Below are 57,671 nucleotides of genomic sequence, written 5' to 3' on the forward strand. Positions count from 1 at the left end.
CGTCGCGGCGGCCGAACAGCACGGGATGCGGGCCACCGTGGAGCGCGTCGAGGACCTGCTCGCGACGCCGCTGGAGAACCCCGTCATCGCCTACTGGGAGAAGCACCACTACGTCGTGGTGGAGCGGGCCGGCCGGACCCGGGTACGCGTCGTCGATCCCGCGAAAGGACGGCGCTCCCTCTCCCGCGAGGAGTTCGCCGAGCAGTACGGCGGGGTTGTGATCGATGCCCGGCCCGGAGAGGACTTCGTCCGGCGCCACACCCCGCTGCGGCGGAGAATGCTCATGCGATACCTGCGCGAGTTCATCGGCGTGGCCGGCGGGCGCCGCATCCTGCTCGGCATCCTGCTCCTGGCCGCCGCCCTGCAGGTGCTCGGGCTGTCGCTGCCGTTGGCCACCAAGGTGGTCGTCGACCATCTGGTGCCCGACGGACGCCACGACCTGCTCGGGGTGCTGGGCGCCGCGGTCCTCGGGATCACCGTCATGCAGGGAGCGCTGAGCGTCCTCCGGTCCCGGATGCTGCTCAGGCTCCGGGCGCTCGCGGACGAACAGCTGACCGGCCGGTTCGTCACCCACCTGTTACGCCTGCCGCTCGGCTTCTTCCTTCAGCGAAGCCGGGGAGACCTGTTGATGCGGCTCAGCAGCGTGTCGACGGGCCGGGAGGCGGTCACCCAGCACGCGCTGACGATGTGCCTGGACGGGCTGCTGCTCATCGTGTACGTCACGACCCTCACCTTTATCAGCCCCTGGTACGTATTGATCGTCGGCACGCTCGCGGCCCTGCAGATCTGCCTGATGCTCAGCTCTTACAACCGGGTGAGCGTCCTCACGCAGCGGGAGCTGACCGCCCGCGCCGAGGAGCAGGGCTACCTGATCGAGGCGCTCCAGGCGATGCTTCCGGTCAAAGCCAACGGGGTGGAGACGCAGGCGCGGCGGCGCTGGCACGAGCTGTTCGGCGCCTACCAGGTGGCCATGCTGCGCCGAGGCCGGGCCACCTCCTGGTTCGAGGGCGGCCAGACGGCGCTGTCCATGCTCGCTCCCCTCTCCCTGCTGTGGTGCGGTGTGTGGCTGGTGCTGAGCGGTCAGATGTCCCTGGGCTCCATGCTCGCCGCCAACACGCTGGCCATGTCGGTGCTCTCGCCGTTGATGGCGTTCGTGGGCGTCATCCAGCTTCTCTCCATGCTTCGCGGCCAGATCGAGCGCATCTACGACGTGTTCGACTCGGCGCCCGAGGCCAGCGGTGACCAGTTGCTCCCCGGCGGCAGGCCGGTCTCCGTACAGGCGCGCGACGTCACCTTCCGGTACGCGCCGGAGTCGCCGCCCGTGGTCAGGAGCGTGTCGTTCACCGTGCCCGCCGGGGCCAAGCTCGGCGTCGTCGGGCGTACCGGTTCAGGGAAGAGCACGCTGGCCCTGCTGGTACTCGGCCTGCTGCGGGCCGAGGCGGGCACGATCCGCCACGACGGCATCGCCGTCGACGACCTCGACGTCGGCGAGCTGCGCCGTGGATGCGGCGCGGTGCTTCAGGAGCTGTCCCTGTTCAACGGCACGATCCGCGACAACATCACGCTCGGCAGCCCGGATGCCACGGACGCCGACGTCGCCGACGCCGCCACCATGGCGGGACTGCACGAGGACGTCCTGCGCCTGCCCATGGGGTATCGGACCACCGTCGGCGAAGGCGGGGCATCGCTGTCGGCGGGGCAGCGCCAGCGCGTGGCGCTCGCCCGTGCGCTGGTCCACAGGCCCAGGCTGCTCATCCTCGACGAGGCGACGAGCCACCTCGACCCCGAGACCGAACGGCGCGTCGACGCGGCGCTGTCGGCGCTGCGGGTGACCAGGATCGTCATCTCGCATCGGCTCAGCGCCATCCGGAACGCCGACGAGATCGTGGTCATGCGGGAAGGCCGGGTGGCCGAGCGCGGGAAACACGAGGAACTGGTGAACAGGCCCGGCGTCTACCACGAGCTTTTCGCCGATGTGACCACCTTCGAGAACGCCGGAGTCGCGCACCCGGCTCTCCCCTAGCTGCGCGGCGCCCGTCGCGCGACATGAAAGCACCACCCACCGTAGAAAGGAACCCTCCATGTCGATGGAAGAAGCCCGAGACCTGGTCCGGTCCTGGAAGGACCCCGACTTCCGCGAGGACGGCGTGGAACACCCTTCCGGCGACATCAGCTTCACGCTGATGGGCGCGGAAGGCGCCGACAGCACCCCGGTGTGCACGGTGACCATCGCCACCGGATTGGCGAGCTGCTGGCCGTGGTGTGCCGAAACGGCCGGCATCTGCACGGTCGCGGGATGCAAGCCCAACCTTCCGCCCATCTGGGCCTGATCCGTCGTCCCCGGCAGGCGCCGTACCGAACTTGCCTGACGGGTCACGCCTCGTCCGACCGCATCACGCCGACCCGCGCGTGACACCTGGTCAGGCCCGGGAGCCCGACGAGAAGGTAGTGATCAGGTAGAACGTGTGGGTGGCGGCCGGGCCGCCACCCACACCACCGGGCGCGAACGGTGGAGGACCCGCATCGAGCCGGCGAACGCGAACCCCGCATGGAGGCGTCGAGGGTTCTGCCGTCGTCGTAGGCTTTGGCGGCAATCTCCACTTCTCGCTTTCAGGGGCGCCGATGAGCGTGAGCGCGCAATCCCATCAAACATGGCGTGAGGTGCGCCGCCACCTCAACGGGCATCGTCATGGGCTCGCACGGGCCGCGGACCGGCTCTACCCATCCACCACGAGCCGATGCAGCGGCTGGCACGGCGGTCCTCGAACTCGTCTGGAAGCACCGCCAAACCCTCACCCTCACGCTCTGACCAGGGCATATGCAAACCAGTCCTGATCCGCTACCGCATAGGCCAGGCTGTCTCACCATGGTCCTTGACGCATGGAACTCTCTTCGCGGGAACCGGAACAGCCACGGAGGGAGGTACGACAATGCGTACGGCGGACAATCGCGCGGCAGGGAACACGAGTGTTCTCGCAAGGCTTCCCCGCCCTCCCGGCTCCGGGCACTCGTAACACAATATTGTGGATGTGGCGTGACCGGCGAGGGAAGCATAAATCCCTCCCCCTCAGCACTGTGTCCGACCGTGTAACCACCCCCGCGCGGGGATGGTCCCACCACGAGCCTGGGCACCACCACGGTGGTCCGGTGCTCCCCGCGCCCGCGGGGAGCACCGGGTAATCGCGCCGTCCCCTGCCCGCCCGAGCCGGTCAGGATCCTCCGCGCGCACCTCACCGCGTTCCCGCCCGCCAGGGACGGCCGGCTGTTCATCGGGATCAACGGCGGGGATCTGCCCACCATCACCTACCGGCGAGCGTGGGACAGGGCTCGCGTCACAACGCTGACCGAGACCGAGTACGCCTCGCCGCTCGGCAAGCGCATCTACGACCTCCGGCACGCCTGTCTGTCCACGTGGCTCAATGCCGGGGTGCCCGTGACTCAGGTCGCCCACTGGGCCGGACACAGCGTGGACGTACTGCTGAAGATCTACGCCAAGTGCATCGTGGGCCAGGACGAAGCAGCCAAGCGCCGCATCTCCGACGCCCTGGAAGGCCGATGATCTCTCGCAAACTTCGGCACGTATTCAGCACGATCAACCGCCAGGCACCGGTGACAGCCGTTGACAGCCGGACGAGACGAAAGCGCCCCCGGCTGCGAACACGCAGGTCAAGGACGCTTTCCAGTGCGGTCACGGAGGGTAGGGCGGGCGGGACTCGAACCCGCGACCCAGGGATTATGAGTCCCCTGCTCTAACCAGCTGAGCTACCGCCCCTCACACAATCCGTACTGCCGCATTCAACCAAACGCGCGACCCCTACGCACATTCGCCGGGCACTACGGGGTCAAGATGTGACCTTTGGCCGCGGAACCGGTGTTCGGAGGACTCGCTAACCTACCGAGGGGACACTGTTGAGGAGTGTTGGATCATGCGCGTTGTTGAAGCTTTCCGTGAGTCGTACGGTGCGGAGCCGCTGGGAGTGTGGCACGCCCCGGGGCGGGTCAACCTGATCGGCGAGCACACCGACTACAACGACGGGTTCGTGCTGCCGTTCGCGGTGCCGTGGGGGGTCACCGCGGCGATCGCGCCGCGCGAGGACGACGTCATCCGGCTGCGGTCGCTCCAGGCAGGAAGCCCTCTGACCATCGAGACGCTCGACCGGGCCGAGGGCTGGGCGCGTTATGTCGTCGGCGTGTTCTGGGTGCTTCGCGAGGCCGGTCATCCGGTCAGGGGCGCGGATCTCGTGATCGACGGGGACGTGCCTCAGGGGGCGGGCCTGTCGTCGAGCGCGGCGCTGGAGGTGGTCGTCGGGACCGCGCTCAACGAGCTCCACGACCTGGGCCTCAGCAAGATGGAGATCGCTCTCGCGGCGCAGAAGGCCGAGAACGACTTCGTGGGGGTGCCGTGCGGGATCATGGACCAGGCCGCGTCCGCGCTCGGTGAGCAGGGGAAGGCCCTGTTCATGGACTGCCGGAGCCTCGGCACCAGGAACGTCCCGTTCGACCTGGCGCAGCACGGCCTCCAGCTGCTGATCATCAATACCGGGGTGCACCACGACCTCGCCGACGGGCAGTACGCCCGCCGCCGTCAGGACTGCGAGAACGCCGCCAAGCACCTGGGGGTCGACGCGCTGCGCGACGTCACCGACCTGACGGGCGCCCTCGCGAAGCTGAGCGGCGACGAACGCAAGCGCACCCAGCACGTGGTGACGGAGAACCACCGGGTCGAGGCGCTGATCGGGATGCTGCGGGCGGGGGCGGTACGGGAGATCGGTGGGCTGCTGAACGCCTCCCACCTGTCGCTGCGCGACCAGTACGAGGTGTCCTGCGCCGAGCTGGACGTGGCCGTGGAGTCGGCGCTCCGGGGCCGGGCCCGGGGGGCGCGGATGACCGGCGGAGGGTTCGGCGGGTCGGCCATCGCGCTGGTCGACGACGACCGGGTGGAGGCCGTACGGGAGTCGGTGACCCGGGCCTACGCCGAGCGCGGCTGGGCAGCGCCGGAGATCTACCCCGCGACCCCCGCGGCGGGAGCGCGGCGCCTGGTCTGACCCGGCCCCGGCCCGTCGCGGCGGCCCCGCCGGCGACCTCCCGCCTCGGGATCATGTTCCCTGCCCGGCGTCCGCCACCTCCGTCAGGGCCCGGCGAACGCCGGCCAGGGCGTCGAGGCGATCACCTCACGGGTGTGACCCACGCTTCCGGTGGACGCCGGTTCGGGCATCACGGGTACGGTCGCCCTCCCGTCAGCGCTCGACCGGCGCCAACGTGGGCACCGCACCGAGCAATTCCCGGGTGTAGTCGTGCCGGGGGATGAAGAACACCTCGTCCACGTGTCCCTCCTCCACGACCCGTCCCCGGCGCATGACCAGGACCTGGTCGCTGATGTGGTGCACCACTCCCAGGTCGTGGGAGATGAAGATCAGCGCGGTGCCGTCGGCCGACTGGATCTCCGCGAGCAGGTCGAGCACCTGGGCCTGGACCGACACGTCCAGCGCGGAGACCGGTTCGTCGCAGACGAGCACGTCGGGCCGGGGGGCGAGGGCCCTGGCGATGGCCACCCTCTGGCGCTGGCCGCCGGAGAGACCCCGGGGGTGCCGGTCGGCGAGGTCGGGCGCGAGTCCCACCCGGCCCAGCAGCTCGATCACCCGGGCCTTCCTGTCCGAGGAGGAGCCTTCGAGGGGTTCGGCGATCAGGCGGCCGACGGTGTAGCGGGGGTCGAAGGAGCCGAGCGGGTTCTGGGAGATGATCTGGATGCCGGAGCGGCGGGAGCGGCGTCCGCGCTCGGGGATGCCCGACCAGGGGGCGCCGTTCAGCCGCACCTCGCCGGAGAGGGGCGCGAGCAGGCCCAGCACGAGCCGGGCGACGGTCGTCTTGCCCGAACCCGACTCTCCCACGATGCCCACGGTCTCGCCCCGGTGGACCTCGAAGGAGACGTCGTCCACCACCCGGCGGGAGCCGTACGCCGCGGACAGGTGAGAGACCTCCACGACCGGCGAGCCGTCGTCGACCCGCCGCTCGGGCAGCGGGGCGCGCAGCGACACGCCTCCGGCGATCGCGGACAGGCGGGTGCCGCGCGAGGCGGCCGAGGGGACGGCGGCCAGCAACAGCCTGGTGTAGTCGTGCGCGGGCTCGGACAGCACCCGGGCGGGCGGCCCCTCCTCGACGATCACACCGTCCTTCATGACCAGCACGCGGTCGGCGATGGAGGAGACCACGGCCAGGTCGTGGCTGATCAGGAGCAGGGCGGTGCCCTCCGCTCTGCGGGCGGCGAGCAGGCGCAGGATCTGGGCCTGCACGGTGACGTCGAGCGCGGTCGTCGGCTCGTCGGCGATGATCAGCGGGGGGTCGGCGGCGATGGCCGAGGCGATCAGGGCGCGCTGGCGCAGCCCTCCGGAGAGCTGGTGGGCGTACTGCCGGGCGCGCGCCTCCGGCTCCGGCACGCCGACCGCGTCGAGCAGCTCGATCACCCTCGCCCTGCGTTCGGCGCGGGGCACGACGTCATGGGTGGCGAGCACCTCGGCGATCTCGTCGCCGATCGTGCGGAGCGGGTCGAGCGACAGGAGCGCGTCCTGCAGCACCAGCCCCGCGAACCGGCCGCGCAACCGCCGCCAGTCCCGCCGCCCGAACCGGAGCGCGTCCTGTCCCCTCACCGCGAATCCGCTCGCGGTCACCGTCCCGCCGGGACCGGTCAGCCCCACCAGGGTCCTGGCCGTGACACTCTTGCCCGAACCGGACTCCCCGACGATCGCCACGCACTCGCCCGGCGCGATCGACAGGCTCACCCCCCGCACGGCCTCCACGCCGGCCTTGGGGAAGGTGATCCGCAGATCCTCGACCTCGACCAGGCTCATGGGTTTCTCCCTTCGAAACGGCGTTGCAGCCGACGCCCGGCCAGCGTCAGGCTGATGACGGTCAGCGTGACGGCGAGGCCGGGAAAGAGGGCCGTCCACGGGGCGACGCGCAGATAGTCGCGGGCCTCGGACAGCATCGAGCCCCATTCGGGGCTGGGCGGCTGCGGGCCCATGCCGAGGAAGCTGAGCCCCGAGGTGGCGATGACGGCGGTGCCCATGCCGATCGTGGCGAGCACCGGCAGCGGACCCAGCACGTTGGGCAGGACGTGCCGCAGGACCAGCACCGGCCGGGACAGTCCGAAGGTGACCGCCTGCTCGACGTAGCCGGACCTGCGGACCACGAACGTCTGTGCCCTGACCACGCGGGCGTAGTTCGGGATCTGAGCCACGCCGATCGCGAGGATGACGTTGCCGGTGCCGGGACCGGTGATCGCGATGACCATGAGGGCGAGCAGCAGTTCGGGGAAGGTGGCCAGGACGTCGAACAACCGGCTGAGCAGTTCGTCGAGGTATCGGGGGAACAGTCCGGCCAGGATGCCCAGGAGCGTGCCGGCGCCGGTGGCGAGCAGGATCGCCGCCGCGCCGATGCTCAGCGAGTGCCCCGCGCCGTGGACGACGCGGGCCAGCACGTCCCGGCCGAGATGGTCGGTGCCGAACCAGTGCCCGGCGCCCGGCCCCGCGAGCGCGTGCAGCGGATCGGCGGCCAGCGGATCCACCCCGGTCAGCAGGCCCGGGGCCAGGGCGGCGACCGCGGCGACGGCCAGGAACAGCAGCGGGAGGATCAGCCCGGGAGCCGCGCCGTGGCCGCGCGTGGCCGGGGTGGGAGCGGCGGAGACGATCCGCGGCGTCTCGGTGACCGTCGTCATCGGCTTCTCCTCAGGCGGCTTCTCCTCGGGCGGGTTCTCCACGACCTGGACATCCTGGGACGGGGTGTCATCGGCTTCTCCTCAGGCGGGGGTCGATCGCGAGGTAGGCGAGGTCGACGATCGTGCTGACCGTCACGTAGGCGAGCGCGGACAGCAGCACGACCGCCATCACCACGGGCATGTCCTTTCCCGTCACCGCGGAGACGGTGACCTGGCCGAGTCCCGGACGGCCGAAGACGGCCTCGATGATGATCGCGCCGCCGAGCAGGACGCCGGTGAACCAGCCGACGAGGGTGACGGCGGGGAGCAGCGCGTGCCGCAGGGCGTGCCGGACGACGAGCCGCCACTCGGTGATGCCCCGCGAGCGCGCGGTCACCGCGAACGGCTCCTCCAGCGCGCGTTCCAGGCCCTCGCGCAGCACCTGGCCGAGCACCCCGGAGATCTGCAGTCCCAGCGCGACGGCGGGCAGTACGAGCGAGACGAGGCCGCGGTCCCCGGAGACCGGGAACCAGCCCAGGGTGAAGGAGAACACGGCGAGCAGCAGGATCCCGATCAGGAACGGCGGCACCGAGACCACCACCAGCTCGGACAGGCCGACCAGGTCACCGAACCGGGACCTGCGCCCGGCGGTGGCGAGCGCGAGCACCAGGGCGAGCGCCACCCCGAAGGCCGCGGCGGCGAGCGCCAGCGAGACGGTCGGCCAGATCTGCGAGGACAGGACGTCGCCGACGCCGCGCTGCAGGAGGTAGGAGTGGCCGAGGTCGCCCCGGAGCAGCCGGGCCAGATAGTCGCCGTACTGCTCAAGGGCCGAACGGTCCAGCCCCCACTCGGCGATGATCTGCGCTCGCCGTTCAGGGGTGTCGAGGCCGTCGCCGATCAGCACGTCCACGGTGTCGCCCGGGGCGAACAGCAGGGCGACGTAGGCCGCCGTGGCGGCGGCCCAGAGCACGGCGAGGCCGGACCCGAGCCGCCGGACCACGGGGCCGAGCCACCCGGCGGCGGCCAGCCCCCGCCGCCGGGTGAGCAGGAGAGTGCTCACGTCCCGATCCGGACGTCGTAAGCACTGTTGGGGGTGCCGGAGACGGGCTCGAAGGTGACCCCGGTGACGCCCGCGCCGTGGGCGATCTGGTCGGCGGGCACGTAGAGCGGGAGCAGCAGGACCTCGTCGGCGACGGCGATCTTCTGCACCTTGGCGTAGAGCTCCTTGCGCTCGGCCGGGTCGGAGGTGGCCGACGCCTCGGCGAGCAGCCTGTCCAGCTCGGCGCTCTCGACGTGGGTGCGGTTGATCGCGGCGCCCTTCGGCAGGATCAGGTTGAGCGCCGCCCCGGCGTCGGTGTCGCCGCGCGAGTTCTCGAAGATCTCGTACTGGTCTTCCCTGTAGGCCTTCTGCGCGGTGCCGTCGTCGACGAGCTTGACCTGGAAGTCGATGCCCGCGCTCTGTTTCACCGCCGCCTGGATCGCCTGGGCGAGGACGTCGCGGCGGTCCCTGACGTACGGGGCCGAGGACACCGACCGTACGCTCAGCCGTTTGCCGTCCTTGACCCGGAAGCCCTCGCCGTCGCGCTGGTTCCAGCCCGCCTCGTCGAGCAGCCTGTTGGCCCGCGCGGGGTCGTCGCCGAAGGTGTTCTCCAGTGAGGCGTCGTAGAACGCCGGGCTGCCCTGGCCGACGATGCTCCAGGCCCGCTTGGCGGTGCCCTGGTAGACCGCGTTGAGCACGGCGTCCACGTCGACGGCGTCCCGGAAAGCCTCGCGCACCCGCTTGTCGTCGAAGGGCGCGTGCGAGAGGTTGAAGTAGTAGGAGAACGCGCTTCCCGAGTTGAGGCTGGTCTCCAGTCGCAGCCCCGGGTCGCTCTTGATGAGGCCGACCTCGGTGGCGGGCACGCCCTCGATGACCTGGACCTGTCCCGAGGTCAGCGCGCCGACCCGGACCGCCGCCTCGGGCAGGAAGCGGTAGGTCAGCTCGGCCAGGTAGGCCGGCCCCTGGTGCCCCGCGCTCGGGGGCGCCCAGTCGTAGTCCGGGTTGCGCCTGTAGTGGACCTCCTGACCCGGCGTGAAGCGGTCGAGGATGAACGGCCCGGTGCCGACCACATCGGTCCCGCCGGCCTTGAGGTCCTTGGCGTTCTTCAGCGACCTGGGCGAGACCTGACCGGCCGGCGGTGAGGCCAGGAAGTCCAGGAAGATCCCGTCGGGGGTCTTCAGCGTGACCTTCAGGGTGTACGGGCCGGTCACCTCGGCCGAGCCGAAGTCGCGGAGCTGGATCGCCTTGACCGCGGGGTTGTAGCCCTCCGAGACGAGCTGGTCGAGGTTGGCCTTCACCGCCGCGGCGTCGAACCTCTCCCCGTCGTGGAAGGTCACGTCCTCGCGGAGCCGGAAGGTGTAGGTCAGGCCGTCCTCGGAGACCTCCCAGGACGTGGCCAGCCACGGCAGGAACTCGCCGTTCCTCCCCCGGGCGATCAGGTTGTCGAACTGGTTGTGCACCAGCAGCCGGGCCTTGTTCTGGCCCCACTGGTGCGGGTTGAAGGTGATCGGCTGCGTCTCCACGGCCCACACCAGCGACCCGCCGCCTCCCTCGCCGGCGGTCGCCGCCGGGGCCTCGGTCCCGCACGCCGCCAGCGTCAGCACCCCGGCCAGCGCCAGGGCGCCCCATCGCGATCTCACGAACATCTCCTCATCCGACGACTCCTTCGGTCCGGTCGATCCGGACGGCGACGGCTCATGCGACGTGACTGACCTGGGTGGCGACGGTCTCGGACAGCACGATCCGGGCGAGCGCGTCGGCGTGCCGGAACAGCGGGGCGTTGAATCCGGGCCGGGCGAACCCGGCGGTGGCCCGGCCGCCGACAACCCAGGGTCCGAAGGCGAACCTGCGGGGGTGCGGGACGTCGGAGCGATCCAGCAGGCGCCGGTCGGCGGGCCGTACCTTCAGCAGCCCGGCGGACTCGTCGACCTCGCCCCGGTCGCGGAGCGCGGTGATCAGCGGGTCGACGGCCCGGCTCACGCTGGGCGCGGGCAGCCGGGCCTCGATCAGGGTCGTGGCCTCCACGCCGCCGGGCACGCTGGGACTCTGCGCCCGCCATCGCCCGTCGCGGTGCCCCACCTGGAGATCGGCGCCGAGGAAGGTGACCACGCCGGCCCTCGCGAGGGCGCGCAGTTCCTCCAGCCGGGGACCGGGCGGGCCGCTGGCGATGTAGCTGAAGAAGCCGTGGAACCCGGGGTCGGAGACGCCCAGTTCGGCGAGGACGCCGTAGACGGAGAGCAGCCCGAGGATCATGGCGTGGTCGGCGCTGTGCGCGGGGTCGGACCGCCGGTCGAGGTCCGCCGTCAGGTAGCCGTGCATCCACTTCTGCAACCCCGCCGAGTCACCGAACCGGATCTTCTCCAGCGGCCGGTCCAGCCGGTCGAAGTCCAGCCGGTCCAGATGGCGGGGCACGGCCCGGCGGATCAGCCTCCGCATCGCGAGGCTGCCCCACTCCTCGGCGGCGAACGCCTCCTGGAACTCCTCCCAGCCCATCCGGGACCGCTGCGGGTGCGCGGTGATCAGCTCGTGGTAGTAGGCGAAGGCCAGCTCCTTGCGGACCAGCGGCCACACGTCCCGGCGGAAGTTCCACGGCCCCTCGCCCAGCGCCTTCGCGGTGAGGAAGCGCGGCACCGGCGGGCGGGCGCCGCGGACCGGGTATCCGGTCTTGGAGTGGTACGGCACGCCGCGACGCGATCCCACGTGGAGCAGCGGCTCCCGCCCGCTGGGCAGGTAGACGAGCTCCTCGTCGTATTCACGGACGAACCGGCCGCCCCTGCCCGAGGTGAGCAGCACCATCAGGTCGACGAAGGCCAGCCCCATGCCGCGCACGATCACCGGTTCTCCCGCGGGGATCCCGTCCAGATCGAGGTCGGCCGCGTAGCCGGTGGGAAGGTAGCGCAGCCCACCGCCCACACCGCCCGCGGCGAGGGCGGCCAGCGACCGCTCCTCCCCGGTCGGGGTCACATCGCCGTGCCCCTGGGCCAGGATCACGGCGTCCACCTCGATCGTCCGGCCGTTCTCCAGCGTCACCGCCTGGCCGCCGGGGACGTCGGCCAGATCGAGCGCGCGGGTCGCGTGCGTGTGGACGCGGACGCCGCGCGGAGCCGTCCTCACCGCGTGCTGGAAGACATGGGACAGGTAGGCGTTCTGGACCGGGCGGGGAGCGAACAGCCCCGGGTCGCGGCCGAGCCAGTCGGCGAGGGAGGGGCCGGGGCGGATCGGGCCCTCGCACTGGACCGACTCGTCGGTGAACAGCGTCACGTCGGCGGCGACGGAGTTCATCCAGAGCAGTCCGGGCTGCCTCTCACGCCAGATCCGGCCGCCGCCCGGCGGGTAGGGGTCGATCACGTGGATGTCCAGGGACGGCCAGCTCAGCAGTTCGGGCGCGTTGGCGCAGATCCGCTCCACCAGGCAGGTGCCGGTCGGCCCCGCGCCGACGACGGCGACCGCGCTCACGAGGTCCCCTCCCTCGACGGAGCGAGGACCGCGAAGGCCCCGCGCCCGTTCATACGGCGGCTCCGTGATGGGACCGGTCCCGGTCGGCGTGGAACGGCTGGACCGGGATCCGCCAGGGGCCGGTCTCCCCCGCCGGGGAGGAGATCACGTTCTCCCGGAAGGCGGGGGGCCGACAGAGATTCCCGGCGTGGGCCCGCGGGGGCGTCCCGATCCGTCCCCGGAAGGGGTGGCGGGGACCGGGGCGGTCACCCCGCCGGTGGCGGCCGTAGGTGCCGAGGTCGACGGGGCCGGCGTGGTCGAGCGTGGTCTCGGACATGTGGCGCTCCCAGGCATGTCTCGGCAACCCCGTTGAGGGGTTCGCGCTTGCGGCACGCCCACCGTGCCGCCAGGTCTCTCCCCGGAGGCACCCCGCCGCGATGCGAGGGTTGCCGGTCAGCCGGCCGGGGCTTGCACTGACGCTCTTAACCTAGTTAGAAGGTAGGAAATACATAGATCTCTGTCAAGGTTTACAGTCGGGGGATGTCACCAGAGATCGTGAACGTGGTCTATCGCAAGTACGACGGGTCACTGCACTGGCACCACCCCAGCCTGCTCCTCGGCGAGGACGAGCACGGCGTGTGGATCGGATGCGAGGTGGGCTCCAGCGCCCGCAAGGGCAACGGGCCGCCGGTCCCCTGGCGCTACGCGTGCGTGATGCTCTTCCCCCGGGACGACTGGTGGACGGCCTCCTTCAACGCCTCCCCGCACAAGGTCGAGATCTACTGCGACATCTCAACGGTGCCCCGGTGGAGCGACGGCGAGGTGACCATGGTCGACCTGGACCTCGACGTGATCCGCATGCGCGACGGCAGGATCATCCTGGACGACGAGGACGAGTTCGAGGAGCACCAGGTCCGCTACGCCTATCCCCCCGACGTCATCGAGAACGCCCGCGCCTCCGCGGCCCGGCTGATGAAGGCGGTCGGCACCCGCGCCGCCCCCTTCGGGGCCGCTCCCCACTGGCTCTCCCAGATGACCTGAGCCGACCCGCCGCCTGCGGCCCGGCCACCCGGCGCCACCCGCCGACCGCGGCCCGCCCCGTCGCCCCACGCTCCCGCGGCGCTCACGGCCGATCGCCGCGATGCCCCTCACCTTCGCCGCGTCCACCGTGCTCACTGTGTCCACCGCGGACCCGGCCGGCTCGCCGCCGCGCGAACCGGCCGGGCGGTCTACAACGGTTCACCGCGGTCTACAGCGGCGGGAAGCCGGGGGCGCGGCGCTCCAGGAAGCTGGCGACGCCCTCGGTGAAGTCGGGCCGGGAGAAGGCCTCCAGCATCTGACGCGACGCCGCGGACTCCGACGACTCCAGGCTCTGACTCCAGTCGCCCCAGATCTGGCGTTTGATCACGGCCATCGACGCCGGCGAGCTGTAGGCGGCCAGCTCGCGAGCGTAGGCCACGGTCTCCTCCAGCAGGCTCTCGCGAGGCAGCGACCGGTTGACCAGACCCAGCTCGTAGGCCTCGGCCCCGGAGAAGGTGCGGCCCGACAGCAGCAGATCCATGGCCTTGGCATGGCCGATGAGCCTGGGCAGGATCCACGAGATCCCGTACTCGGCGATCAGGCCGCGCCGGGCGAAGGCGGTGGTCCACTTCGCCTCGTCGGCGGTGAAGATCAGGTCGCACACCAGGGCGTGGAGCATGCCGAGCCCGGCGCAGGCGCCGTTGACCGCGGCGATGATCGGCTTGCGAATCGTGGTCGGGAAGGTGTTGGGGCGCTTGTCCGGCTCGCCGTCGTAGGAGCCGTCCTGGAGGGCGCTGAGCGTCCGGAAGTCCGCCCCGGCGCAGAAGCCCTTCCCCGCTCCGGTGACGACGATCACCCGGACCTCGGGGTTCAGCTCCGCCTCGGCCAGCCGGTCGAAGTAACGCCGCCCCAGCTCGTCGGTCCAGGCGTTGAGCCGGTCCGGCCGGTTGAACGTCAGCGTCAGCACGCCCCGATCGATCGACGACAGCACCAGGTCGACCATCCCGCCTCCCTCCCTACAGGCCCCTTTCCCCGGGGACCCGCCGCACGAGAACTCCCCACGCGAGAGCCACAGAATATAGTTCTATACCTTTTCCCCCTCCGGCGACAGCGTGCGCGAGCGGGCCGGGTTCCCCGGTCCGGACAGCCGGGCCGGCCGGGCTTTCGTCCCGCGGTGCGGGCGGCCACGCGGCCGCCCGCACCTCTCAGACCGGTCCCGCGCCGTCGCCGTACGGCCTCACGTGCCCTGCCGTACGGCGACGGCGACCCCGGATGCGCCCCACTTCGAGGTGGGCCGTCACAGGCGTGACGTCACGGCGTCCCTCCCGGCTCACCCCCCGTCGCGCTCCAGTGACCGAGTCCTCGCTCCAGGGAGTCGGGGTGGTGGACGAAGCTCGGCGACAACTCCCTGTTCTCGTAGTAGCGGTGGAAGACCGGTGTGGTCGAGGCCGACATCGGCGGGACGATCCAGGTCCAGTCGGCCGGGCAGACCCGCCCCGCCTTCTCCTCGCGCTCCAGGTGGGTCAGGAAGTGCCTGGCCTCGGTGTGGTGGTCGGTCATGGTCACCCCGGCCCGCTCGAAGGAGTGCAGGACCGCCAGGTTCAGCTCCACCAGGGCGTAGTCGCGCCAGAGCGAGCGGTCGCTGTCGATGTCCAGGCCCAGCCTCCGGGCGATCAGGGGCATCAGGTCGTAGCGGTCGGTGTCGGCCAGGTTCCGGGCGCCGATCTCGGTGCCCATGTACCAGCCGTTGAACGGCGCCGCCCGGTAGCAGATCCCGCCGATCTCCAGGCACATGTTCGATATGGCCGGTACGGCGTGCCAGCGCAGCCCCAGTTGCTCGAACCAGGGGTGGGAGGGGTGCGACAGCGGGACCTCCAGCACGGCGTCCCCGGGAACCGTGGAGAGCAACGGGGGGCCGTCCCCCGTCGAGATCGCCAGGGGAAGCACGTCGAAGGGGCTGCCGGGACCGCCCGGCCAGCCGAGCTTGCCCAGCATCGTGGTGAAGTCGACGTAGCGGGGATCGCCGACGATCGAGCCGTCGTCCATCGCGTATCCGGCGTACCGGATCAGCTGCTCGTTCCAGATCCTCGGTCCCGGAACCCCGGGACGGTCCTGGGCGAACACCGTGATCGTCGGCCGGATCCTGCGGACGGGCGCCGCCTCCCGCAGATGGTTCACACATTCGACGGCGACGCCCTCGGGCGTGTTCACATGCCGCCGGTCGCGCACGCGCAGCGAGCGCCAGTACAACCGCCCGATGCATTTGCCGCTGTTGCGCCAGGCCACCTTGGCTCCGAAGGCCAGCTCGCCGGGTGTGTGCGTATAGGTTCCCGTCTTTGCGATCTCGGCCCGCACCTCCTGCAGGCGGGGCTTCACCGGCCCCGCCGCGGGGTTCTCCGCGTGGAACAACCTCAGGTACTCCTCGGCCTCCGCCTCGTCCACGCGCGGTGGCGCGTATCTCCGCTCAGGGACGCCGTGAACCGGCTCCGGCGTACGACGCCGAGACCTCCGCCAGGTCAGCACTGAAAACCACCCATATGTGGCTCACGGGCACGACGACCGTTCCGGGCGGCGAGGTGCCCTAAACGCAGTGGCCCTTACCCCACTGCGATCGTTGTGTTCCGCGGCCTCCGCATCTCGCGGCACTCTGCGTAAACAGGGTGACACGGTACGGCGTCTCTCATTTTCTGCGAATCACAGTGATTTGTCCGCAGAACTGACACCTGAAACGCCAAAGGCCCCGGGAGCTGCGCTCCCGGGGCCTTTCAGATGGCTCCCGCGATAGGACTCGAACCTATAACCTGCCGGTTAACAGCCGGCTGCTCTGCCGATTGAGCTACACGGGATTGCTCTTTGCGCTGGTCGGCCCGGGTTTTTTCCCCGTTCCTTGCTGCGCAGGAATAGATTAGCGCACTCCGCCCGTGTGTGTCGCATCGATACTCCGGGGTAGGTCGGAGACAACCGGCGAGCTGTGTGCGCTCAGCGGACAGGGTCCGGCCGAGCCGGCTGTGGAGGTGGAGATGCGTTATCGATTGATGTTCGGAGTGGGTCTCGCGGTGGGCTACGTCCTGGGTAGCCGCGCCGGACGGGAGCGTTACGAGCAACTCAAGCGGATGGCCCACCGGCTGTCCGACAATCCCAGCGTGCAGGAGGCCGCCGGCCTGGTGGGCGCCAAGGTCTCCAAGGCCACCGGCGTGGCGAAGGACAAGATGAGCGACGTGGCCAGACACCGCCTGCCGTTCATGCGCGACGGCGCCAACGGCTGGAAGGCCGATAAACACGACGACACGGGCACCGGCTGGCCTCAGGAACAGACGAACACCGGCGCCCCCTACTGAGCGCCCGAGCAGACCTCCGGAAGGCCCCCGCGGGGGCCTTCCGCGTGTCCGCGGGCCCGCCGGCCCGGTCACGGCCGCGCGGGCTCTCGAACTCTTCTCAGACGCCGAAGCTTCGGCGTGTCTCCTCCAGCGCCTGCTCGGCGAGGGCCCGCAGGCCGGGGTCGGCGGGATCCAGCCCGGGATCGAACACGAACTCCCAGACGAGCTGGTCGTCGTCGGCCTTCCTGGCCACCAGCAGCACTCCCCCGCGCGCGTCCAGCGGGGCGTACTGGTTGACCACGATCGAGGCCGTCACCCGCTCCCGCACGGCCTCGGGAATCCTGCCCGGCTCGGGGAGCATCGCCCGGTGCGACTGCCCGTTCGTGGTGACGACCGTCAGCCCCTCCTCGTCCCACGTGGCCCGACCCACCTCGAACCACGGCAGCCGGGCGCCGCCCATATAGAGCGCCCTGTCCGTGGCGATCACGTAGCCGTCCGGGCCCGCGGCGTAGGTGAGTGCCCGGTCGGGCGGCACGAGCGCCGCGCGGACCTCGGTCGGCATGCGGTTGAAGAGCTTCATGTCTCAACGGTATCCGCGAGCAGGTCGAGGGTGAGCGCGGCCGACCAGGAGAAGTCCCGGCTGCCCCTGCCGCTGCCGTCGAAGGGGTCGAAGCACTCGCGGAAGCCCGCCTGCCGTACCAGCCGCAGGGTGCCCGCGCCGAGCACCCGCGCCAGCCCCGTCTGGTCGTGCACGATCGCCGCCCGCCGCAGCAGCCAGTTGGTGTTCATCCAGGACGGCCCCCGCCAGTAACGGGATCGGTCGAACTGGGGGGCGCGGATCTCACAGCTCGGCACCGGGTAACCGACCGCGCCCATGAAGCGGGGCGACTCCAGCAGCCTCACCAGGTCCGCCACCCGCTCGGCGGGCAGCCCCGGATCGAGCATCGGCCCGAAGCAGCCGACCGTGCAGACGGGGCTGAGCCGCCCGCTGCGCAGGTCTCGGGTGTGAAAGACGCCGTCGGCCCAGAGGCGCTCCAGCAGCGCCCCACGGATCCGCTCGACCGCCTCCCGGTACGGTCGTGGATCGGCGCCCGCCAGCGGGGCCAGCTCGGCGAGCGCCTGGCAGGAGGCGAGCCAGATCCCGTTGAACATCGGGTCCTCGACCGCGAACGGGTGGTCCTGGCGCAGGTAGGTCGCGTCGTAGCCGGAGTCGCGGTAGCGCAGGGCCAGCGAGACGTAGCGGTCGTGGTGGCTGTCGGACTGGCGTTCGGGGAGTTCCTCACGCCGGTAGGCGTAGCGGACCTCGGGCAGGGCCTCCAGCGGGGCGTCCCATACGGGGCTGTCGTCCATCCCGGACTCCCACGGGTGCACGATCGCCGCCAGCCCTCCCCCTCCGAGGTCCCTGGCCGTGGCGAGGTAGTCGTGCTGGGCCGCCAGCATCGGGTAGAGCCGCCGGACGAGGGCGGCGGCCATCTCGCGGTCCGTCGTGTGCCGCCACATCCACCACAGGGCGAGGCCCTGCAGCGGCGGCTGGGTCAGCCCCGAGGTGAGCACCTCGTTGGGGGAGGCGGGGTGGTCCTGGGAGCGCCAGACGGACGGGCCGGGGAAGTAGACCTCCGTGGCGGCGGGGTGGAAGACGATGTGCGGCACCATCCCGGTGCGCCACTGTCCCGCCAGGAGGCTGAGCAGCTCGGTTCCCGCCCTGCGGGTGTCCCAGCGGGCCAGGCCGATCGCGACGAAGGTGGAGTCCCAGTTCCACTGATGGGGGTAGAGCCCGGGCGCGGGCACCGTGGCAGCCCCCGTCCAGTTCGCGTCGAGCACGGACCATGCCTCGCGCCCGAGCGCGGCGTCGTCTACCGCCGCCCGTGCCTCCATTTGTTCAGTCTGCGCTTCTATCGACCGGGATAACAGGGGTTGGTCCTCCGAGTGGCCCGGAGGGCGGCGTGGGCGTGGCCGCCGCCGTACCCACGTCCGGGCCCGGGACACCGCACCCACGTCCGGGCTCAGGACGCCGGGCCGGCGTCCCGGGCGTGCCGTCACGCCAGCAGTGCCGCTCCCCAGAACGATCCCGGGCTGACCCCGCCGGGACAGGCGAAGACACCCGATCCGACGTGCTGGATGTACTCGTTGAGCGTGTCCTTGGCCGCCAGGGCCCGCTGGATCGGGATGAAGCCCTTCTCCAGGTCACGCTGGTACGCGAGGAAGAACAGGCCCGCGTCCAGCCGTCCCAGGCCGTCGCTGCCGTCGGTGAAGGAGTATCCGCGGCGCAGGATCGTCGCCCCGCCCAGGGAGTCCGGGTGGGCCAGCCGTACGTGGGAGTCGATCGGGAGCTTGTCCAGGGCCACGGGATCGTGCTCGCGGGTGCCTCCGTAGGGGGCGCCCTCGCGCTTGGTGCGGCCGAAGATGTCCTCCTGTTCCTTCAGCGAGGTGCGGTCCCAGGTCTCGATGTGCATCCGGATCCGCCGGGCGACCAGGTAGGAGCCGCCGCGCATCCATTCGGGGCCCTCGTCCCCGACCCAGACGTGGGTGTCCAGTTTCTGCTCGTCGGTCGCCGCGATGTTGTTGGTGCCGTCCTTGAATCCCATGAGGTTGCGCGGGGTCTGCGCGTTGGGCGTGGTCGACGACGTCTTGCCGAAGCCGAGCTGGGACCACCGGATCGACGCCGCGCCGAAGCCCATGCGCACCATGTTCCGGATGGCGTGCACCGCGACCTGGGGGTCGTCCGCGCACGCCTGCACGCAGACGTCCCCACCGCTGCGGGCCGGGTCGAGCTTGTCCGCGGGAAAGTGCGGCAGTTCCTTGAGCCCCTCCGGCTTGGGCAGCTTCAGCTTGTCGAAGAACGAGGGGCCGAAGCCGACCGTCAGCGTGAGCCGCGAGGCGGGCAGCCCGATGGCCTCCCCCGTGTCGTCCGGCGGGGCCAGCTCCGCCCCGGTCGCCCCGCCGCCGACCTCTTTCGCCTCGGTCATCTGGACGGCCGCCGCCGTCCAGGCCTTCAACATCGCCACCACGTCCTCGCGGGAGTCGGTGCTCAGGTCGAAGGAGGCGAAGTGGAGCCGGTCCTGGACGGGGGTGGCGATCCCGGCCTGGTGGGAGCCGTGGAAGGCGATCGACTGGTCGGAGCCGGCGGCCAGGACCGATCTCGGCGCCTGCTCCGTCTGCCGCAGCAGGCCGGCTCCCGCCGCCACGACGGCTCCGCCGCCAACGGCGAGGCCCGCTCCGGTCAGGAGCCTGCGTCGGCTGAGCTCGGTCATCTCTCCCCCTCCGGGAAATGGATCAGTCTGCTGGAACCGCGACGGGACCGGAAATCGGCTCGGCGAGGGCGTCGACGACGCCTGCGAGTTTCTTGGACCGGTCTTCGGGCGGATTGATGTAGGAGACGGGAACCCCGCAGGCGGCGGCAGGACGGAAGACCGCGGGCATGGAGGCTCCTGCATAGTCAGTTAGGCGTCCCTAACTTAGCTTTCCCTAAGTTATAAGGCCAACAGACTCACCTTCGGGACGGTGTGATAGGCACCACTCTCATCACCCGGCCCCCGGCCCCCGGCCCTCCCGGATCCGGCCTCCTGACCTCCCCGCCTCCCGGCGCCCCGGCGCCCTCGGACGGGCCCGCGTGGAGCGGCGAAGGCCCCCGGTACAGGCCCCGGCGGAACGGCGAAGGCCCCCGGATCATGGATCCCCGGGGGCCTTCGCCATAAGGACTCTCGATTTTCCGTCGAGACGACGGACGCTCAGTCGAGGTAGTCGCGGAGCATCTGAGCTCTGGTCGGGTGGCGGAGTTTGGCCAGTGTCTTGGACTCGATCTGCCGGATCCGCTCCCTGGTCACGCCGAACTCGCGGCCGACCTCCTCCAACGTCCTCGGGTGGCCGTCGGCGAGGCCGAAGCGCAACTGGATGATGCGCTGTTCGCGCTCGGACAGCGTCGCGAGGATGTCGTCGAGCTGGTCCTGCAGCATGATGAAGGCCGCCGCCTCCATCGGCACGACCGCGTCCGCGTCTTCGATGAAGTCACCGAGGTCGGAGTCTTCCTCCCCGATCGGCGACTGCAGCGAGACCGGCTCCTGGGCGATGCGCTGGATCTCGATCACCCGATCGATCGGGAGATCCATCTCCAGTGCGATCTCCTCGGGCGCGGGCTCGCGACCGAGATCCTGATGGAGCTGACGCTGAACCCGGACCAGCTTGTTGATCGTTTCGACCATATGCACCGGAATGCGAATGGTGCGCGCCTGATCGGCGATGGCCCTGGTGATCGCCTGACGAATCCACCATGTGGCATATGTGGAGAACTTGTAACCCTTGGTGTAGTCGAATTTCTCGACCGCGCGGATGAGCCCCAGGTTGCCCTCCTGGATGAGATCCAGGAACAGCATCCCGCGTCCCACATATCTTTTGGCGATTGACACGACAAGCCGAAGATTGGCCTCAATCAGCCTCTGCTTGGCGCGCGTTCCCTGCCAGACGAGCTCTTTGAACTCCGGGAAGACCAGCCGCGACACGACGCTGGTCAGCTTGTCCTCCGCGAACAGCCCGGCTTCGATCGACTTGGCGAGCTCCACCTCCTCCTCGGCCGTGAGCAGGGGCACACGACCGATCTCCCGCAGGTAGATGCGGACCAGGTCGCTCGTCGGCGCCCGTTTCCCGACATCTTCCTCATCGGACCGGGTGGGCTCCTCGTCGCCCTGGGGCTCGAGGACCTCCACTCCGTGCTCGGCGAGCATCCGGACGACGCGTTCAAGCGCGTCGGACGGCAGCTCGGACTTGTCGAGAGCGGCGGCCACGTCATCAACCGTGACGCTTCCGCGCTCTCTTCCTTTCGTGACGAGGTCGGCCACCTGGTCTACCGATGGCGGCCCACTTGGCAGCACCGATGCACCCACGGGAGACAGTCTGCTGTATTAGTCCCCCTAAATGGCAGACCTATTTTTGTCACCGAAGGTAAGGCCGCGATCATTATCGGATCGAGACCTTATTAGGGTTTGGTCGAATCGACCTGCGGACATTAAAGCTAATTACGACATCAGCTTGTGGCGATGCGTTCCTTCAGTAACCGTCGCTGCTGCTCCAGCGCGACCAGTTCGCCGAACAGCCGGTTGTACTCCTGCTGTTCCTCGACCGGGTTGGTCCGCTGCATCCGTGACTTCAGCTGCTCGACCGCCCGCGCCACCGAGATGAGCTCCAGGGCCGCCAGCATGGCCGAGGCGTAGCGCTCCTCGTTCGCCAGGTCCGCCTGGAGCTCCTCCACCGCGAAGCGGGTGACCACCCCGCGCAGGACGTCGTCGGCCCCCGCGAGCAACCGGTCCACCCACTCGCGCCCGCCCTGCCCGGCCACCGCCATACCGCCAACGTCCACGATCAGCTTGTACAGCGCCGCGTGTTCGGCGAGCGTGAACGCCTCCGCGCCGAGCGCCTCGAAGCGGGGACCGAGCAGCGCCGGACGCTGCACGGCCAGTCTCAGCATCTCGGCCTCGGTCCGCACGGCGGGATCGGTGAGGTCGGCGACCTTCCGCGGCGCGGGGCGGCGCTGTGCCTGCGGCTGGGCGACGGCGGAGATCTCGGCGATGCGATCCATGACGAACCGCTCGTTGTTGAAGCCCAGCCAGCGGTCGAGGTCGACCCCGTACAGCTGGCGGAGGGACCTGTCCTTGATCCCTGCCACGATCGGAGCGGCGGCGTCCAGCGCGGACAGCCGGCCCTCGTTGGTGCTCACGTCGTAGCGGGAGATCACGTTGCGGATCGCGAACGCGAACAGCGGCTCCCTGCTGGCGATCAGATCGCGCACGGCCGCCTCGCCGTGCCTGATGCGCAGATCGCACGGGTCGAGCCCGTCCGGTTGCACGGCCACGAAGGTCTGGGTGACGAACTTCTGCTCGTCGGCGAAGGCCCGCAGCGCCGCCTTCTGCCCCGCCGCGTCACCGTCGAAGGTGAAGACCACCTCGCCGTGCGAGCCCGACTGGTCCAGCAGCAGCCGCCGGAGCACCTTGATGTGCTCCTCGCCGAACGCGGTGCCGCAGGTGGCCACCGCCGTCGGCACGCCCGACAGGTGGCAGGCCATCACGTCGGTGTAGCCCTCGACGATCACGGCCTGGGAGCGCTTGGAGATCTCCCGCTTGGACAGGTCGATGCCGTAGAGGACCTCGCTCTTCTTGTAGAGCGGGCTTTCCGGGGTGTTCAGGTATTTGGGGCCGTCCTCGGCGTCGTTCAGCTTCCGCGCGCCGAACCCGATCACGTCACCGGTGATGTCGCGGATCGGCCAGACCAGCCGTCCCCGGAATCGGTCGATCGGGCCGCGCCGGCCCTCCTTGGCGAGCCCGCCCTTGATCAGCTCGGCCGAGGTGAAGCCCCTGCCCATCAGGTGCCGCGAGAGCGCCTCCCACTCGGCGGGCGCGTAGCCCACCCCGAAGTGCTCGGCGTCGACCCGCTCGAACCCGCGCTCCGACAGGAACCTGCGCCCGATGGCGGCGTCGGGGGCCGCCAGCTTCGAGACGTAGAACTCCGCCGCCGCCTTGTGGGCCTCGATCAGGCGGCTGCGCTCGCCCTGCTCCCGCCCGGGGACGTAACCGCCCTGCTCGTAGCGGAGCTGGATGCCCGCCCGGTTGGCCAGTTGCTCCACGGCCTCACCGAACGACAGGTGGTCCAGGCGCCTGACGAAGGTGATGACGTCGCCACCCTCGGCGCACCCGAAGCAGTACCAGTAACCCCGGGTGGGGGTGACGTTGAACGATGGGCTCTTCTCCTCATGGAAGGGGCACAGCCCCTTCAGGTTTCCTCCGCCCGCGTTACGGAGCTGGATGTGCTCACCCACGATGTCCGCGATCGGCGAGCGCTCCCGCACGAGCGCGATGTCCTCGTCACTGATCCGGCCTGCCACGCCGCGAGTCTAGTCCGGCGCCCCGACAGCTCGAAGCTCACGGCGGGCGCGGAGCGGGACGCGAACGTGGATCAGAAGGACATTCGAGAGGACGACTTTCCCGAAGCGGTCATAAGCGATCAGGAGGTCGGTTACAAAGGTAAAGGTGAATTCTCGATAATGTTACGCAGGTGGAGATCATGCGATCGGGGCACATAGCGCGATTGACCGTCGTGACCGGCGCGGTCCTCGTAACGGGGGCCTGCGCGTCACCAGGTGGAGTACCCGGCATCAGTACGCTGCCTCCGGTCCCCATGTCGGCGGAGGAGGCCATCCCGACGCCGACGGACCTGGTCACCGCGACGATTCCGGCGGCGACACCGACGGCGACGCCCGTTCCTCAGACGGCGGTGGACCGGCCCAAGGCCGACCCCCCGGTACGGGTGCCGCCTCCGAAGCTTTCCCAGTACACCTACGCCTTCCCGGTGAAGGGCTGCAAGGTGACCTACGAGAGCAGGTTGCTGGTCCTGCCCAAGACCACGATCTGGGCGGGCAAGGGATGTTCCTTCGTCTCCCCGGTGAGCGGCGTGGTCTACGAGACCAACGCCCAGAACCGGTGGACGCCCTCCACCGACCGCGGGCCGGATCGTGAGGGCCGGTTCGTCACGGTCGTCGGAGACGACGGCGTGCGCTACCTGGGCGGCCACCTGGACTCGATCACTCCGGGGATCAAGCCCGGCGTCCGGGTCGGCGCGGGTCAGGTCCTCGGGCAGGTCGGCAACTCCGGCAACGCCCGTTCCACCGCCAGCAACCTCTACTTCGCGATCTCCTGGAAGGCCGATTCCTCACTCTGGTGGGTACGGCGCGGCATGGTCGAGCCGTGGGACTACCTGGACGCCTGGCTGAAGGGCAACCCCACGCTGTCCCCCAGGGGCGAGATGCAGGCCGTGATGAACCGGACGGGAGCCGCGCCCAGGTGCGTGACCCTGTGCGCGTCCAAGCCCGTGCCCACCCGCAAGCCGACGAAGAGGCCGCCGAAGCCTGTGCCGCAGATCACCCTGGACCCCATCGGGCCGCCGCCCTGACCGTCTGGGAGCCGAAGGGGGCGTGCGGGGCCTCTCAGCGTCCTGAGAGGTCCCGGTGCCAGGTGACCGCCGAGGTGTCGGTGAGCGAGGCGATCTGGTCGATGACCACGCGGAGCCGTCCGGCGTCCGTGGTGGCCTTGGTGAAGAAGGGACGGAGCGCCGGCTCCAGGGTGCCCGGCGCGCCCAGCATGATCAGGTGGCCCAGGTCGCGGATGAGCTCGCGCTGCCTGGCCCGGTTGGCGTTGTGCGCGTCCCTGGTTATCACGTAGTGGACGGTGAGTCCCTTCAGCACCGCGCACTCCAGCCGGGTGGTCCTCGGCACGATCAGGTCGGCGCTGTGGCGGCCCACGGTGGGGCCGTACACCTCCTGGGTGGCGACCTGCGCGGACCTGCAGAGGTGGCCGATGAGCGCGCTGGTGAGGCCCTTGATCGCGGCGAGGTCCGCGAGGGAGGCGTCGAAGTGGCGGGGCCAGAGCGGCTGGGCGACCAGACGGCCGAAGATCTCCTCCAGCTCGCCCGGATCGGCGTCGGGGGCGTACCAGGCCCGGGTGGTCGCGCAGACCTCGCGGCGCTCGGCCGGGTCGCGCAGCATCTCCAGCACGACGTCCCCGGAGTGGAGCGCGTCCTCAAGGTCGTGCACCGAGTAGGCGACGTCGTCGGCCCAGTCCATGATCTGGGCCTCGAAGCTGACCCGCCCGGGGGGCGCGCCCTCCCTGATCCAGTCGAAGACCGCCATGTCGTCGTCGTAGACGCAGTATTTGGCGCTCGTCTCGCGGGTCCACGGATATTTGATCGCGGCGTCCAGCGAGGCCCGGGTGAGGTTGAGGCCGGCGCTGCGGCCGTCCTCGGTGACGACCTTGGCCTCCAGCCGGGTCAGCAGGCGCAGGCTCTGCGCGTTGCCCTCGAACCCGCCGCATCCGGCGGCGAGGTCGTTGAGCGCGGTCTCCCCGTTGTGACCGAACGGCGGGTGCCCGAGATCGTGGGCCAGGCAGGCGGTCTCCACCAGGTCGGGGTCCAGGCCGAGCGTCTCGCCCATCTCCCGGCCGATCTGCGCGCACTCCAGGGAGTGGGTCAGGCGGGTGCGCGGCATGTGCTGCCCGCTGCCGAGGGTCTCCCCCGGACCGACCACCTGGGTCTTGGCCGCGAGCCTGCGCAGTCCCGCGCTGTGCAGCACCCGCGCCCGATCTCGCTCGAACGGGCGTCTCTCAGGGTTGCCGGGCGGTTCCGGCACCCACCGGGCTTGGTCGTGTTCGTCGTAACCATGCATAAGTGCTGTGATTTTATCCGGGAAAGGGTCAGTCCACGCCGAACGGCGAGAAAACACCTGGTGACCAGGCGCGCCTCCACCTGGGATGAGACCGTCGCGACACCGCGAACCCACGGGATCGCGACGGTCCGCCGCTAGCGGGTGTCCGCGCCGGTACGGATCAGGGCCGCGCGCCCCGCCTCCAGCCGGGCGACCGGGATGCGGAACGGCGAGCAGGACACGTAGTCGAGGCCGGCCTGGTGACAGAAGTGGATCGAGTCGGGGTCGCCGCCGTGCTCGCCGCAGATGCCGAGCTTGAGGTCGGGACGGGTCTTGCGGCCCTCCTCCACGGCGAGCAGGACGAGCCTGCCGACGCCGTCGCGGTCCAGGGTCTCGAACGGGGAGACCCCGAAGACGCCCAGCTCCAGATACTTGGAGAAGAAGGCGGCCTCGACGTCGTCGCGGGAGAAGCCCCAGGTCATCTGGGTCAGGTCGTTGGTGCCGAAGGAGAAGAACTGGGCGGCCTCGGCGATCTGCCCGGCGGTCAGCGCCGCGCGCGGCACCTCGATCATCGTGCCGATCAGCGCCTCGACCCCGACCTCGGCGAGGATCTTCTGCGCCTCCTCCTTGACGTGCTCCAGCTCCTGGACCGCGCCGACGAGCGGGATCATGACCTCCGCGTGAGCGCCCGGTACGGCCTTGGCCGCCTCGGCGATCGCCCGGACCTGCATGGCGAACAGGCCGGGGATGACCAGGCCGAGCCGTACGCCGCGAAGGCCCAGCATGGGGTTCTGCTCGTGCAGTCGTTTGACCGCGGCGAGCAGCTTGCGGTCCTTCTCCTCCGCCCGGTCACCCGCGAGGGCGACCTTCACCGACAGCTCGGTGTAGTCGGGCAGGAACTCATGCAACGGCGGGTCGATCAGGCGGATCGTGACGGGCAGCCCGTCCATCTCCTGGAAGATCTCGGTGAAGTCCGCCTCCTGCAGCGGCTTCAGCGCGGCCAGCGCCCGCTCACGCTCCTCCGAGGAGGTGGCCAGGACCAGATCCTCGACCAGCCTGCGGCGGTCGCCGAGGAACATGTGCTCGGTACGGCAGAGCCCGATGCCCTGGGCCCCGAACCGGCGGGCCCGGGCGGAGTCCTCGGCGTTGTCCGCGTTCGCCCGCACCTCCAGCCGCCGGGACGCGTCGGCGTGGGACATGACGCGATGCACGGCCTGGACGAGTTCGTCCTCGTCGCCGACCTCGCCCGAGCCCTCGAAGTACTCCATGACCGGGGAGGCGACCACGGGCACCTCTCCGAGGTAGACGGCGCCGCTGGTGCCGTCGATGGAGATGACGTCTCCCTCGGAGACCACGATGCCGCCGGGCGCGGTGAACCTGCGCTCCGCGGCCGAGACCTCCAGCTCCTCGGCGCCGCACACGCAGGTCTTGCCCATGCCCCGGGCGACCACGGCCGCGTGCGAGGTCTTGCCGCCGCGGCTGGTCAGAACGCCCTGGGCGGCGATCATCCCGGCCAGGTCGTCGGGAGTGGTCTCGCGGCTGACCAGGACGACGGACTCGCCCCGGGCGGCGAGCTCGACGGCCCGCTCGGCGGAGAAGACGGCCTTGCCGACTGCCGCGCCCGGCGAGGCGTTCATCCCCTTGGTGATCACCGCGCTCTCCGCGTCCTTGGCGAACCGGGGGAACATGAGCTGGGCGAGCTGGGCGCCGGTGACCCTGCTCAGGGCCTCGTCGATGTCGATCATGCCCTGGTCCACCAGCTGCACGGCGATGCGGAACGCGGCGCCCGGGGTCCGCTTGCCCACGCGGGTCTGGAGCATCCAGAGCTTGCCGCGCTCGACGGTGAACTCGATGTCGCACAGGTCGCGGTAGTGGTTCTCCAGCTTGTCCATGATCTGCATGAGCTCGTCGTAGACGGGCTTGTCGATGCCCTCGAGGTCCTGCAGGGAGATGGTGTTGCGGATGCCCGCGACCACGTCCTCGCCCTGGGCGTTCTGCAGGTAGTCGCCGTACACGCCCTGGTGGCCGGTGCCGGGGTCCCGGGTGAAGGCCACGCCGGTTCCGGAGTCCATGCCCCAGTTGCCGAAGACCATCGAGCAGATGTTGACCGCGGTGCCCAGATCGGCCGGAATGCGCTCCTGGCGGCGGTAGACGACGGCGCGCGGGGCGTTCCAGGACTCGAAGACGGCCTTCGTCGCCATCCGCATCTGCAGGTACGGGTCGGCGGGGAAATTCTCGCCGGTCTGGTCGGCGACGATGCCCTTGTAGGTCGTCACCAGGCGCTGGAAGTCGGCCGCGTCCAGCTCCAGGTCGTCGCGCCCGCCCTTGAGCTCTTCAAGGGCCGCGTCGAACAGCTCGCCGTCGATGCCCTGGACCGTCTTGCCGAACATCTGGATGAGACGCCGGTAGGAGTCCCAGGCGAAGCGCTCGTTGCCGCCCGCCTGCTTCGCCAGGCCGTGCACCGACTCGTCGTTCAGCCCGATGTTGAGAACCGTGTCCATCATGCCCGGCATCGAGAACTTGGCCCCGGAGCGCACGCTCACCAGCAACGGGTCGTCGGCCTGGCCCAGGCGACGGCCCATCCGGCTCTCCAGCGCGTCCAGGTGCTCGGCGATCTCCTCCTCCAGGCCCTCCGGAAGGGTTTCCTCCTCCAGGAACCTGCGGCACGCCTCACTGGTGATCGTGAAGCCGGGGGGCACCGGCAATCCGAGATTGGTCATCTCCGCCAGGTTGGCGCCTTTACCGCCGAGCAGATCCTTAAGATCTTTGTTGCCCTCGGTGAAGTCGTAAACATACTTGGGCACGGCCGCTCCTTCTTCGACTTCAAACGGCGTTTGGTTCCGCCTCTCTTCGGACTCTACCGACGAAGGACGCGACGAAACGTCACTAACTAGACCAAAAGGCGTTTCCCCAGCTCATACCCCATGGAGCGGTCTACTCCAATTCACATCAGAACAAAATCAATCGCCATATCACCCGCCCCGAGAATTGGTATAAACCAATTGGTGTAAACCAATCTTCTCAGCATTCAAACACGTTCACGGGAGGTTCAGGCCCTGTGGTACAGGGCCGCCGTCGACCGCGCGATCATCCCGGCCGGCGGAGATTGTCTCCGCGTACGGATCGTGTTCTCCCCGCGCGGGAGGCCGGGTCGCGGCGACGAACGCGACGAGGGCCGGGGCCGGCATGGCCCGGTATGGCCACGGCATGGCCCCGGTGAGGTGCCGACACCTGCCGGTCACGGCGGAGGCGCGGCGAGGGCGGAGGGAGCCGAGGCGGTGGGGAGGGCGCAGCGGAGCGATCCGGCCCGCGGCCGCGTGTGCGGCACACCGGCCTGCGAAGGGGACACCACAGGACACCACAGGACACCACAGGCCGGCTACGGAACGCCGCAGGGACACCGCAGGCCGACCGCGGGGCGCCGCAAAGACACCGTAGGACCACCGCAGGGCGCCGTAGGACCACCGCAGGCCGACCGCGGAACGCCGCTTCAGCGAGGTTCGGCCTCGTGAAGGAGACGGGGTGGCAGGTAGGGGGAGGTGACCTGGATGTTCCAGCCCCGGCGGCGGGCATGACAGGCCAGGGCCAGGATGTCGAGGTTGATCGCGGCGTCGGGATCGTCCGCGCGGTCGGCGACCTCGTGGTGGTCGCGGTGGGCTGTGAGGGCGTCGAGGAGGGCCAGGTTGAAGCTCTCCTCGTCGCCCTCGACCAGTTGGGAGAACAGGACGGCCGGCGGGGGGAAGAAACCCCAGGTCCTGGCCTTTTCACAGTCGAGCAGGGCCCGGTCCGTGGCGGGCTCGGGGGCGGCGCCTCGCAGGTAGTCGTGGAGGGCCTGGCGATACGAGGCGAAAGCGGAGTTGTCTTTCCCGAGGACGATGGAGCCGGCGAGGACGAGCGGGGCCAGGTCCTCACGTGCGCCGGTGATCAGGGCGAGGTTCGTGGCGGTGTGCCAGAGACCGGGCCCGGCTTCATCCCCGTGGTACGCGGGGTAGGTGAGCGCCTGGCCGTTGATCGTCACGTCGACGTCGGTGCCGGGCTCGGCGAGGGTGGTGCGGAAGAGTGCTGCACCCAACTGGGAGGCGAGGCGCAGGTTCTCCACCTGCGGGTCCGTGACATCGGCGGACAGCGAGGCACGTCTTTGGAAGAGGATCTTCTGGTAGTTCACGGCGCTCGACAGTTTCCAGGCCTTCAGCGGCTCTCCGGCCACCGGCGTGAAGGCCTCCTCGGTGTACCGCTCCACCAGGACCAGGCTCTCCGGGTTCAGGACCTGGGGATTGCCTGGCCGCTCGAACACCACGGGCCCGGTGGCCAGTGCGGCGACCGCTTCCGGACGCCTGTTGCGGCCGTACTCCTGGACCCGCGGCCCCGCGGACTCGAATCCGGTCACCAGCGCGCGCGGGAGATAGCCGGTGTCGATCGGCGGCTGCCAGCCCTCGCGGCGGTAGGCGAGAGCGGCCAGGGCGAGCGGGAGGAGGGGAAGCAGGGTGCGGGGCGTGGCACCCGGGCCGGGGAGGGCGCTGTACGGAAGCAGCAGCGTGGCCAATCCGGTGCGAAAGGCCTCCGGATCGCCCGCGGTCAGGGCACGCAGGGCGTGGAGCGCGGTGCTCCGCGGGTGGTCGAGGAGGCTTTCGCCGATCTCGTCGTCCAGGGTGCGGATCCGGGCGAGCGCGGCGTCGAGCGCGGCGAGCTTCCGCTCCCTGGACGGCGGGTGGTCCGCGTCGTCGCCCGTAACCCCATTGACGTACGCCATCAGGCCGTTGACGAGCTCGACGGCGGGACGCCCGGCCCCGCCCTCCTGGGGCGGCTTGCGGGCGAAGTGGAAGGCCTCCCCGTGCCATTCGGCCTTGCCGGACAGGACCGCCAGGCAGAAGGCGTCAAGCCACTGGTCCGCCGTGACGGACTCCCGCGTGCCCTCGGACCCGGACTCGTAGCCCACCCCGAAGTTCACGTAGTTGAGGAAGACCTGGAAGTCGTTGTGCGGGTAGTACGCGGCGTACGCCACGGCACCCGCGGCGGCCTCGGCGGCGTCCTCGAGGACCGCCTTGGCCTCGGGGGTGTCAAGGTCGGGCGTCTCGACCGAGAGCGCGCCCAGATAGTCCAGGAACTCCTTCGAGATCAGCCACCACTCCCAGGTGGTCATCGGGCCGGCCTTCGACATGGAGCGGACCTGCGAACCGATCCTGTTGGTGAAGTCCTCGCGGGCCGCCGCGACCACGGCCTCGCCCACCCGGTGCCGCTCTATCCGCACTGTTCCGCTCCCCGCATCCCCGTTTGTGACCCCAGCCTAGTGATCTCTTGATCGCGGGCTTCCCGCCGACCGATCAGGACGGGGCGGCCCGTGACCGGACGGAGCACACATACAGGTACGGCTCCCGCCTGTGTGACGGGAGCCGTACCGGAAGACCGGATCGTGAGGATCAGTCGTTGAGGTGCTGGCGGAGATAGGACTCGACCTGGTCGAGGGCCACGCGCTCCTGGGCCATCGAGTCGCGCTCGCGGATGGTCACCGCGTGGTCCTCAAGGGTGTCGAAGTCGACGGTGATGCAGAACGGCGTGCCGATCTCGTCCTGGCGGCGGTAGCGGCGGCCGATCGCGCCCGCGTCGTCGAACTCGACGTTCCACCGGCGGCGGAGCTGGGCGGCCAGGTCCTTGGCCTTGGGCGACAGGTCGGCGTTGCGCGACAGCGGGAGCACCGCGACCTTGACCGGCGCGAGACGGTGGTCGAGGCGCATGACCGTGCGCTTCTCCATGACGCCCTTGGCGTTGGGCGCCTCGTCCTCGGTGTAGGCGTCCATCATGAAGGTGAGCGTGGCGCGGTCGACACCGGCCGCGGGCTCGATCACGTAGGGGACGTAACGCTCGCCGGTGTCCTGCTCGAAGAAGCTGAGGTCGGTGCCGGAGGCCTTGCCGTGCGCGGTCAGGTCGAAGTCGGTGCGGTTGGCGACGCCCTCAAGCTCGCCCCACTCGCCGCCGGTGAAGTTGAAGCGGTACTCGATGTCGACGGTCCGCTTGGCGTAGTGGGCCAGCTTCTCCTGCGGGTGCTCGTAGATCCGCAGGTTGTCCTTGTTGATGCCCAGGTCGGTGTACCAGCGGAAGCGCTCGTCGATCCAGTACTGGTGCCACTCCTCGTCGCTGCCCGGCTTGACGAAGAACTCCATCTCCATCTGCTCGAACTCGCGGGTGCGGAAGATGAAGTTGCCCGGAGTGATCTCGTTGCGGAACGACTTGCCGATCTGGCCGATGCCGAACGGGATCTTCTTGCGCGCCGACTGCTGCACGTTGAGGTAGTTGATGAAGATGCCCTGGGCGGTCTCCGGCCTCAGGTAGGCGAGGCCGGACTCGTCCTCGACCGCGCCCAGGTAGGTCTTCAACAGACCGCTGAACTGCTTGGGCGCGGTGAAGGAGCCCTTGTTGCCGCAGTTGGGGCAGGTGATCTCGGCCAGGCCGCCCACCGGCGGCTTGCCGTGCTTCTCCTCGTAGGCCTCTTCGAGGTGGTCGGCGCGGTAGCGCTTGTGACACGACTGGCACTCGGTCAACGGGTCCGTGAAGGTCTCAACGTGGCCGCTGGCCTGCCACACCTCACGGGCCAGGATCACAGAGGAGTCAAGGCCGACCACGTCGTCACGGCCCTGCACCACGCTCTTCCACCACTGCCGCTTCACGTTGTTCTTGAGCTCCACGCCAAGCGGACCGTAGTCCCACGACGCGCGCAGGCCGCCGTAGATCTCGCTTGAGGGATACACAAGCCCGCGTCTCTTGGAGAGGCTGACGATGGTGTCCATGATGTCCGTACGGCGTGCCATAAGGGAAAATCTCCATCCGGCTGGAGGTCGGCGAGGAAGTGATTGGGTCTCCAGCTTAGGGGAGCCGGACCGCCGGGACATGCGCTTAAACCATGAGGCCCGCCTCACTTCCTCGTCCGGCGGGACGCATAAGGGACGTCAGGGCCTGTCCACGTCCTCGAACGCGCTCGGCTCATTGATCATCAATGTCATCAGCGGATACATCGCCATCCGCGCCGCACCCAGTGCCCGCCGGTAGAACCCGGCGCCCTCCCACTCGCTGACCAGCGCCCACAGATCCGGCTCGTCCACCGATCTCGACACCCGGCCGCGCACGTATCCGGGCTGCCCCGCCAGGGTGTCGACGATGTCGTGGGCCTGGTTCAGGAACTCCTCGGTCTGGCCGGGCGGCACCGAGTAACGGATGAGAGCAAGCATCCGCCCAGCATGCCAGAGCGCCGCCCCCTCCCCGCCCCGGCCCTTCCGCTTACTGCGGGGTTCCTCAATGGAGGTCGCGAATACGCGGTCGAGAACCTGAGGCCCTCAGGGTGGCCTTCCGCTCGCGGCGTCCCGGACCGATGACAACCCGTACTCCCAATGAGGAAGGTCGCACTACTGCCTGCTGCCTGCTGCCTGCTCGGCCTATCTCGGCCTGACGCCCGCTCTGTTTGCCCTGTCCCGCGCTGCTCGCCGTCCACTACCTGCTCTGCCCTACCGTCTGCCACCACCTGCCGCTGTCTTACCGTCTGCACCATCTGTGACCCGGTCCGACCTCCAGCGTCTGCCGCTCCGCGGCTTATCGGCGTTAGGCTCGGGCTGTGGCTGACAAGCGCGGTGAACGCCCCGCACATCCTCTGTCCCAGCGGCGCCCTCAGCAGGCGAAACGCCCGCTGCCGGCGGGCGAGCAGTTCTTCACGCCTGGCGCGACGGGCCTGCGGAAGAAGGTCGAGCAGCGCAGCGCGGCCCCACTCGTCTTCCTCTTCCAGCTGCCGCGCTGGATCGCTCCGGTAGCGCTCGTGATCCTTCTCCTGGTCGGCTTCGCGGTGCCGTCCTTCGTGGGCGGGCTCGCGGCGCTGGTGGTCCTCGGGTTCGTCGGCTGGCTCGCCTACATGTCGTGGCCGTCACTGGGCGCCGGGGGTCGCGTCATGCGTGTCACGCTGCTCACCTTCCTGATCCTGCTGGTCGCCGACCGTTTCGGCGCTTTCTGAGCGGCGTGGCTTCCCGGCGGTCCCGCTTTTCAGGCGGTTTTTCAGGCGGCACGGCTTCTGGGCGGTACGGGGTCCGCCGTACCGCCCAGAAGAAGCGCGAGACCGAAACGATCAGCCGGGCGCCCGGCCGGAGCGGTCGACCGGCCCGCTCGGTCTGAACGGATCGGTCGTACCGCCCGGCCCCAGACCGTGAGGCGCCCCGGACCGGCGCTCTCCGGCCGGTCTCCAGGCCGCCGATCGGTCAGGTGGAAGGCGGCAGCAGCGTGTAGCCGGGGAAGTTGCCCGGCAGACGCTCCGCGTCGGGCCCCTGGGTGACGGCCCGGACAAGCAGCTCACCACCGACGAACGCGCCCCGCCACGACGCGCCGAGGCCGCCGAACAGCTCTTCGCGGTCGCCGCGCGAACGCGGCGCGTTGACGCCCACCTTGAACGCCCGCACCTCGGAGGCCAGCCGCCTGGCCGTCTCCTCCTCGTCGCAGGAGATCGTGGCGACCAGTGCTCCGTTGCTGGCGTTCATCGCGGCCAGCAGCTCGGCCTCGGTGTCGACCAGCACGATGGTGTCGACCGGCCCGAAGGGTTCGGCGTGGAACAGCGGCGACGAGCGGGGCGGAGTGAGGACGGCGACGGGCGCGAGGTAGGCGGAGGTGTCCTGACCGGGCAGGAAACGGCCGTCGTCGAGGGACCCCCGGTACAGGGGCACCCCGCCCTTGGCCACCGCCTCGTCGATCTGGTCGGCGAGCTCCTTGACCTTCGCATTGGTGATCAGCGGGCCGAAGTCGAGGTCCGGCAGCGGATCGTCGGGGGCCTCCACGGCCAGCGGATGGCCGAACCGCACGGAGCGGATCGCCGGCAGGTAGGCGTTCAGGAAGTCGTGGAACAGCGAGCGCTGCACCACGAAGCGCGGATAGGCCGTGCAGCGCTGCTTGGCGTAGTCGAAGCTCTTGCGGATCTGCCCGGTCAGCAGCTCCCAGTTGCCGTACTCCCACACCCCCCAGCAGTTGAGCCCCTCCTGTTCGAGGACGTGCCGGTGCCCAAGGTCAGCGAGGGAGGTGGCCACCTGCCCGCCGGCGTCGCGCCCGCCGACGAAGGAGACACAGCCCAGTTCCGTGCCGCGCACCAGCGCGGGAGAGAGCTCGGCACCTCCCCCGCTGACCAAGGTGATCGGTAGCCCTTCCCGGGTGGCCAGCGCGCAGGCGAGGGTGAGGCAGGCCAGCCCGCCGTCCGTGGGCGCCTTGGCGATGACCGCGTTGCCGGCGAGGACCTGCACGAGCATGGCGTGCATCAGCACGCTCATCGGGTAGTTCCAGCTGGCGATGTTGCTGACCGGCCCGTGCAGCGGGGTCCGGCCCGCGACCATCCGGTCGATCTCGGCCACGTACCAGTGCACCCCCTCGATGCACCGGTCGACGTCGGCGGTCGCCAGCTTCCACGGCTTGCCGATCTCCCACACCAGCAGCAGGGCCAGCAGGTCGCGGTGGGCGGTCAGCGCCTCCAGCGCCGCCGTGACCCGCGCCTTGCGCTCGTCGAGCGGCACGTGCCGCCACAGGCGGTGCTCGTCGAGGCTCGCCTGCACCGCGTGGGAGGCCGCGGCCCTGTCGAGCCGGGGCGGACCGGCGATGGCGGTTCCGTCCACCGGCGAGACGCCGGGCACCGGGCGGCCGTCACGCTGCCAGAACCCGCCCCAGTGGTTGAGGACTCGGTCGTCGTGGAATGCCTCGGGCACCGCCGACACGCACCGGTCGTAGGCGTCGGACCAGGTCGTGCCGGGCTTGAGCATGAACGACATGGATTCCCCTTCTCAGTCGGACCAGTCGATGGCCAGGGCGAGTTCCTGCTCGGGCAGCGGCTCGAATTCCTTGATCGTGTTGAGAGAGGCGCCCATGGCCGCGTTGGCTTCGCGCTCGACCATCACCTCGACCAGCACGGGGAGGCGTTCGCGCTCGGATTCGGCCGAGGCCCAGGCCAGCGCGTCACGGATGTCACCCGGCTGCTCGACACGCCGGGCCGGGCAGCCGAACGCCTCCATGAGTTTCACGTGGTCGACGCCGCCCTCTCCGTAGTGCAGGTCGACCGCGTAATTCATGTCGTAGGGCATCTCGGCCTGCCGGATCAGACCCAGATACTCGTTGTTGATCATCACGATGACAAAGGGGATGCGATACTGCGCGGCCACCGCGATCTCCTCCATCAGGAACTGGAAGGAGTAGTCGCCCGCGACGGCCACCACCTGGCGCTCGGGGTAGGCGCACTTGACCCCCATCGCGGCGGGCACCTCCCAGCCCAGCGGTCCCGCCTGCCCGCAGACCAGATAGCGCCTGGGCAGGTAGGTCTTCTGGAACTGCCCCGACCAGATCTGGTAGAGGCCGATCGCGGTGACGAACGTCGTGTCGGGACCGTAGTAGTCGTTGATCTCACGGAAGACCCGCGGCGGCTTGATCGGCACGTCGTCGAAGTCGTCGCGCCGGAGCAGCGTCCGGCGCAGCTCGGTGACCCGGTCGGGCCATCGTCCGGGCTCGCGCTCCTTGGTACGGCGGCGCGCCTCCTGGCCCATGGCCGCCAGCGTCGGCCGGGCGTGGCCGACCACCCCGAGGTCGGGCTCGAAGACCCGGCCGATCTGGGTGGGTTCGATATCGACGTGGATGAATTTGCGGCCCTTCCGGTAGGTCTCCAGGTCACCGGTGTGCCGATCGCCGAACCGGGCGCCCACCGCCAGCACCAGGTCGCTCTCCAGCAGAGCCGCGTTGCCCCAGCGGGTCTGGGTCTGGATGCCCGCCATTCCCGCGAAGAGGGGATGGTCTTCGGGAAAGGCCCCCTTGCCCATCAGGGTCACCTGGACGGGGATCTGCAGATGCTCGGCCAGCGCGCGGAGCTCGGTGGCGGCGTCGGCGATGACGACTCCTCCACCGGCCAGGATCAGCGGCCGCGACGCGCCCATGAGCAGGTCCATGGCGGCCCTGACGGCCGCCGGCTGGGGCTCGGGGAGCTCCACGGGGAACGGGCTGTCGATCTCCCGGTCGTACAGGCAGGTGCCGCGCTGCACGTCGATCGGCAGGTCGATGAGGACGGGACCCGGCCGTCCCGACCGCGCGATCCTGAAAGCCTCCCTGAACACCCAGGGGGCCTGGGCCGGCTCCTTGAGCTGGACCGCCCACTTGGTGACCGGCCTGGCGATCTCCACGATGTCGACCGCCTGGAACGACTCCTGGTGCAGCTTGGCCCGGGGCGCCTGCCCGGTGATGCAGATCATCGGGATCGAGTCGGCGAGCGCGGTGTACAGCCCAGTGATCATGTTGGTGCCGGCCGGGCCCGAGGTGCCGATGCAGACGCCGACGTTGCCCGTGACCCGCGCCCAGCCGTCGGCCGCGTGCGTGCCCCCCTCTTCGTGCCGGACCGTGACGTTTCGGATGGCGCTGTGCTGGAGCGCCGCGTAGAGCGGAAGGATGGCCGCTCCCGGAATGCCGAAGACGGTGTCGACGCCCTCGGACTCCAGGACGGCGACCACGGCCTCCATACAGGGAATCCGCTTCACCGGTTGATCCTTTCAATCACCTTGAGCAGGGCGGAGTGGTCCAGCGATCCGTGCCCCTGGGCACGGGCCGCGGCGATGAGCTGGGCGACCAGGCCGGTGAACGGGAGGGACACTCCCGCCTCCCGTGCGGCGGCGATCGCGATGCCCATGTCCTTGTGGTGCAGGTCGATACGGAATCCAGGGGCGAACTCCCGCTTGATCATGGATTGCCGCTTGAGGTCGAGGATCCGGGAGCCCGCCAGCCCGCCGGCCAGGACGTCCAGCCCGCTGCTCGGATCCACCCCCGAGGCTTCGAGCAGCACGATCGCCTCGGCGACCAGGCCGTAGATCCCGCCGACGACGAGCTGGTTGGCCGCCTTCACCGTCTGCCCGGCCCCCGAAGGCCCGACGTGCACGATCGTCGTGCCCACGACCCCCAGGATCGGGCGGACGGCCTCGAAGTCCTCGGAACGCCCTCCGACCATGATCGAAAGGGTGCCGTCGACCGCACCGCGCTCCCCGCCGCTCACCGGCGCGTCCAGCGCTCTGATCCCCTTGACGGCCGCGGCCTGCGCGACCCTGCGGGAGGTCTCCGGCTTCACGGTGCTCATGTCGAGGTGGATCAGCCCCTGCCCGCCGCACTGCAACAGGCCGTCGTCGCCGAAGGCCACCTCCTCCACCTGGGGCGAGTCGGGCAGCATGGTGATCACGACCTCCGCCTGCGCGACGGTCTCCGCCACGCTGCCGGCGGACTTGCCCCCGGCGGCGACGAGCGCGTCCATCCGGTCGCCGCTCATGTCGTGGCCGACGACGGTGTGCCCGGCCCGGACCAGGTTGGCGGCCATCGGGCTACCCATGATCCCGAGACCGATGAATCCGATGTTCATCTCAATCCTTCCAGCGTGGAGACCTTGGGCCCTGGCTGTGGTGGGAGGGGAGGAGGTTCACGGTCACTCCCCACTTCTCGTGTGCTCCGCGGACGGCGGGGTCTCCTGGGAGCTCCGGCCGCCCGCTCCGCCCGCCCGCTCACCCGGCATCCATCGGTCCGCCCACCCGAAGCTCTCCGCGCTCGGGCCGACGGGACGGTATTCGAGCCCGATGTTCCCCCGGTATTCCGAGGCGCGCAGGCGGTCGAGGATCTGGTCGTACGGCATGGCACCGGTGCCCGGCTGGCCCCGCCCGGGGTCGTCGGCGAACTGCACGTGGCCGAACCTGTGGGAGTTCTCGTCGATGAGGGCGAGCACGTCCTCGCCCATGCGATGGAGGTGGTAGAGATCGGCGAGGAAGGCCACGTTGGCGGCTCCCACCCGGTCGATCACCTCGAAGGCCGCGGCGGAGGAGACGATCGGGTAGGTGGGGCTCTCGTAGGAGTTGAGCGCCTCGACCACGACCGTGGCCCCGATCCCGGCCGCCGCCTCGGCCGCCCGTGACAGGTTGGACAGCGCCAGGTCGTGCTGGGCGTCCGAGGACAGCTCGGGCGCGCGGTTGCCGTAGAGGGCGTTGAGCACCCGGCAGCCGAGCGTGCCGGCCAGGCCCACCGCGACCTCGATGTTGGCGCGGAACCGCGCGGATCCGTCGGGCCTGGACAGCAGGCCGCGGTCGCCCGCGGCCATGTCTCCCGCGTCGAAGTTCAGGCCGACCAGACGCACCCCGGCGTCCTCGATCGAGCGGCGCAGCGCCTCGATCTCGCGGTCGGCCGGGCAGGGACGGTCGAAGGGCCACCAGAGCTCGACCGCGTCGAACCCCGCCTTGGCCGCGGCGGCGGGCCGCTCCAGGAGCGGCAACTCCGTGAAGAGGATCGAGAGGTTGACGTCGAATTTCACGGTGCCTCCCCGGACGCGACGGTCGCCAGAGAGGACTTCCCGGTCTCGCCGTAGAGCTGGGTCAGCGCCGAGCGCATCAGGCGGGCGGTCTCGCTCGGGGTCTTGCCGACGCGGACGCCCGCCTTCTCCAGAGCCTCCTTCTTGCCCTGCGCGGTGCCGGCCGAGCCGGACACGATCGCGCCGGCGTGGCCCATGGTCTTGCCCTCGGGGGCGGTGAAGCCCGCCACGTAGGCGACGACCGGCTTGGTCACGTGCCGCTCGATGTAGGCGGCGGCGCGCTCCTCGGCGTCTCCGCCGATCTCACCGATCATCACGATCGCGTCGGTGCCCGGGTCGTCCTGGAAGGCCTGCAGGGCGTCGATGTGGGTGGTGCCGATGACCGGGTCGCCGCCGATGCCGACCGCGGTGGAGAAGCCGATGTCGCGCAGCTCGTACATGAGCTGGTAGGTCAGCGTGCCCGACTTCGACACCAGGCCGATCCGGCCGGCGCTGGTGATGTCGGCCGGGATGATGCCCGCGTTGGAGGCGCCGGGACTGATCAGTCCGGGACAGTTGGGGCCGATGATGCGGGTCCCGCCTCCGGCGGCCCGGGCGTGCGCCCAGAAGGCCAGCGTGTCGTGGACGGGGATGCCCTCGGTGATGACCACGCAGAGGCCGATCCCCGCGTCGACCGCCTCGATGACCGCGGCCTTGGCGAACCTCGGCGGCACGAAGACCACCGAGACGTCCGCCCGGGTCTCGGCGATCGCCTCGGCGACCGTTCCGAACACCGGCACCCGCCGCTCGGCGAAGTCGACCGCGCCGCCGCCCTTGCCCGGCGTGACCCCGGCGACCACGTCGGTGCCCGCCGCGAGCATCCTGGCCGTGTGCCGTTTCCCCTCCGCGCCGGTCATGCCCTGCACGACAACCCTGCTGTCGCCTGTCAAGAAGATCGCCATAGTTGCCACTCCCTCTCAGCGCCCGCGTGCCCTCCGTCTGCCGGATCCGCGGGCTGGCCGTGTCTGGTTGGTCGGTCCGCTCATGCCGCCGCGAGCCTGGCGGCCTCGTCGGCGGCGCCGTCCATGGTCGTGACCTGGTGGACCGACGGGTGCCCGGCCAGGGTGAGGATCTGACGGCCGAGCTCGGCGTTGTTGCCGTCGAGCCGTACGACGATGGGGCGGCCCAGACCGCGGTCGCCGAGCAGTTCGAGGGCGGAGACGATGCCGTCGGCGACCGCGTCGCAGGCGGTGATGCCGCCGAAGACGTTGACGAGGACCGATCTGACGTCGGGGTCGGAGAGGATGATCTCCAGGCTGTCGGCCATGACCTGCGCCGAGGCCCCGCCGCCGATGTCGAGGAAGTTGGCCGGGCGGACGCCGCCGAAGCGCTCACCGGCCTGGGCGACGACGTCGAGGGTGCTCATCACCAGGCCCGCGCCGTTGCCGACGACGCCCACCTGGCCGTCGAGCTTGACGTAGTTCAGGCCCTTGGCGTGGGCGCGGGACTCCAGCCCGTCGTCGCCTTCCCGGCCGGCGAGGGCCGCGTGGTCGTGGCGGAACGCGGCCCCGGTGTCCAGGCTGACCTTTCCGTCGAGGGCGAGGATCGCGCCGCCGGCGGTCCAGGCCAGCGGGTTGACCTCCACCAGGAGGGCGTCCTCCTCCACCATGACCCGCCAGAGGCGGACCAGCGCCTCGGCCGCCGCTCCCCGGACCTCGGACGGGAACCCCGCCCGCTCCAGGAGCTCGCGCGCGGTGCTCTCGTTCATCCCGGTGAGGGGGTCGACCTCCATCTTGATCAGCGCCTCCGGCCGGTTCGCCGCGACCTCCTCGATGTCCATGCCGCCCTCGGTCGAGGCCATGGCGAGAAAACACCGGTTGGCCCGGTCGACGAGGTAGGCCACGTAGTACTCCTCCACGGCGACCGTGGCCGACTCCACCAGCACGGTCTCCGCGATGTGGCCCTTGATGTCCATGCCGAGGATCCGCCGCGCCTCGTCCCGCGCCGAGCCGGGGCCGGGGGCGGCCCGCACGCCCCCGGCCTTGCCCCGGCCCCCGGTCTTCACCTGGGCCTTGACGACCACCGGGACTCCCAGGTCCGTCGCGATCCGGTGGGCGTCCTCCGGAGTCTCCGCGACCGCGCCGTCGGGGACGGGCACCCCGTGCCGCGCGAAGAGCTCCTTCGCCTGATATTCGAACAGGTCCACGCGGCCTCCCCTAATACGGTTCTTGTACACGGTATACCGTATGGAAATCTAGCCGTCCAGCCCTCGACAAGGACCACTCGTGGCGGATATTCCATACAGTATGGAAAAAACGCAGCTGGTCCGAGACTGGCGCGGGCGTGACTACCTCGTCGGCGACAGCTCGCAGGATCTGATCAACCGCCCCAGGTCGTGGATGTTCTGGCTGCCCTGGGCGGCCATGGCCGCCATCGGCCCCATGCAGTACGGCTACGCCGCGGCCGTACCCGCGCTCCTGGACAGGCACGGGTGGCCGGCCGTCGCGGCCCTGGCGCCGCTGGCCGTCTGGATCGTCTGCCAGGCCGCCGTCGCCCTGCCCACGGCCCTCCTCCTGCGGCGCGGCGCGCTCGGGATCCGCGTCGCCCTGTGGGCCGGAGGTCTGCTCAGCGGCACGGCGCTGCTCACCGTGGCCCTCGCCCGCGACATCCCGACGATCATCGTCGGCTACGCGCTGCTCGGCGGCGTGGGCGCCGGCCTGGTGTACGGCGCGTGCACCGAGACCGTGGCCCGCTGGTATCCCGAGCGCCCGGCCTCGCGCGTGGGTTTCACGACCGGGGCCTTCGCCTACGGCACCGCCCCGCTCGCGGTGGCGGTCGGCTTCGACGGGAGCGGTCTCCAGCCGCTGTTCGTGGCCTCGGCGATCATCGCGTGGGCGGCCATCGGTGCGGCGGCGGTGTTCGTGCGCCTGCCGCCCCGGAACTGGTGGCCCTCGCACCTCGACCCGCGTACCTGGGCCCTCGACGGACTCGCGCTGCGCAGGGAGCCGCGGGCGGTGCGGCAGTTCTCCCTGGGCCAGGCACTGCGGACGGGATCGCTGCCCACGCTGGTGCTGATCCTGGTCTGCGCGGGCGCGGTCTCCATCTTCGACGTGGTGGCCCTGGCGACCTCCGGCGCCCTGGCGAGCTCGGCGACCGCGACGGGGGCCGCCGGGGTGACGTTCGACGGCGTGGCGCCCTGGGCGGCCGTCGCCCTGCTCCTGGTGCTGAACGGCGCCGGACGCGCCTGCGCGATGCTCGCCGCCGAGGTCGCCGGGCGCGGGCGCACCCTCAGCGCCGTCCTCGCGCTGCTCACCCTCGGGCAGTTACTGCTGGCCTGGGGGGCGGTGACGGGATCGGAGGCTATGCTTTTGGTGGCGACGGTGCCCGCCGGCTTCGGTGGGGGCGCGTTCTACCCGCTCATCGCCAGCCTGGTGCGCGAATACTTCGGCGAGGAGCACATCGCTCCGATCAATGGCGTTGTCTACAGCGCCAAGGCGGTCGCCGGGCTGGTCGGCGTCGGGCTCGCGGGCCTCGCGCTGACCGTGTCGGATCATGCGGCGATCTTCTTCCTCGCCGCGGCGCTGGTTCTGGCCGCGGCGGCCCTCAGCACTACGCTGCGTCAACCGGGTCATCCGGTCACACTGCCGCGATGAGCGATGATGTGATCAGACTCACCACGGAGAGTCTCCCCCGAACTGTATACTGTAGGCAGTCGACGACAAACAATAGGCCATCCAAGCAAAGGGGGCCGCGTCGTCTCATCCTGGAGCTGAACACACATGGTGCGGTCGGAATTGGCGAACTCGGGGGCGGCGCCCAAGATCCCGCGCCCGGCCACCCTCCGGGAGAGCGTCTTCGAGGCGATCTTGGAGCTCATTGTCAGCGGCGGTCTCAGCCCCGGTCAGCATCTCGCGGAGAGTGATCTCGCGGAGCTTCTGGGCGTTTCCCGCCAGCCTGTCCGCGAAGCCCTCCAGATGCTCAACGGGGAGGGCTGGGTCGACCTGCGTCCCGGCCACGGAGCGTTCGTCCACGCGCCGACCGTGCAGGAGGCCGACCAGCTGCTCGCCGTACGCTCGCTGCTGGAGACCGAGTCCGCACGGCTGGCCGCCCTGAACCGGGAGGACGACGGCGTGGCACGGCTCCGCGAGCTGTGCGCGCGGGGGCTCAGCGCGCTGGAGGCCGACGACATCGAGGGGTCCGTCGCGGCCAACTCACAGCTGCACGCCCTGGTCACCGAGCTCTCCGGCAACGCGGTGCTGGCCGAACTGGCCTCCCAGGTCTCCCGCCGCGTCCGGTGGTACCACACGCCGGTGGCCCGCCAGCGCGGCCGCGACTCCTGGGAGGAGCACGCGCTGCTGATCGACGCCATCGAGGCGGGCGACGAGACCCGGGCCGCCCAGATCATGCGCGACCACACCGAGCACACCCGCTCGTCCTACCTCGATCAGCGAACGTCCGAACCGGACGAGGCCGCCGAGCCGGCGGCACCCGCCGCACGCCGGAGACGCCCGCGCTCACTCAGCCCAAGCTGACCCGAACCGACCTGACTCGACCCGACTCGGACCCGGCCGAACCCGGCTCGAACCCGAACCGGCCGACCTGACTCGAAACGACCCGCTCGCAGCGGATCGCACCGAAGTGAGCCGGGTCGCCCTGAATCTGCCGAATCGAACCGGTCCGCATCGAACCGATCCAGGCCGGTCTGCCCCGGGCCGAGTCGGCCCGAACCGGGTGATGCGAGTCCACCCCGGTGCGCGCCGATCCGCCGTGGGCTCACGCGGCGCGTGCGGACCCGGCGCGAACCGACTCGGGCATGTGCGAACTCGGGCACGAGCCGACCCGGGCGCATCGGACCCGGGCACGTGCGGACCCGGCGCGAGCCGGCCGGGCGCGTGCCGGATCCGAAGCGGGCTCCCCCAGAGAGAGCCGGGCCGACTCCCGCCAGGACGACACCAATCAATCCGACACAGATCGGCCGTTTCTGGACCTGCCTGACGTGAGCCGGGCCGTTCCCGAACCGTTCCGATGCGCCCCGGTTCGCTTTCACCGATCCGGGGCGGAACGACATCTCCCAAAAACCGACGCGGATCTGGCTGTTCCAACGGACATGCCAAAGATCGGACACTTCAATGAACTGGTACAAACCAGACCATTATTGACCCGGTTCAGCCGGGATCAACCCGTTCGGCATCTCCCCGCGGCCGAAGCCGGGAATTCCGACCTGCCTGGACCGGGTTTCCCACGTCGCCGACAACCGTTCGCCCGGCTCACGCCGTTCGGCTCCGCCCGGCCGCCCCACAGGCGTTTCCTCTCCGCCGGTCGGCCGGATGGCGCACCGCCGAGCACGCGTGCGACGGCTTGACCGTCGCCGCCGCCCGACGCACCGCCGAATCGCACAACACCGGCCCGCGTTTCCTTCCGGGATTAAAGTCAGGGGTTTCCACGCTGAGAACGATGCAGGTGAAAAGCCCGGCGCGAGCCGGTCGAGATCAGTTGACACAGAATTCACCCGCGGATTGTTTCAACGAAACACCCGGGGCAGATACTTAAGACCAGAATTGGATGGTGATGACCGATGAGAGCGTTTCTTAGGCGCTTCCGTTTTCTCTCCGACAGGACCGGAGGGTACAACGCGGACGGCCGCATGATGGGGCTCGGCCTCGCGACGGCCATGAGGAAGCACCGCTCGGCAGACGGCGTGGAGCGCCATCTGCGCCGCTGGACGAGCGAGGAGAGAGTCGACGTGCGCAAGTGAGCGAGCGGGAGGCCTCCCCCGAGGAGACCACCCGCTCGCGACGACTGCCGGTGCCTCAGCCGTCGGCGTGAACCTCGCTCCGCTTTCCGTCCGGATCAGCGGGACCGGCCTGGCCGGGCAGGTCACCCGCGTCGGCCGGCGGATCGGCGACGGCGCGACCGCGGTCGTTCCTCGACTTGATCAGGCTGAGGACGGCGGTGACCGCCAGGGTGCCGACGATGACTCCTAGCGAGACCATGATGGGGATCTCCGGAGCCCAGGAGACGCCGTCGTGGTGCAACGCCTCCAGCACGAGCTTCACACCGATGAAGGCCAGGACGATCGACAGGCCTTTGCTGAGATAGACCAGACGGTCCAGCAACCCTCCGATCAGGAAGAACAGCTGCCTCAGCCCCATCAGCGCGAAGGCGTTGGCGGTGAACACCAGATAGGGCTCCTTGGTGAGCCCGAAGATGGCGGGGATCGAGTCCAGGGCGAACAACAGGTCCGTGGTCCCGATCGCCAACATCACGATCAGCATCGGCGTGACGGCCCGGCGTCCGTCGATCTTCACGACGAGTGACGAGCCATGGTAGGCGTCCGTCGCGGGGACGAAGCGCCTTACCGTGCGGAGCGCGATGTTCTCGGAGAACTCCGCTTCCTCCTCCTCGTGGCCTATCAGCTTCCACGCGGTGTAGATGAGGAAGGCGCCGAAGATGTAGAAGAGCCAGTCGAACCGGGTCACGGCCTCCGCTCCGGCCGCGATGAAGACGCCCCGTAGGAGAAGGGCCAGAACGACCCCGACCAGGAGCACCTTCTGCCGGTAGCGGGTCGGCACCGAGAAACGACTCATGATGATCAGGAAGACGAACAGGTTGTCGACGCTGAGCGAGTACTCGGTGATCCATCCGGCGAAGAACTCACCTCCGTGGGAGGGACCGCTGAGCACCAGTATTCCCGCACCGAAGGCGACGGCGAGCAGTACGTAGAAGATCACCCACCGCGTGCACTCCCGAAAGGAAGGCTCTCGGGGGTTACGTGCGACGAGATAGAAGTCGACGGCCAGCACGAGCATGAATCCCGCGACCGTGACCAACCACACCCAGGTGGGGATGTTCATCCCGCTCCTCTCGGCGCCCGGTGGCGCTCCTTGGCCTGCCACCCCCGAATGGCGGTGTTCATCGCGCTCCTCTCTGCGCGCGAGTCTGAGTTCTCTGTGCTCGGGTCTGAGCGCGGCGGCGCTCCTTGGCCGTCCACATCGCCTCGGCGTGCTCGACGTAGACGGCGAACAGTTCGCGCGCCTGCGGATTGCGCTCCCGCAGGCGCATCAACCAGTGCGGCATGAGCCTCTCGTGCACCCAGATGAATCCGATCGCGAACCCGAGGCTCACCATGGCCTGGTAGGCCAGGAATCCCAGAACGCCGCCGGGGAGGGTGATCTGACCGAAGATGGCCAGGCCCGTGATCGTTTCCTGGAGCAACCGGGACAGGGGGAAGCCGACCAGCCAGTACAGGCCCGCCGGAGCGAACACCCCCGGTCTGAACAGCCTCTGCCCCAGCAGCATGCCGTACCCGGCCCCGAGAAGCCCGAGGGGAAGGGCCAGCGCCAGCGAGGAGACCACGGCCCAGCTGACGGACTGCCCCGCGAACAGGGTCAGCCCCCCAGCCATGGCACCGGCTACGACTCCGATCAGCGCCCCGGGAAGGGCGATTTCAGCGCGGTTTCGCATCAGCACAGGCCCCAGCTCACAGGACCACGCCGAAGGCGAACAGGCTGTAGAACAGCATTCCCAGGTAGAACACCGCTCCGAAGCCGATGATCAGGTTGGTCCAGATCTTCGGCCGGATCGGTTTGGGCAGCATGCGGTTGTTCACCAGGAGCAGCGTGACGCAGTAGGCGCCCATGGCGAACGTCGACAGGAAGGCCAGCGTGTCGAGAATCCCGCTCGGGCCGTCGGCCGGGCCGAACAGCAGGATCAGGATGCCGAACGCGATGACGCCCCAGAGGAAGCCCGCATACAGGCGGGACATCCCGAACTTCTTCGCACCGCGCACGAAGTGGTACGACATGTCCGCCTGCCCTCGGGAGAAGGAGTCGAACAGGCCGAGCGTGGCGTTGAGACCGATCAGCGCGATGAAGCCGAGGAAGACGACACCCAGCACCGAGCTGCCCGCCGAGGCGAAGGAGTCGGCCATGGCGTAGAGCGCGGCCTCCCGTTCACCCGATTCGATGACCTCCCGAATGCCCGGGGTGCTCCTCGTCGCCGCCTGGGCGATCACGGTGAAGGAGATCGTGACCAGCATCGTGATGCCCCAGAAGAGCAGGAGCGCGTCGAAGGTGACCCAGCGCCGCCACCCCTTCCACTTGCGCATCTCCTCGGGGTTGTCGGTGTCGAACATGAAGCCACGCGACGGCATGACCTCTTCCTCGCCGGCGTGCCGGAGACCGCGGACGGCGGGGATGTGAGAGCCCATGCCGGCCCCGGAGTCACGCAGGTGCAGGGTGTACCACATCTGCTGCATACCGGACGGTCCCGCGAAGGCGATCGCGCCCACGATCACCGGGAACCAGGCCGCGGACATCGCCTCCTCCGGCAGGTAGCCGAACGAGAACATCCCGGCGATGGTGCTCACCACGTCGTTCCAGGTGCCGACCATCGCCGCCACGATGGCGGTCCCGACGACGAGCGTGCCGATCAGGATCGACAGCAGGCTCTCCAGCAGGTTGTAGATCACCTTTGCCAGGCTGAAGACGACGCCGACCAGCACCAGCCCTATACAGGCTGTGATCACCCACGGTATTCCGGTGATCTGCTCGAAGGCCGCGGCTCCCGCCGACAGGTGCCCCGGCCAGATGTAGACGAGGATCGCGACGACGAAGAAGAACCACATCAGGGGCTTGAACACCCGGGCGGCGCCGAAGAAGATGCTCTCCCCCGTCGCCATGGCGTAGCGGGCCATCTCCAGCATCACCACGGCCTGCAAGGTGACGCCGATGAGGAACAGCCACCGGATCTCAGGCCCGAAGAGCAGGACGAGCCGGGGCCACATGTAAGACTCGCCCATGCCCACGCCGAGGGCGACGAGGAACACCGTCGGTCCGAGGATGTGGATCGACGGGGGCGCATCGGGCAGGGTGCGGATGGGCATCGGCTCCAGGCCGCCCGCCCGCCATACTCGTTCTTCCTGACCCGGCACAGCGTTGACCTGGCTGGTCTCCGCTGACGCCGGTGTTTTTGACGTGTCCACCTGAGGACCTCCTGGGGGGTTGGTTGATCCTGGTAGTGCCCCGATTCGCCCCCTGGCTCATGACGCGGTCAGCCGTTCAGCAGACCTGCCGCCCTCGCCCAGCGATATTTCGCGCCGAGCACCGCCACCGGCTTCTCGGTCGTGTAGGGATAGGCGATCACCCCGTTGGCGAACAGGTGATCGCAGGCCTCCTCGACCTCGGTGTCACCTGCCAGCGACGCCACGACGGGCTTGTCGTTGCCCTTCGCGCGCTCTTCGGCCACCACGCGCGCGACCAGCTCCGCGAAGACCATCGGCGGGGTCACGATCGTGTGCCAGTAACCGATCACCAGCGCGTGGACGCGAGGGTCCGCCAGACCGAGCCTGATGGTGTTCTCGTAGGTGCTGGGCGGTTCGCCACCGGTGATGTCGACGGGGTTGCCCGCCGCGCCGAAGGGCGGGATGTAGGCGCGGAAGGCCTCGTCGAGATCCGGCGGGATCTCCATGAGGGACAGTCCGTTGTCCACGCAGGCGTCGGAGAGCAGGACACCCGAGCCGCCCGCCCCGGTGATGATGACGACGTTCTCGCCCTTGGGCGTGGGCATCAACGGCAGTGACCGCGCGTATTCGAGCATGTCGTTGAGGCCCGGGGCCCGGACGACCCCCGCCTGGCGGAGGATGTCGTCGTAGACCTTGTCGTCGCCGGCCAGCGCGCCCGTGTGCGAACCTGCCGCCCGGGCGCCCATCGCGGTGCGCCCGGCCTTGAGCACGATCACCGGCTTCTTGCGGATGATCCGCTGGGCGGCCTCGACGAACCCGCGCCCGTCCTTGAGGTCTTCCAGGTGCATGGCCACGCAGTTGGTGTTGTCGTCCTGCTCGAAGAACGTGAGCAGGTCGTCCTCGTCGACGTCGGCCTTGTTGCCGACCCCGACGATCGCCGACACCCCCATCCCCGACGACCGGCTGAAGCCGAGGATGGCCATGCCGATGCCCCCGCTCTGCGAGGTCAGCGCCACACCGCCCTTGACGTCGTACGGCGTGCAGAACGTGGCGCAGAGGTTTTCCGGGGTGTAGTAGTAGCCGTAGATGTTGGGGCCGAGCATCCGCACGCCGTGCTTGCGGGCGATCTCGACGATCTCGGCCTGGCCCTCGACGTTCCCGGTCTCGGCGAAACCGGACGGGATCATGATCGCGCCCGCCACGCCCTTGCGCCCGACGTCCTCCAGGGCCGCGGCCACGAACTTGGCGGGAATCGCGAAGACCGCGACGTCTACCTCGCCCGGCACGTCGGAGATGCTGCGGTAGGCGGGCAGTCCCAGGACCTCGGGGGACTTCGGGTTGATCGGGTAGATGTGGCCCCGGTAGCCACCGTTGATCAGGTTGCGCATGACCGAGTTGCCGATCTTCCCGGTCTCCTCGGAGGCTCCGATCACCGCGACGGAGCGCGGCTTGAAGATCCGGTTCATCGAGGCGAGGATCTCCTCGCGCGACAGCCGTGCCCTCTCCTGCGGGACCTCCTCGGCGAGCAGGATGCGCACGTCGGCCGCCGTCGCCCCGTCCGCGGTGGCGAAGACGGGGTTGAGGTCGACCTCGGCGATCTCCGGGAAGTCGCCGACCAGCGCGCCGACCCGCTCGATCATGTCCGCGAGTGCCTCCCTGTTCGCCGGCTCCGCCCCACGGACACCACGCAGCACTTCGGCCGCCTTGATGTCATCGAGCATCCCGAGTGCATCATCACCCGAAAGGGGGGCCAATCGGAAGGTCACGTCCTTGAGGACCTCGACCAGCACGCCGCCGAGTCCGAAGGCGACGATCTTTCCGAAGGTGTCGTCGGTGACGGCGCCGATGATCACTTCGTGCCCGGCGCCGACCATGGCCTGCACCTGGATGCCGTCGATCCCCGCCTCGGGGTTGTAGGCACGCGCCGCGGCCATGATCTGGTCGTATCCGGCGCGCACCGCCTCGGCGTCACGCAGGCCGACGAGCACGCCTCCCGCCTCGGTCTTGTGCAGGATGTCGGGAGAGACGATCTTCAGCACCACCGGCAGGCCGATCTCCTCCGCGATGGACACCGCCTCGTTCGCCGAGGTCGCCAGCCCCTCGCCGGGGGTCGTGATCCCGTACGCGTCGCAGATTCGCCTGCCCTCGGGCGCGGTCAGCGCCGTGCGGCCCTCCGCGCGGGCTTTCTCCAGCAGCTCTCGCACGGCTGCCTGGTCATATGTCATCAGATGACTCCGTTCGTTTTCAGATCTGCCAGATCCTCGGCGGTCAGGCCCAGGCCCGCGTAGATCTCGGTGTTGTGCTCTCCGAGCAGCGGCGGGCTGGTGACGTCGACCGGCGAGTCGGACAGGTGCAGCGGGCTGCCGACCGTCGTGAACGAACCGCGCTCGGGGTGGTCGACCTCGACGAGCGCGCCCTCCCTCCGGAGGCTCTCGTCCTCCAGCAGTTCCTTGGTCGACAGGATCGGCCCGCACGGGATGTTGACGGCGTTGAGCCGGTCGAGGACCGTCCACTTGTCCTGGCCGCTGCTCCATTCCTCGATGAGCTGGAACATCTTGTCCAGCTTGGGTAACCGCGCCTCCGGGGTGGCCCACTCGGGGTCCTCGGCCAGCTCGGGGCGTCCGATGATCCCGGCGAGCGGCGCCCAGCCGACGGGCTGCACGATGACGTAGATGTAGTCGTTGGGGCCGCCCGGGGCGCACCGCACGGCCCAGCCGGGCTGGCCGCCGCCCGAGGCGTTGCCCGAGCGGGGGACCTCGTCGCTGAAGGACTTGTTGGGATACTCCGTCAGAGGTCCGGAGGTGAGCCTCTGCTGGTCGCGGAGCTTCACCCGGCACAGGTTGAGCACGGCGTGCTGCATGGCCACCTGGACGCGCTGGCCCCGGCCGGTCTGCTCGCGCTGGTAGAGCGCGGCCAGGATGCCGGCGAGGGCGTGGACGCCGGTGCCCGAGTCGCCGATCTGTGCCCCCGTGGCCAGCGGCGGCCCGTCTTCGAAGCCGGTGGTGCTCATCGAGCCGCCCATCGCCTGGGCGATCACCTCGTAGGCCTTGAAGTCGGCGTAGCGCCCCGGGCCGAAGCCCTTGATCGAGGCGTAGATCAGCCGGGGGTTGAGCTCCTGGAGCCGCTCCCAGGGGAAGCCCATCCGCTCGACGGCCCCGGGGCCGAAGTTCTCCACGAGGATGTCGGACTCACCCACCAGCTTGGTGAAGATCTCCTTGCCGCGCTCGCTCTTCATGTTGAGGGTGATGCTTCGCTTGTTGCAGTTCAGCATCGTGAAGTAGAGGCTGTCGACGCCGGGGACGTCGCGCAGCTGCTTGCGGGTGATGTCGCCCGAGGGCGCCTCCAGCTTGACCACGTCGGCGCCGAGCCAGGCCAGGAGCTGAGTGCAGGACGGACCCGACTGCACGTGGGTCATGTCGAGGACGCGGACACCATCCAGTGCCTTCATGGGGAGCTCTCCCTCACTTGTACATGGTCTGGTTCATGGTTCCGGGGGCGTATACGTCTGGATCGACCCATACGTTGATCAGCGCGGGCTTGCCGGACTCGCGCGCCCGCTCCAGGGCCGGCCGGATGTCCGCGGGATCCCTGACCTCCTCGCCGTGGCCGCCCAGCATCCGGGCGAACTCGTCGTATCTGACGTCGCCGAGGGTGTTGCCGACCCGGCCGCGGTTGTCGCCGTACTTGGCGGCCTGGCCGTAGCGGATCTGGTTCATCGAGGAGTTGTTGCCGATGACCCCGATGAACGGGAGGTTGAAGCGGACCATGGTCTCGAAGTCCCAGCCGGTGAGGCTGAACGCCCCGTCACCGAAGAGGCAGAGCACCTCCTTGTCCGGGCGGGCGTATTTCGCGGCCATGGCGAAGGCGACGCCGACGCCGAGCGTGCCGAGCGGCCCGGGGTCCATCCAGTGGCCCGGCGACTTGGGCTGGACGACCTGGCCGGAGAAGGTGACGATGTCGCCGCCGTCACCGATGTAGATGCTGTCCTCGGTGAGGAACTCGTTGATCTCGTGCACGAGCCGGTAGGGGTCGATCGGCGTGGAGTCGGAGAGCTGGCGGGGCAGCCGCTTCTCGTAGGCGGCCGTCTCGACGGCGCGCAGCTCCTCCAGCCACGCCTTGCGCCCGGCCGAGCCGTTCTCGACGCGGCCGGAGGCCGCCTGGGCCGCGGACGACAGGACCAGCCCGGCGTCGCCGACGATGCCGAGGTCGATGTCGCGGTTCTTTCCGACGGTCCGGTAGTCGAGGTCGATCTGGACCACGGTCGCCGTGGGCGACAGGCGCTTGCCGTATCCCATGCGGAAGTCGAACGGCGTGCCGACGATGATGATCAGGTCGGCGTTGTTGAAGGCGTAGCGCCGGGAGAGCTGGAAGTGGTGCGGGTCGCCGGGGGGCAGGGTGCCCCGGGCGGAGCCGTTCATGTAGGCGGGCACGTTCAGGGCGCGGACGAAGTCGATCGCGGCGTCGGTGCCCCGGGTGGTCCACACCTGGCTGCCCAGCAGCACGCAGGGCTTCTCGGCGTGGGCCAGCAGGTCGGCCAGGCGCTCGATCGCCTCGGGGTCTCCGGCCTGGCGGGTGGAGGCCCGGTAGCGGCCGGCCTCGGGGATGCGCGCCTTGGACAGCGGGACGCTGGCGTCGAGCACGTCGCGGGGGATCTCCAGGAAGGACGGCCCCGGAGCGCCGTTGAAGCACTCTCTGAAGGCCATGGACACGAGGTCCGCCACCCGCTCGGTCCCGGGGACCGTGGCCGCAAACTTGGTGATCGGGGTCATGATGTCGACGTGCGGCAAGTCCTGGAGCGAGCCCATCTTGTGCTGGCTGAGCGCTCCCTGTCCGCCGATGAGCAACATGGGGCTCTCCGCCCTGAAGGCGTTGGCCACACCGGTGATCGCATCGGTGGTGCCCGGCCCCGCCGTCACAACCGCGCATCCCGGCTTGCCGGTGATCCGCGCGTAACCGTCGGCGGCGTGCGCGGCCACCTGCTCGTGGCGGACATCGATGACCTCGATGCCCTCGTCGACGCAACCGTCGTAGATGTCGATGATGTGGCCGCCGCAGAGCGTGAAGATCACATCGATCCCCTCCGCCTTCAGCGCCTTCGCCACCAGGTGGCCTCCGGAGATCGTTTCCGGTGCCGTGTCCGCTGGCTGGGTCATTCTGGGGTCCTCTCGATTGTGTTCTCCATACTGCATACCGTATGAGGGCAATGGTTACCCCCACGGTCGGGCGATGTCTAGCCCCTTTGTGTGGGCAGAGCCACAAGTTGTGCGGGCAGAGCCACAAGCTCCACCGGTTCGCCCCTCCATCCGGGGGGTACGACCGCCAGCGCGTCGGCGAGCGCGGCCCCCCACAGCGACCCCGGCCGGTCGTGTCCGACCGGCGCCGCGCCCTGGGCGCCACGCCGTACCGCGACCATCCGGGTGTCGGTGGCGTGGGGCCGCACGGGACCGGCCGGCGCGTCCGGCGCGACCAGGACGGCCCGCTCCCCGGGGGGCTCCGGTTCGCCCGTGAGCGCCCTGAGCGCCGGGACGAGCAGCGTCAGCGCGGCGACCAGCGCCGCGTAGGGATTTCCGGGAAGCCCCGCGACCAGCCGCCCGCCGGGAAGCCTGGCGAGAAGCTGCGGGTGCCCCGGCCGCACCGCGACGCCGTCGACGAGGATCTCCGCGCCGAGCCCGGCCAGCACCTCCCTCAGGTGGTCCGCGGGCCCCTTCGACGAGGCCCCGCACACCACGATCACCTCGCCCGGCGGGCCGTCCCCGGCTCCCGACAGCGCGGCGGCGAGGGCCGGGGCGCCGTCGGGCAGCCACAGCGGCTCCTCGGCCCTTCCGCCCGCCCACGCGACCAGGCCCGGCAGCATCGGCCCGATCGCGTCACGCACCCGGCCGGGGCCCGGCAGCCCCTCGGTGACCACCTCGTCGCCCGTGACCAGCACGGACACCACGGGCCTCGGCCCGACCGGGAGCGTGTCGTGCCCGAGCGCCGCCGCGAGCCCGAGGACCGCGGGCGTGACCACCGATCCCGCGGCGAGCACGACGGTCCCCTGCGGGCAGTCTTCGCCGCGGCGGCGGATGTGCCGCCCCGGCTCGATCGCCCCCGAGACGGTCCTCTCCCGATCCGGCGCCGGCGAGTTCCCCCGCACGGCCGCCTCGTAGGGCAGCACCGCCTCGGCCCCCTCCGGCACGGGGGCGCCGGTGGCGATCTCCACCGCCGTGCCCGGCGCGAGCGCGGCGCCGAAGGCCTCCCCTCCGGCCAGCACGAGACCCGCGACCCGCCAGGGCGGAGCACCCGCGACCGCGTAGCCGTCCATGGCGGCCACATCGGCCCCGGGGACCGGGACGAGGGCGCGCAGCGGCTCCGCCAGGCGGCCGTACGCGAGCCGGAGAGGGACCTCCACGGCGGGAAGCGGCCCCGCGGCCGATGCCGCCACCCGGCGGGCGGCCTCCCAGGAGAGGGCGGCGGCGTGTCCGGTGGCATCGGCACGACGCCCGCCCGGCATGGGCGGCGATCCCCCCGCGGCCGGCGAATCCTCGCGCGGCCCACCGGCCGGGCCCTCGCACGGCTCCCCGGGTGACTCACGGGGCGAACCTCCGCTCGGCTCCTCGCCGGGGCCTTCGCGTGACCGCCCCGGCGGCGCCCCGGACGCGCCGTGACCTTCGAAGATCCTTTGGACGGCGGACAGGGTGATGACCATCAGCGCCTCCTTGACCGGCCTTTTTCCATACTGTATACCGAATGCAATATGGACGCGAGAACGGAGTCACTTGTGAAAGTCGCTGTTCTTGGCGCCGGCGCTATCGGCGCCTACGTCGGCGCCGCCCTGCACAGGGCCGGCGCCGAGGTGCATTTGATCGCCCGCGGAGAGCACCTCGCGGCGATGCGGAAGTCCGGCGTGCGTGTGCTGAGCCCGCGAGGAGACTTCACAGCCCATCCCCACACCACCGACAACCCCCTTGAGATCGGCAAGGTGGACCATGTCTTCCTCGGCCTGAAGGCCAACTCCTACGCGGCGGCCGGTCCCATGATCCGGCCGCTGCTCCACGAGACCACCGGCATCATCGCGGCCCAGAACGGCATCCCGTGGTGGTATTTCCATCGTCTTCCCGGCCCTTACCAGGGCCATCTGATCGAGAGCGTCGACCCCGGCGGAACGGTCACCGCCGCGCTCCCGCTGGAGCGCGCGATCGGATGCGTGGTCTACGCGGCGACCGAGATCGAGGCGCCCGGCGTGATCCGCCACCTCGAAGGCACCCGCTTCTCCATCGGGGAGCCCGACGGCTCCCTCTCATCCCGCTGTGTCGCGTTCAGCCAGGCCATGGTCGAGGGCGGGCTGAAGTGCCCGGTGGAGGCCGACCTGCGGCGCGACATCTGGATCAAGCTCATGGGCAACATCGCCTTCAACCCGATCAGCGCCCTCACCCGGGCGACGATGGCGGGCATCTGCCGCCACCGGCGGACCCGAGACCTCGTCGTCTCCATGATGCGCGAGACCGTCGAGGTGGCCCGCCGGGTCGGCTGCGACCCGGAGATCTCGATCGAGCGCAGGATCGCCGGCGCCGAGCGGGCCGGGGAGCACAAGACCTCCACGCTCCAGGACCTGGAGAAGGGCAAGCCCCTGGAGCTCGACGTGATCCTCGCCGCCGTCGTCGAACTGGCCGACCTCACCGGGACCGAGGTGCCCACACTCCGCGCGATCCACGCGGTCGCCGATCTTCTCGACGAACAGGTGCGAGAGAGCCTTGCCGCGGCGAGTTGATCGGACATACCGTAGACCGTATACAAGACTTCACTGAAAGGGCACGACGTCGACGCCCCCTCCGTGAGGAGGGGGCGTCGGGGTTCGGCACCACCGGACCCCGCCCCCCGCCGCGTCCCCCGGCCCGGCATCCGTACGACTCAGCCGCGACATCAAAAACACCCACAGACCGTCGACGCCGGGGTACGGCGGTTCGCCGGCGCGACGCAGAGAGCCCGGCCCGCGATTCCGCCCCCTTCGCCGGCCGGGCTCTCTGATGCCCTCCCGGGCCGCGCCGGCCTCTTTTCAGGACCTGTTGACGCGCGATTTTGACAACCATTTTCATTTGCGCGCATACTAATCCTCATGATGTCCGACTCCTCCCGACGTATCCGCATGCGCGCCGCAGGTCTGCTCGCACTCATCACCGCTCTCGCCGCCACCTCGGCCTGCGGTGCCGACGCGGCCGGCTCCGCCGCCCGGACGGGCGGCTCGCCGGGAGAGAAGACCGACGTCACCGCCGCCATGTATCCCTTGGAGTGGCTCGCCGGACAGGTGGGCGGCCCCGACGTGACCGTCACCGGCCTGACCAAGCCCGGCACCGAGCCGCACGACCTGGAGCTGGCCCTGACCCAGGTGGCCGGGCTGGAGCAGACCGGGCTCGTCGTCTACATCAAGGGAGTCCAGCCCGCCGTGGACGAGGCGGTCGAGCAGCACGCCGCCGACCGGGGTTTCGACGCGGCGACCGCGGTCGAGACCATCCCGGCGACCACCGAGGAGGGCCACGAGGGTGAGGCGGGCGGGGAGGAGCACGGCCACGACGTCGGCTACGACCCCCATCTCTGGCTCGATCCGGCCCGGTTCGCGACGGTCGCGACCCAGCTCGGCGAGAAACTCGCCGCCGCCGACCCCGCGCACGCGCAGGGCTACAAGGACCGCGCCGCCAAGACCGCGGCCGACCTCGGCGCCCTCGACGGCGAAATCGCCCGGGGACTGGGCACGTGCGCCTCGGACGTGATCCTCACCAGCCACTCCGCGTTCGGCTACCTCGCCGACCGCTACAAACTCCGCCAGGTCGGGATCAGCGGCCTCGATCCGGACGCCGAGCCCTCTCCCGCGCGCATCGCCGAAGTGGCCAAAGTGGCCAAGCAGGAGAAAGTGACTACGATTTTCACCGAGACACTCGTCAGCCCGAAGGTCGCCGAGGTTCTCGCCCAGGAGGTCGGTGCCAAGACCGCGGTCCTCGACCCGGTCGAAAGCCAGCCGGCGAACGGCGACTACCTGTCCGCCATGCGCCAGAACCTCACCGCACTCCAAACGGCACTCAGCTGCTCGTAAAGGTCACATGTGACATCCCAACAAACGGTTTTCACCATGAACGGCGGCCAGGTCAGCCTGGACCGCCGCCCGGTGCTGCGCGGCATCGACCTGACCGTCAAGTCCGGCGAGGTGGTGGCCGTGCTCGGCGCCAACGGTTCGGGCAAGTCCACCCTCATCCGCTCCCTGCTCGGCCTGATCCCCCTGACCGGCGGCACGACCCTGCTCTACGACACGTCACCCGCGCGGTTCCGCGAGTGGTGGCGGATCGGCTACGTGCCGCAACGGCTCTCGGTGGGCGGCGGGGTGCCCACCACGATCCGCGAGGTCGTCGCCTCCGGCAGGATCGCCAGGCAGCGGCGCTTCCGGCGGACCAGCGCGGCCGACCGCGAGGCGACCGCCAGGGCGCTGGCGGTCGTCGGCATGGCCGATCGGGCCTCGGACCCGGTCCAGGCCCTGTCCGGCGGCCAGCAGCAGCGGGTGCTGATCGCCCGCGCCCTCGCCGGGGAGCCCGACACCTTCGTCATGGACGAACCCACGGCGGGTGTCGACTCCGAGAGCCAGCGGCTTCTCGCCGACACCCTGGCCGGGCTCGTCGACCAGGGGAAGACGGTCCTGCTGGTCGCCCACGAGCTCGGACCGCTGGAGTCCCTGATCACTCGCGCCGTGGTGCTCAGGGATGGGTTC

General features: G+C 70.0%; 46 protein-coding genes, 2 tRNA genes and 1 riboswitch (2 of these 49 running past the window's edge). Of the genes, 14 read left to right on the plus strand and 34 right to left on the minus strand.

Annotation, left to right across the window (positions count from 1 at the left end; translation table 11 throughout):
• The 3 genes from J2853_RS23285 to J2853_RS23295 form a co-directional block, all read left to right on the plus strand.
• Positions 1-2,023 carry the 3' portion of a peptidase domain-containing ABC transporter gene (locus J2853_RS23285; RefSeq protein ID WP_307561293.1) on the plus strand. The gene continues 158 nt to the left of window position 1, outside the view, so the window shows 2,023 of its 2,181 coding nt (coding positions 159-2,181); the start codon falls outside the window, past its left edge; its stop codon occupies positions 2,021-2,023.
• A gap of 58 nt (positions 2,024-2,081) precedes the next feature.
• Positions 2,082-2,330, plus strand: coding sequence for a hypothetical protein (locus J2853_RS23290; RefSeq protein WP_307561295.1), 249 nt, complete (start codon positions 2,082-2,084; stop codon positions 2,328-2,330).
• Between the two features lie 809 nt (positions 2,331-3,139).
• A complete protein-coding gene (locus J2853_RS23295; protein ID WP_307561296.1) occupies positions 3,140-3,559 on the plus strand; it encodes a site-specific integrase in 420 nt (139 codons plus the stop codon).
• A gap of 139 nt (positions 3,560-3,698) precedes the next feature.
• Here J2853_RS23295 and J2853_RS23300 read toward each other — a convergent pair.
• Positions 3,699-3,772 (minus strand) — tRNA-Ile (locus tag J2853_RS23300).
• Between the two features lie 154 nt (positions 3,773-3,926).
• Here J2853_RS23300 and galK point away from each other — a divergent pair.
• A complete protein-coding gene (galK, locus tag J2853_RS23305; protein ID WP_307561298.1) occupies positions 3,927-5,045 on the plus strand; it encodes a galactokinase in 1,119 nt (372 codons plus the stop codon).
• A gap of 192 nt (positions 5,046-5,237) precedes the next feature.
• Here the strand turns inward: galK and J2853_RS23310 are convergent, their stop codons facing one another.
• The 6 genes from J2853_RS23310 to J2853_RS23335 all read right to left on the minus strand — a co-directional run bounded on the left by J2853_RS23310 (position 5,238) and on the right by J2853_RS23335 (position 12,501).
• Positions 5,238-6,845 (minus strand): dipeptide ABC transporter ATP-binding protein, encoded by a 1,608-nt coding sequence (locus J2853_RS23310; protein ID WP_307561300.1) that lies wholly within the window; start codon positions 6,843-6,845, stop codon positions 5,238-5,240.
• Positions 6,842-7,711 (minus strand): ABC transporter permease, encoded by an 870-nt coding sequence (locus tag J2853_RS23315; RefSeq protein ID WP_307561302.1) that lies wholly within the window; start codon positions 7,709-7,711, stop codon positions 6,842-6,844. Before J2853_RS23315 ends, J2853_RS23310 begins: the two co-directional genes overlap by 4 nt.
• Before the next feature lie 67 nt (positions 7,712-7,778).
• Positions 7,779-8,750: an ABC transporter permease gene (locus J2853_RS23320; protein WP_307561303.1), complete on the minus strand. Its 972-nt coding sequence runs from the start codon at positions 8,748-8,750 to the stop codon at positions 7,779-7,781.
• Positions 8,747-10,369, minus strand: coding sequence for an ABC transporter substrate-binding protein (locus J2853_RS23325; protein ID WP_370879319.1), 1,623 nt, complete (start codon positions 10,367-10,369; stop codon positions 8,747-8,749). The genes J2853_RS23320 and J2853_RS23325 overlap by 4 nt, the downstream gene beginning before the upstream one ends.
• A 55-nt stretch (positions 10,370-10,424) precedes the next feature.
• Positions 10,425-12,185: an FAD/NAD(P)-binding protein gene (locus J2853_RS23330; RefSeq protein ID WP_307561307.1), complete on the minus strand. Its 1,761-nt coding sequence runs from the start codon at positions 12,183-12,185 to the stop codon at positions 10,425-10,427.
• Between the two features lie 49 nt (positions 12,186-12,234).
• The gene (locus J2853_RS23335; protein WP_307561308.1) at positions 12,235-12,501 is read right to left on the minus strand and encodes a hypothetical protein; all 267 of its coding nucleotides are present in this window, start codon (positions 12,499-12,501) and stop codon (positions 12,235-12,237) included.
• Between the two features lie 38 nt (positions 12,502-12,539).
• Positions 12,540-12,652, minus strand: a riboswitch (SAM riboswitch).
• A gap of 52 nt (positions 12,653-12,704) precedes the next feature.
• Here J2853_RS23335 and J2853_RS23340 point away from each other — a divergent pair.
• Positions 12,705-13,205 carry a DUF402 domain-containing protein gene (locus tag J2853_RS23340; RefSeq protein ID WP_307561310.1) on the plus strand — a complete coding sequence of 167 codons (501 nt, stop codon included), beginning with the start codon at positions 12,705-12,707 and terminating at the stop codon, positions 13,203-13,205.
• A 208-nt stretch (positions 13,206-13,413) separates the two neighbouring features.
• Here J2853_RS23340 and J2853_RS23345 read toward each other — a convergent pair whose 3' ends face one another.
• The 3 genes from J2853_RS23345 to J2853_RS23355 form a co-directional block, all read right to left on the minus strand.
• Positions 13,414-14,187, minus strand: coding sequence for an enoyl-CoA hydratase-related protein (locus J2853_RS23345; RefSeq protein WP_307561312.1), 774 nt, complete (start codon positions 14,185-14,187; stop codon positions 13,414-13,416).
• 308 nt (positions 14,188-14,495) lie between these two features.
• Positions 14,496-15,626 (minus strand): nitric oxide synthase oxygenase, encoded by a 1,131-nt coding sequence (locus J2853_RS23350; RefSeq protein WP_307561314.1) that lies wholly within the window; start codon positions 15,624-15,626, stop codon positions 14,496-14,498.
• Positions 15,627-15,954: 328 nt separating this feature from the next.
• A tRNA-Asn gene (locus J2853_RS23355) sits at positions 15,955-16,030 on the minus strand.
• Between the two features lie 174 nt (positions 16,031-16,204).
• Between J2853_RS23355 and J2853_RS23360 the strand changes: the two genes are divergently transcribed.
• A complete protein-coding gene (locus J2853_RS23360) occupies positions 16,205-16,522 on the plus strand; it encodes a YtxH domain-containing protein (RefSeq protein WP_307561316.1) in 318 nt (105 codons plus the stop codon).
• A gap of 97 nt (positions 16,523-16,619) precedes the next feature.
• Here the strand turns inward: J2853_RS23360 and J2853_RS23365 are convergent, their stop codons facing one another.
• The 6 genes from J2853_RS23365 to dnaG all read right to left on the minus strand — a co-directional run bounded on the left by J2853_RS23365 (position 16,620) and on the right by dnaG (position 23,369).
• On the minus strand, positions 16,620-17,081 hold the full coding sequence (locus tag J2853_RS23365; RefSeq protein ID WP_307561318.1) for a hypothetical protein: 462 nt from the start codon (positions 17,079-17,081) through the stop codon (positions 16,620-16,622).
• Positions 17,078-18,376 (minus strand): MGH1-like glycoside hydrolase domain-containing protein, encoded by a 1,299-nt coding sequence (locus J2853_RS23370; RefSeq protein WP_307561320.1) that lies wholly within the window; start codon positions 18,374-18,376, stop codon positions 17,078-17,080. The genes J2853_RS23365 and J2853_RS23370 overlap by 4 nt, the downstream gene beginning before the upstream one ends.
• A 161-nt stretch (positions 18,377-18,537) precedes the next feature.
• Entirely contained in the window at positions 18,538-19,752 is a 1,215-nt protein-coding gene (gene efeB / locus J2853_RS23375) for an iron uptake transporter deferrochelatase/peroxidase subunit (RefSeq protein WP_307561322.1), read from the minus strand.
• A gap of 22 nt (positions 19,753-19,774) precedes the next feature.
• Positions 19,775-19,921 carry a hypothetical protein gene (locus J2853_RS23380; protein ID WP_307561324.1) on the minus strand — a complete coding sequence of 49 codons (147 nt, stop codon included), beginning with the start codon at positions 19,919-19,921 and terminating at the stop codon, positions 19,775-19,777.
• A 308-nt stretch (positions 19,922-20,229) separates the two neighbouring features.
• Positions 20,230-21,366 (minus strand): RNA polymerase sigma factor RpoD, encoded by a 1,137-nt coding sequence (gene rpoD, locus J2853_RS23385; protein ID WP_110695389.1) that lies wholly within the window; start codon positions 21,364-21,366, stop codon positions 20,230-20,232.
• A 152-nt stretch (positions 21,367-21,518) separates the two neighbouring features.
• The gene (dnaG, locus tag J2853_RS23390) at positions 21,519-23,369 is read right to left on the minus strand and encodes a DNA primase (RefSeq protein WP_307561329.1); all 1,851 of its coding nucleotides are present in this window, start codon (positions 23,367-23,369) and stop codon (positions 21,519-21,521) included.
• 293 nt (positions 23,370-23,662) lie between these two features.
• Here dnaG and J2853_RS23395 point away from each other — a divergent pair, with 293 nt between their 5' ends.
• Positions 23,663-24,433 (plus strand): M23 family metallopeptidase, encoded by a 771-nt coding sequence (locus tag J2853_RS23395; protein ID WP_307561331.1) that lies wholly within the window; start codon positions 23,663-23,665, stop codon positions 24,431-24,433.
• Between the two features lie 34 nt (positions 24,434-24,467).
• Here J2853_RS23395 and J2853_RS23400 read toward each other — a convergent pair whose 3' ends face one another.
• The 5 genes from J2853_RS23400 to J2853_RS23420 all read right to left on the minus strand — a co-directional run bounded on the left by J2853_RS23400 (position 24,468) and on the right by J2853_RS23420 (position 32,899).
• A complete protein-coding gene (locus J2853_RS23400; RefSeq protein ID WP_307561333.1) occupies positions 24,468-25,700 on the minus strand; it encodes a deoxyguanosinetriphosphate triphosphohydrolase in 1,233 nt (410 codons plus the stop codon).
• A 134-nt stretch (positions 25,701-25,834) separates the two neighbouring features.
• Positions 25,835-28,483 carry a pyruvate, phosphate dikinase gene (gene ppdK, locus J2853_RS23405; protein WP_307561335.1) on the minus strand — a complete coding sequence of 883 codons (2,649 nt, stop codon included), beginning with the start codon at positions 28,481-28,483 and terminating at the stop codon, positions 25,835-25,837.
• A 686-nt stretch (positions 28,484-29,169) separates the two neighbouring features.
• The gene (locus J2853_RS23410) at positions 29,170-30,927 is read right to left on the minus strand and encodes an immunity 49 family protein (protein ID WP_307561337.1); all 1,758 of its coding nucleotides are present in this window, start codon (positions 30,925-30,927) and stop codon (positions 29,170-29,172) included.
• A 169-nt stretch (positions 30,928-31,096) separates the two neighbouring features.
• Complete coding sequence (locus J2853_RS23415) at positions 31,097-32,482, minus strand: glycine--tRNA ligase (RefSeq protein ID WP_307561339.1); 1,386 nt, start codon at positions 32,480-32,482, stop codon at positions 31,097-31,099.
• Between the two features lie 138 nt (positions 32,483-32,620).
• Positions 32,621-32,899, minus strand: coding sequence for an antibiotic biosynthesis monooxygenase family protein (locus J2853_RS23420; RefSeq protein ID WP_307561342.1), 279 nt, complete (start codon positions 32,897-32,899; stop codon positions 32,621-32,623).
• Positions 32,900-33,279: 380 nt separating this feature from the next.
• Here J2853_RS23420 and J2853_RS23425 point away from each other — a divergent pair, with 380 nt between their 5' ends.
• On the plus strand, positions 33,280-33,669 hold the full coding sequence (locus tag J2853_RS23425) for a DUF6703 family protein (protein WP_307561344.1): 390 nt from the start codon (positions 33,280-33,282) through the stop codon (positions 33,667-33,669).
• Between the two features lie 241 nt (positions 33,670-33,910).
• On the opposite strand, the gene J2853_RS23430 is transcribed toward J2853_RS23425, so the two are convergent.
• The 6 genes from J2853_RS23430 to sucC form a co-directional block, all read right to left on the minus strand.
• Complete coding sequence (locus tag J2853_RS23430; protein ID WP_307561346.1) at positions 33,911-35,455, minus strand: aldehyde dehydrogenase family protein; 1,545 nt, start codon at positions 35,453-35,455, stop codon at positions 33,911-33,913.
• A 12-nt stretch (positions 35,456-35,467) separates the two neighbouring features.
• Entirely contained in the window at positions 35,468-37,198 is a 1,731-nt protein-coding gene (gene gcl / locus J2853_RS23435; protein WP_307561349.1) for a glyoxylate carboligase, read from the minus strand.
• Positions 37,195-38,064: a 2-hydroxy-3-oxopropionate reductase gene (locus tag J2853_RS23440; protein ID WP_307561351.1), complete on the minus strand. Its 870-nt coding sequence runs from the start codon at positions 38,062-38,064 to the stop codon at positions 37,195-37,197. The genes gcl and J2853_RS23440 overlap by 4 nt, the downstream gene beginning before the upstream one ends.
• Positions 38,065-38,127: 63 nt before the next feature.
• The gene (locus tag J2853_RS23445) at positions 38,128-39,000 is read right to left on the minus strand and encodes a hydroxypyruvate isomerase family protein (protein WP_307561353.1); all 873 of its coding nucleotides are present in this window, start codon (positions 38,998-39,000) and stop codon (positions 38,128-38,130) included.
• Positions 38,997-39,938 carry a succinate--CoA ligase subunit alpha gene (gene sucD, locus J2853_RS23450; RefSeq protein WP_307561355.1) on the minus strand — a complete coding sequence of 314 codons (942 nt, stop codon included), beginning with the start codon at positions 39,936-39,938 and terminating at the stop codon, positions 38,997-38,999. Before sucD ends, J2853_RS23445 begins: the two co-directional genes overlap by 4 nt.
• 80 nt (positions 39,939-40,018) lie before the next feature.
• The gene (gene sucC / locus J2853_RS23455) at positions 40,019-41,182 is read right to left on the minus strand and encodes an ADP-forming succinate--CoA ligase subunit beta (protein ID WP_307561357.1); all 1,164 of its coding nucleotides are present in this window, start codon (positions 41,180-41,182) and stop codon (positions 40,019-40,021) included.
• 100 nt (positions 41,183-41,282) lie between these two features.
• Here sucC and J2853_RS23460 point away from each other — a divergent pair, with 100 nt between their 5' ends.
• The 3 genes from J2853_RS23460 (at position 41,283) to J2853_RS23470 (ending at position 44,731) form a co-directional block, all read left to right on the plus strand.
• Complete coding sequence (locus J2853_RS23460) at positions 41,283-42,629, plus strand: MFS transporter (protein ID WP_307561359.1); 1,347 nt, start codon at positions 41,283-41,285, stop codon at positions 42,627-42,629.
• Positions 42,630-42,755: 126 nt separating this feature from the next.
• Positions 42,756-43,508, plus strand: coding sequence for a GntR family transcriptional regulator (locus tag J2853_RS23465; RefSeq protein WP_307561362.1), 753 nt, complete (start codon positions 42,756-42,758; stop codon positions 43,506-43,508).
• Between the two features lie 1,043 nt (positions 43,509-44,551).
• On the plus strand, positions 44,552-44,731 hold the full coding sequence (locus J2853_RS23470; protein ID WP_307561364.1) for a hypothetical protein: 180 nt from the start codon (positions 44,552-44,554) through the stop codon (positions 44,729-44,731).
• Between the two features lie 55 nt (positions 44,732-44,786).
• Here the strand turns inward: J2853_RS23470 and J2853_RS23475 are convergent, their stop codons facing one another.
• The 7 genes from J2853_RS23475 to J2853_RS23505 form a co-directional block, all read right to left on the minus strand.
• A complete protein-coding gene (locus J2853_RS23475) occupies positions 44,787-45,830 on the minus strand; it encodes a TerC family protein (protein WP_307561366.1) in 1,044 nt (347 codons plus the stop codon).
• A 58-nt stretch (positions 45,831-45,888) separates the two neighbouring features.
• Positions 45,889-46,446, minus strand: a complete 558-nt coding sequence (locus J2853_RS23480; protein WP_307561368.1) for a hypothetical protein — start codon at positions 46,444-46,446, stop codon at positions 45,889-45,891.
• 10 nt (positions 46,447-46,456) lie between these two features.
• A complete protein-coding gene (locus J2853_RS23485; protein ID WP_307561370.1) occupies positions 46,457-47,959 on the minus strand; it encodes an Nramp family divalent metal transporter in 1,503 nt (500 codons plus the stop codon).
• Positions 47,960-48,027: 68 nt separating this feature from the next.
• Positions 48,028-50,163: an acetate--CoA ligase family protein gene (locus tag J2853_RS23490; protein ID WP_307561372.1), complete on the minus strand. Its 2,136-nt coding sequence runs from the start codon at positions 50,161-50,163 to the stop codon at positions 48,028-48,030.
• Complete coding sequence (gene frc / locus J2853_RS23495; RefSeq protein WP_307561374.1) at positions 50,163-51,386, minus strand: formyl-CoA transferase; 1,224 nt, start codon at positions 51,384-51,386, stop codon at positions 50,163-50,165. The genes J2853_RS23490 and frc overlap by 1 nt, the downstream gene beginning before the upstream one ends.
• Positions 51,387-51,399: 13 nt before the next feature.
• Entirely contained in the window at positions 51,400-53,091 is a 1,692-nt protein-coding gene (locus tag J2853_RS23500; protein WP_307561376.1) for a thiamine pyrophosphate-binding protein, read from the minus strand.
• A gap of 77 nt (positions 53,092-53,168) precedes the next feature.
• Positions 53,169-54,431, minus strand: coding sequence for a molybdopterin molybdotransferase MoeA (locus tag J2853_RS23505; protein WP_307561378.1), 1,263 nt, complete (start codon positions 54,429-54,431; stop codon positions 53,169-53,171).
• Between the two features lie 267 nt (positions 54,432-54,698).
• On the opposite strand from J2853_RS23505, the gene J2853_RS23510 reads away from it, so the two are divergent.
• The 3 genes from J2853_RS23510 to J2853_RS23520 form a co-directional block, all read left to right on the plus strand.
• Entirely contained in the window at positions 54,699-55,688 is a 990-nt protein-coding gene (locus J2853_RS23510) for a 2-dehydropantoate 2-reductase (protein ID WP_307561380.1), read from the plus strand.
• A 345-nt stretch (positions 55,689-56,033) separates the two neighbouring features.
• Positions 56,034-57,005 carry a metal ABC transporter substrate-binding protein gene (locus J2853_RS23515; RefSeq protein ID WP_307561382.1) on the plus strand — a complete coding sequence of 324 codons (972 nt, stop codon included), beginning with the start codon at positions 56,034-56,036 and terminating at the stop codon, positions 57,003-57,005.
• Positions 57,006-57,041: 36 nt separating this feature from the next.
• Positions 57,042-57,671, plus strand: the 5' portion of a protein-coding gene (locus J2853_RS23520) for a metal ABC transporter ATP-binding protein (protein WP_307561384.1). The gene runs 123 nt beyond the window's last position; only the first 630 of its 753 coding nucleotides appear in the window; its start codon is at positions 57,042-57,044; its stop codon lies beyond the right edge, outside the window.

The organism is Streptosporangium lutulentum (genome assembly GCF_030811455.1).
GTDB classification, from domain to species: domain Bacteria; phylum Actinomycetota; class Actinomycetes; order Streptosporangiales; family Streptosporangiaceae; genus Streptosporangium; species Streptosporangium lutulentum.

Excerpts from the sequence above, each read along its gene's own strand:
- J2853_RS23490 (WP_307561372.1), bottom strand. The coding sequence starts at position 50,163 with ATGACATATGACCAGGCAGCCGTGCGAGAGCTGCTGGAGAAAGCCCGC.
- J2853_RS23460 (WP_307561359.1), top strand. The coding sequence starts at position 41,283 with ATGGAAAAAACGCAGCTGGTCCGAGACTGGCGCGGGCGTGACTACCTC.
- J2853_RS23290 (WP_307561295.1), top strand. The coding sequence starts at position 2,082 with ATGTCGATGGAAGAAGCCCGAGACCTGGTCCGGTCCTGGAAGGACCCC.
- J2853_RS23335 (WP_307561308.1), bottom strand. The coding sequence starts at position 12,501 with ATGTCCGAGACCACGCTCGACCACGCCGGCCCCGTCGACCTCGGCACC.
- J2853_RS23500 (WP_307561376.1), bottom strand. The coding sequence starts at position 53,091 with ATGACCCAGCCAGCGGACACGGCACCGGAAACGATCTCCGGAGGCCAC.
- J2853_RS23380 (WP_307561324.1), bottom strand. The coding sequence starts at position 19,921 with ATGCCCGCGGTCTTCCGTCCTGCCGCCGCCTGCGGGGTTCCCGTCTCC.
- J2853_RS23475 (WP_307561366.1), bottom strand. The coding sequence starts at position 45,830 with ATGAACATCCCCACCTGGGTGTGGTTGGTCACGGTCGCGGGATTCATG.
- J2853_RS23415 (WP_307561339.1), bottom strand. The coding sequence starts at position 32,482 with ATGGCACGCCGTACGGACATCATGGACACCATCGTCAGCCTCTCCAAG.
- J2853_RS23420 (WP_307561342.1), bottom strand. The coding sequence starts at position 32,899 with ATGCTTGCTCTCATCCGTTACTCGGTGCCGCCCGGCCAGACCGAGGAG.
- J2853_RS23310 (WP_307561300.1), bottom strand. The coding sequence starts at position 6,845 with ATGAGCCTGGTCGAGGTCGAGGATCTGCGGATCACCTTCCCCAAGGCC.
- J2853_RS23505 (WP_307561378.1), bottom strand. The coding sequence starts at position 54,431 with ATGCCGGGCGGGCGTCGTGCCGATGCCACCGGACACGCCGCCGCCCTC.
- J2853_RS23370 (WP_307561320.1), bottom strand. The coding sequence starts at position 18,376 with ATGGAGGCACGGGCGGCGGTAGACGACGCCGCGCTCGGGCGCGAGGCA.
- J2853_RS23395 (WP_307561331.1), top strand. The coding sequence starts at position 23,663 with ATGTCGGCGGAGGAGGCCATCCCGACGCCGACGGACCTGGTCACCGCG.
- galK (WP_307561298.1), top strand. The coding sequence starts at position 3,927 with ATGCGCGTTGTTGAAGCTTTCCGTGAGTCGTACGGTGCGGAGCCGCTG.
- J2853_RS23340 (WP_307561310.1), top strand. The coding sequence starts at position 12,705 with ATGTCACCAGAGATCGTGAACGTGGTCTATCGCAAGTACGACGGGTCA.
- J2853_RS23400 (WP_307561333.1), bottom strand. The coding sequence starts at position 25,700 with ATGCATGGTTACGACGAACACGACCAAGCCCGGTGGGTGCCGGAACCG.
- J2853_RS23515 (WP_307561382.1), top strand. The coding sequence starts at position 56,034 with ATGATGTCCGACTCCTCCCGACGTATCCGCATGCGCGCCGCAGGTCTG.
- J2853_RS23360 (WP_307561316.1), top strand. The coding sequence starts at position 16,205 with ATGCGTTATCGATTGATGTTCGGAGTGGGTCTCGCGGTGGGCTACGTC.
- J2853_RS23465 (WP_307561362.1), top strand. The coding sequence starts at position 42,756 with ATGGTGCGGTCGGAATTGGCGAACTCGGGGGCGGCGCCCAAGATCCCG.
- J2853_RS23440 (WP_307561351.1), bottom strand. The coding sequence starts at position 38,064 with ATGAACATCGGATTCATCGGTCTCGGGATCATGGGTAGCCCGATGGCC.
- sucD (WP_307561355.1), bottom strand. The coding sequence starts at position 39,938 with ATGGCGATCTTCTTGACAGGCGACAGCAGGGTTGTCGTGCAGGGCATG.
- J2853_RS23345 (WP_307561312.1), bottom strand. The coding sequence starts at position 14,187 with ATGGTCGACCTGGTGCTGTCGTCGATCGATCGGGGCGTGCTGACGCTG.
- efeB (WP_307561322.1), bottom strand. The coding sequence starts at position 19,752 with ATGACCGAGCTCAGCCGACGCAGGCTCCTGACCGGAGCGGGCCTCGCC.
- J2853_RS23430 (WP_307561346.1), bottom strand. The coding sequence starts at position 35,455 with ATGTCGTTCATGCTCAAGCCCGGCACGACCTGGTCCGACGCCTACGAC.
- J2853_RS23365 (WP_307561318.1), bottom strand. The coding sequence starts at position 17,081 with ATGAAGCTCTTCAACCGCATGCCGACCGAGGTCCGCGCGGCGCTCGTG.
- frc (WP_307561374.1), bottom strand. The coding sequence starts at position 51,386 with ATGAAGGCACTGGATGGTGTCCGCGTCCTCGACATGACCCACGTGCAG.
- J2853_RS23470 (WP_307561364.1), top strand. The coding sequence starts at position 44,552 with ATGAGAGCGTTTCTTAGGCGCTTCCGTTTTCTCTCCGACAGGACCGGA.
- J2853_RS23315 (WP_307561302.1), bottom strand. The coding sequence starts at position 7,711 with ATGACGACGGTCACCGAGACGCCGCGGATCGTCTCCGCCGCTCCCACC.